This is a genomic window from Streptomyces sp. 4F14 (assembly GCF_048159485.1).
In the GTDB taxonomy this organism is placed as follows: Bacteria; Actinomycetota; Actinomycetes; order Streptomycetales; family Streptomycetaceae; genus Streptomyces.
Genome location: NZ_JBLRVY010000008.1, coordinates 54,602 through 112,272, shown reverse-complemented (window position 1 = coordinate 112,272; position 57,671 = coordinate 54,602). Strand labels below are relative to the sequence as shown.

Annotated in this window: 39 protein-coding genes (2 of these 39 running past the window's edge); 19 read left to right on the top strand and 20 right to left on the bottom strand. The window is 71.0% G+C overall.

Translation table 11 applies throughout. The features are described from left to right. From ACLZOT_RS15820 to ACLZOT_RS15800, 5 genes are all read right to left on the bottom strand, one after another. Positions 1-1,531 carry the 5' portion of a cellulosome protein gene (locus tag ACLZOT_RS15820; RefSeq protein WP_416969528.1) on the bottom strand. 932 nt of this gene lie to the left of the window's left edge, so the window shows 1,531 of its 2,463 coding nt (coding positions 1-1,531); the start codon lies at positions 1,529-1,531; its stop codon lies beyond the left edge, outside the window. A gap of 88 nt (positions 1,532-1,619) precedes the next feature. Beyond that, positions 1,620-2,441 (bottom strand): carbohydrate ABC transporter permease, encoded by an 822-nt coding sequence (locus ACLZOT_RS15815; RefSeq protein ID WP_416969527.1) that lies wholly within the window; start codon positions 2,439-2,441, stop codon positions 1,620-1,622. Continuing rightward, entirely contained in the window at positions 2,438-3,352 is a 915-nt protein-coding gene (locus ACLZOT_RS15810) for a carbohydrate ABC transporter permease (protein WP_416969526.1), read from the bottom strand. Before ACLZOT_RS15810 ends, ACLZOT_RS15815 begins: the two co-directional genes overlap by 4 nt. 2 nt (positions 3,353-3,354) lie before the next feature. Further along, positions 3,355-4,686 (bottom strand): ABC transporter substrate-binding protein, encoded by a 1,332-nt coding sequence (locus ACLZOT_RS15805; RefSeq protein ID WP_416969525.1) that lies wholly within the window; start codon positions 4,684-4,686, stop codon positions 3,355-3,357. Positions 4,687-4,795: 109 nt separating this feature from the next. Continuing rightward, positions 4,796-5,833 (bottom strand): LacI family DNA-binding transcriptional regulator, encoded by a 1,038-nt coding sequence (locus tag ACLZOT_RS15800; RefSeq protein WP_416969524.1) that lies wholly within the window; start codon positions 5,831-5,833, stop codon positions 4,796-4,798. Positions 5,834-5,948: 115 nt separating this feature from the next. On the opposite strand from ACLZOT_RS15800, the gene ACLZOT_RS15795 reads away from it, so the two are divergent. Then, entirely contained in the window at positions 5,949-7,976 is a 2,028-nt protein-coding gene (locus tag ACLZOT_RS15795; RefSeq protein ID WP_416969807.1) for an alpha-galactosidase, read from the top strand. Positions 7,977-8,082: 106 nt separating this feature from the next. On the opposite strand, the gene ACLZOT_RS15790 is transcribed toward ACLZOT_RS15795, so the two are convergent. The 3 genes from ACLZOT_RS15790 to ACLZOT_RS15780 form a co-directional block, all read right to left on the bottom strand. After that, positions 8,083-9,588, bottom strand: a complete 1,506-nt coding sequence (locus ACLZOT_RS15790) for a family 43 glycosylhydrolase (protein WP_416969523.1) — start codon at positions 9,586-9,588, stop codon at positions 8,083-8,085. Next, positions 9,585-12,845, bottom strand: a complete 3,261-nt coding sequence (locus ACLZOT_RS15785; protein WP_416969522.1) for an MGH1-like glycoside hydrolase domain-containing protein — start codon at positions 12,843-12,845, stop codon at positions 9,585-9,587. Before ACLZOT_RS15785 ends, ACLZOT_RS15790 begins: the two co-directional genes overlap by 4 nt. 115 nt (positions 12,846-12,960) lie before the next feature. Further along, entirely contained in the window at positions 12,961-13,989 is a 1,029-nt protein-coding gene (locus ACLZOT_RS15780; RefSeq protein ID WP_416969521.1) for a LacI family DNA-binding transcriptional regulator, read from the bottom strand. Positions 13,990-14,182: 193 nt separating this feature from the next. Between ACLZOT_RS15780 and ACLZOT_RS15775 the strand changes: the two genes are divergently transcribed. The 4 genes from ACLZOT_RS15775 to ACLZOT_RS15760 are packed head-to-tail and all read left to right on the top strand — an operon-like array spanning position 14,183 to position 19,251. Next, positions 14,183-15,502: an ABC transporter substrate-binding protein gene (locus ACLZOT_RS15775; protein ID WP_416969520.1), complete on the top strand. Its 1,320-nt coding sequence runs from the start codon at positions 14,183-14,185 to the stop codon at positions 15,500-15,502. Between the two features lie 50 nt (positions 15,503-15,552). Continuing rightward, the gene (locus ACLZOT_RS15770) at positions 15,553-16,500 is read left to right on the top strand and encodes a carbohydrate ABC transporter permease (RefSeq protein WP_416969519.1); all 948 of its coding nucleotides are present in this window, start codon (positions 15,553-15,555) and stop codon (positions 16,498-16,500) included. Then, entirely contained in the window at positions 16,497-17,309 is an 813-nt protein-coding gene (locus ACLZOT_RS15765; protein WP_416969518.1) for a carbohydrate ABC transporter permease, read from the top strand. The genes ACLZOT_RS15770 and ACLZOT_RS15765 overlap by 4 nt, the downstream gene beginning before the upstream one ends. A gap of 55 nt (positions 17,310-17,364) precedes the next feature. Continuing rightward, positions 17,365-19,251 (top strand): glycoside hydrolase family 127 protein, encoded by a 1,887-nt coding sequence (locus tag ACLZOT_RS15760; RefSeq protein WP_416969806.1) that lies wholly within the window; start codon positions 17,365-17,367, stop codon positions 19,249-19,251. A 47-nt stretch (positions 19,252-19,298) separates the two neighbouring features. Here the strand turns inward: ACLZOT_RS15760 and ACLZOT_RS15755 are convergent, their stop codons facing one another. Genes ACLZOT_RS15755 through ACLZOT_RS15740 form a run of 4 tightly spaced genes read right to left on the bottom strand, consistent with a single transcriptional unit; the run spans position 19,299 to position 24,396 of the window. Further along, positions 19,299-20,912: a dipeptide ABC transporter ATP-binding protein gene (locus ACLZOT_RS15755; protein ID WP_416969517.1), complete on the bottom strand. Its 1,614-nt coding sequence runs from the start codon at positions 20,910-20,912 to the stop codon at positions 19,299-19,301. Between the two features lie 34 nt (positions 20,913-20,946). Further along, positions 20,947-21,825: an ABC transporter permease gene (locus ACLZOT_RS15750; protein WP_416969516.1), complete on the bottom strand. Its 879-nt coding sequence runs from the start codon at positions 21,823-21,825 to the stop codon at positions 20,947-20,949. Further along, complete coding sequence (locus tag ACLZOT_RS15745; protein WP_416969515.1) at positions 21,822-22,781, bottom strand: ABC transporter permease; 960 nt, start codon at positions 22,779-22,781, stop codon at positions 21,822-21,824. The genes ACLZOT_RS15750 and ACLZOT_RS15745 overlap by 4 nt, the downstream gene beginning before the upstream one ends. A 4-nt stretch (positions 22,782-22,785) precedes the next feature. Further along, positions 22,786-24,396 (bottom strand): ABC transporter substrate-binding protein, encoded by a 1,611-nt coding sequence (locus ACLZOT_RS15740; RefSeq protein WP_416969514.1) that lies wholly within the window; start codon positions 24,394-24,396, stop codon positions 22,786-22,788. Between the two features lie 448 nt (positions 24,397-24,844). On the opposite strand from ACLZOT_RS15740, the gene ACLZOT_RS15735 reads away from it, so the two are divergent. Next, positions 24,845-25,249, top strand: a complete 405-nt coding sequence (locus ACLZOT_RS15735) for a hypothetical protein (protein WP_416969513.1) — start codon at positions 24,845-24,847, stop codon at positions 25,247-25,249. Between the two features lie 28 nt (positions 25,250-25,277). Here the strand turns inward: ACLZOT_RS15735 and ACLZOT_RS15730 are convergent, their stop codons facing one another. From ACLZOT_RS15730 to ACLZOT_RS15720, 3 genes are all read right to left on the bottom strand, one after another. After that, positions 25,278-25,856 (bottom strand): hypothetical protein, encoded by a 579-nt coding sequence (locus tag ACLZOT_RS15730; RefSeq protein WP_416969512.1) that lies wholly within the window; start codon positions 25,854-25,856, stop codon positions 25,278-25,280. 60 nt (positions 25,857-25,916) lie between these two features. Next, positions 25,917-27,047, bottom strand: coding sequence for a PP2C family protein-serine/threonine phosphatase (locus tag ACLZOT_RS15725; RefSeq protein WP_416969511.1), 1,131 nt, complete (start codon positions 27,045-27,047; stop codon positions 25,917-25,919). 404 nt (positions 27,048-27,451) lie between these two features. Beyond that, positions 27,452-28,399 carry a methionyl-tRNA formyltransferase gene (locus ACLZOT_RS15720; protein ID WP_416969510.1) on the bottom strand — a complete coding sequence of 316 codons (948 nt, stop codon included), beginning with the start codon at positions 28,397-28,399 and terminating at the stop codon, positions 27,452-27,454. A gap of 212 nt (positions 28,400-28,611) precedes the next feature. Between ACLZOT_RS15720 and ACLZOT_RS15715 the strand changes: the two genes are divergently transcribed. The 8 genes from ACLZOT_RS15715 (at position 28,612) to ACLZOT_RS15680 (ending at position 48,612) form a co-directional block, all read left to right on the top strand. Then, positions 28,612-29,958: a lysine N(6)-hydroxylase/L-ornithine N(5)-oxygenase family protein gene (locus tag ACLZOT_RS15715; protein WP_416969509.1), complete on the top strand. Its 1,347-nt coding sequence runs from the start codon at positions 28,612-28,614 to the stop codon at positions 29,956-29,958. 63 nt (positions 29,959-30,021) lie between these two features. Further along, entirely contained in the window at positions 30,022-31,080 is a 1,059-nt protein-coding gene (locus tag ACLZOT_RS15710) for a FecCD family ABC transporter permease (protein WP_416969508.1), read from the top strand. After that, positions 31,077-32,138, top strand: a complete 1,062-nt coding sequence (locus tag ACLZOT_RS15705) for a FecCD family ABC transporter permease (RefSeq protein WP_416969507.1) — start codon at positions 31,077-31,079, stop codon at positions 32,136-32,138. The genes ACLZOT_RS15710 and ACLZOT_RS15705 overlap by 4 nt, the downstream gene beginning before the upstream one ends. A gap of 84 nt (positions 32,139-32,222) precedes the next feature. Next, complete coding sequence (locus ACLZOT_RS15700; protein WP_416969506.1) at positions 32,223-33,065, top strand: ABC transporter ATP-binding protein; 843 nt, start codon at positions 32,223-32,225, stop codon at positions 33,063-33,065. A gap of 135 nt (positions 33,066-33,200) precedes the next feature. Continuing rightward, positions 33,201-34,268 (top strand): iron-siderophore ABC transporter substrate-binding protein, encoded by a 1,068-nt coding sequence (locus ACLZOT_RS15695; protein WP_416969505.1) that lies wholly within the window; start codon positions 33,201-33,203, stop codon positions 34,266-34,268. Beyond that, entirely contained in the window at positions 34,268-36,058 is a 1,791-nt protein-coding gene (locus tag ACLZOT_RS15690) for an ABC transporter ATP-binding protein (RefSeq protein ID WP_416969504.1), read from the top strand. Before ACLZOT_RS15695 ends, ACLZOT_RS15690 begins: the two co-directional genes overlap by 1 nt. A 70-nt stretch (positions 36,059-36,128) precedes the next feature. After that, entirely contained in the window at positions 36,129-46,925 is a 10,797-nt protein-coding gene (locus tag ACLZOT_RS15685; RefSeq protein WP_416969503.1) for an amino acid adenylation domain-containing protein, read from the top strand. Next, the gene (locus tag ACLZOT_RS15680; protein WP_416969502.1) at positions 46,912-48,612 is read left to right on the top strand and encodes an ABC transporter ATP-binding protein; all 1,701 of its coding nucleotides are present in this window, start codon (positions 46,912-46,914) and stop codon (positions 48,610-48,612) included. The genes ACLZOT_RS15685 and ACLZOT_RS15680 overlap by 14 nt, the downstream gene beginning before the upstream one ends. A 71-nt stretch (positions 48,613-48,683) precedes the next feature. Here the strand turns inward: ACLZOT_RS15680 and ACLZOT_RS15675 are convergent, their stop codons facing one another. Continuing rightward, positions 48,684-49,775: an alpha/beta hydrolase-fold protein gene (locus ACLZOT_RS15675; RefSeq protein WP_416969501.1), complete on the bottom strand. Its 1,092-nt coding sequence runs from the start codon at positions 49,773-49,775 to the stop codon at positions 48,684-48,686. A gap of 101 nt (positions 49,776-49,876) precedes the next feature. Here ACLZOT_RS15675 and ACLZOT_RS15670 point away from each other — a divergent pair, with 101 nt between their 5' ends. After that, positions 49,877-50,077: an MbtH family protein gene (locus ACLZOT_RS15670; protein WP_416969500.1), complete on the top strand. Its 201-nt coding sequence runs from the start codon at positions 49,877-49,879 to the stop codon at positions 50,075-50,077. Between the two features lie 100 nt (positions 50,078-50,177). Beyond that, positions 50,178-50,663, top strand: a complete 486-nt coding sequence (locus ACLZOT_RS15665; protein WP_416969499.1) for a GNAT family N-acetyltransferase — start codon at positions 50,178-50,180, stop codon at positions 50,661-50,663. 6 nt (positions 50,664-50,669) lie between these two features. Here the strand turns inward: ACLZOT_RS15665 and argB are convergent, their stop codons facing one another. Both argB and ACLZOT_RS15655 read right to left on the bottom strand, forming a co-directional pair. Beyond that, positions 50,670-51,521: an acetylglutamate kinase gene (gene argB, locus ACLZOT_RS15660; protein WP_416969498.1), complete on the bottom strand. Its 852-nt coding sequence runs from the start codon at positions 51,519-51,521 to the stop codon at positions 50,670-50,672. A 265-nt stretch (positions 51,522-51,786) separates the two neighbouring features. Beyond that, a complete protein-coding gene (locus ACLZOT_RS15655; RefSeq protein WP_416969497.1) occupies positions 51,787-52,374 on the bottom strand; it encodes an isochorismatase family protein in 588 nt (195 codons plus the stop codon). Between the two features lie 189 nt (positions 52,375-52,563). On the opposite strand from ACLZOT_RS15655, the gene ACLZOT_RS15650 reads away from it, so the two are divergent. The 3 genes from ACLZOT_RS15650 (at position 52,564) to ACLZOT_RS15640 (ending at position 56,842) form a co-directional block, all read left to right on the top strand. Beyond that, complete coding sequence (locus tag ACLZOT_RS15650; RefSeq protein ID WP_416969496.1) at positions 52,564-54,651, top strand: glycoside hydrolase family 97 catalytic domain-containing protein; 2,088 nt, start codon at positions 52,564-52,566, stop codon at positions 54,649-54,651. Between the two features lie 407 nt (positions 54,652-55,058). Continuing rightward, complete coding sequence (locus ACLZOT_RS15645) at positions 55,059-55,973, top strand: XRE family transcriptional regulator (protein WP_416969495.1); 915 nt, start codon at positions 55,059-55,061, stop codon at positions 55,971-55,973. Beyond that, on the top strand, positions 55,970-56,842 hold the full coding sequence (locus ACLZOT_RS15640; protein ID WP_416969494.1) for a hypothetical protein: 873 nt from the start codon (positions 55,970-55,972) through the stop codon (positions 56,840-56,842). The genes ACLZOT_RS15645 and ACLZOT_RS15640 overlap by 4 nt, the downstream gene beginning before the upstream one ends. Positions 56,843-56,852: 10 nt before the next feature. On the opposite strand, the gene ACLZOT_RS15635 is transcribed toward ACLZOT_RS15640, so the two are convergent. Then, complete coding sequence (locus ACLZOT_RS15635; RefSeq protein ID WP_416969493.1) at positions 56,853-57,257, bottom strand: PaaI family thioesterase; 405 nt, start codon at positions 57,255-57,257, stop codon at positions 56,853-56,855. 82 nt (positions 57,258-57,339) lie between these two features. After that, positions 57,340-57,671: the 3' portion of a questin oxidase family protein gene (locus ACLZOT_RS15630; protein WP_416969492.1), read on the bottom strand. 679 nt of this gene lie beyond the right edge of the window; only the last 332 of its 1,011 coding nucleotides appear in the window; its start codon lies beyond the right edge, outside the window — the gene reads right to left on this strand; the stop codon is at positions 57,340-57,342.

The following is a 57,671-nucleotide window of genomic DNA, read 5'->3' as shown; positions in this document are numbered from 1 at the left end:
CAGAGAGCCGCTGCGTCGCCGGGCGGCCGGACTGGTTGCCGTACAGGACCGCCAGGTCGTACACCCCGTCCTCGGGGACCGTCACCGTGAAGTCGACCTTGCTGGCGGGGGTGTTGAGGGAGCCGACGTCCTTCGTGCCGGACGCGGCGTAGCCGTTGGCGTTCTGGACGGTGCCCTGCGTGTAGACGGTGCCGCCGGTGATCGCCGCGTCCTCGGCCTCGTACGACGCGGACCAGGGGACCGAGGCCGTGGCCGGGGTGCCGGTGCCGGACGGGGTGAGGACGATCCGGTACGCCGACATCTTGCGCAGGCCGCGCAGGGGGACGGTGGCTGTGCCGTCGGCGGCCACGGTGACCTTGACGCGGCTCAGCACCTGCGGCGCCGCGTGCTGACCCTCGTACCCCGACCAGCCGGCCTCGGCGACGGTCGCGGTGACCGTGCGGCCGAACAGCTTGCGCGGGACGTTCTGGACGACGACGTCCGCGTCACCCGCCGAGCCGCCCAGCAGGACCTGGGCCTGGCGGCGGGAGGTGTCCAGGGACGCCAACCCCTGGAGCGTGTCGATGGTGTTGGCCTGCGGGGGCGTCACCTTGACCGTGTCGCCGGTCAGGCCCGCGTACCAACGGAACAGCCACCAGCCGCCGTTGGGGATGTTGGAGCGGACGACGTGACCGCTGAGGTTGCCCGCCGCGTCCCAGTACGCCATGTTGGCGTACACCTTGTTCCTCTCGAACATCGAGATCCACTGCACGAGTTGGCCCGGCACGGACAGGTCGCGCCGGTTCGCGTACTCGTCGATGTTGATCTTCAGTGGGCCGATGGCCAACTCCCGCTCCAGGGCGCGGTAGTTGTCGTAGTGGCCCTGGAAGTCGCGCAGGGAACCCGAGCTGAGTTCGTGCCAGGTCATGATCTGCGGGAGGACGTTCTCGCGCTTGGCGAAGGTGAGGAAGTCCCGCAGGAAACGCGGGTAGTAGCCGGTCTCGTTGGGCCCGGCGATCACCGCGTCCGGGTCGATCGCGCGGATCCGCTCGTACACCGTCTTCCAGTGCGTGAGGAAACGGTCGCGCTCCACCTCGTACTCAGCCTGCGGCCCGTTGAGCTTGTACCAGATGAAGTCCGGTTCGTTGAACGGGATGTAGACGAAACGCTCGCTGTTCGGGTCGGCCGCGATGCGGCGGGTGATGCTGTCGACCTTGGGGAGGTAGTCGTCGATGCCGAGGTTCTCGTACGGCCACTTCGCGTAGATGTCCTGCATCATGACGTTGATCTCGCCGCCGCCGTTGCGGAAGAACGCCTTCGACACGGCCTGCGCGTCGCCGTTCGGGTGCTGGAGGCCGCCGTCCGGCTTCTGCGAGATGCTGGTGATCTTCAGGGGTTCGAGGGCCGCGTCGCTCGGCACGCCGTCGTCGCCCAGGCCGTACAGGGCGCCGTTCGCGCCGAGCTGGACCGGGCCCTCGGAGGCGGCGAGGTCGACGGTCAGGCGCTGGGGATCGACGGTGGCCTGAGCGGCCGAGGGGAGTGCGCCTGCCATGAGGGCGGCTCCAAGTGCGGTGGTGACAAGGGCGGTTCGTACGCGGGATCTCGTGCGGGTGGGGGCGATCACGCTGCTGGACCTCCGGTCATTTGACGGCTCCACTGGTGATTCCGGACACGATCTTGCGCTGGCCGACGAGGAACACGGCGACCATCGGCAGGCTCATCACCACGACGTACGCGAAGACGAGATGCCAGTTGTTGAGGTAGAGCTGAGCGCTGGCCACCTGGTAGAGGTTGAGCGGCAGGGTGGCCCGGTCTCCGCCGCCGAGGACGAAGAACGCGTAGAAGACGTCGCTCCAGGCGTAGAGCGTCACCATGATCGTCGCGGTGGCGATCACCGGCCGCAGCAGCGGCAGGACGATCCGGACGAAGATCCGCGCGGGCCGTGCCCCGTCGATCCGTGCCGCTTCCTCCAGCTCGAAGGGGATCGCGCGGATGAACCCCGTCATGAAGAAGATCGACGTGGACAGGTACATGCCGGTGTACACGGCGACCATTCCGGGCCGCGTGTTCGCGAGCCCCAGTTGCCGCAGCTCCATCACGACGGTGACGACGGCCGGCGGCAGCAGCAGCCCGCTGATGCACAGCGCGTAAGCCGCCGACACCAGACGGGACTTGCGGCGCGCGAACACCCAGGCGGCGCCCGCCCCGAGCACCAGCACGAGCACCACCGAAGGGACCACGACGAGCAGGGAGTTGAGCAGCCCGCGCAGCATCTCGCCCTGGTTCACGGCGTCTTGGTAGTTGCTGCCCGGCTGCCAGTGCTGCGGCAGGTCCAGGTTGGGCTTGACGGCCTCCCCCTGCGGCTTCGCCGAGGTGACCGCGACCAGCCACAGGGGGACGCCGATGGCGAGCGCGGCGATGAGGATCACGAGAGCGGGACGGCCAACACGCCAGGCGGTCACAGCAGTTGCTCCCTTCGCCTCAGCCCGACGACCAGCGGGATCGCCACCGCGACCACGATCAGGAAGAGCACCAGGCTCATCGCCGTCGCCTGCGCGTACAGGCCCTGGCCGAAGATCCGGAACATGTAGATGTTGAAGACCTCCGTGGAGGCGGCGGGACCCCCGCCGGTCGTGGCCTGCACGATGTCGAAGGTGTTCATCGAACCGATCAGCGCGGTCGTCACGTTGAAGGTCACGGCCGGCGCGAGCATGGGCCAGCGCACCGACCAGAACGTCCGCCAGGGCCCGGCGCCGTCCATCCGCGCGGCTTCGAGCATGTCGTTCGGGATGCCCTTGAGCCCCGCCAGGTAGATCAGCATCGACAGGCCCATCCACTTCCAGCCGTGGATGACACTGACGATCACCAGCGTCCAGGTCGTGGACCCCAGCCACGGAATGTCCGTGCCCAGCACGGAGTTGAGGGCGCCGTCCTGGTCCAGGAGCGCCTGGAACACGTACCCCGTGGCGAGCGCCGAGATCAGCACCGGGAGGAAGAACACGGCCCGGAAGAACCGGTTGAACCGGGTGTCCGCCTCCAGGAGCAGCGCCAGGACGAGACCGAAGCCGTTCTGGAACAGCGCGGCGAGGACGGCGTACAGCAGCGTCGTCCGGATCGCCCGCAGCAGGGAGCCGTCCTCGGCGACCGTCCTGAAGTTGTCGAGGCCGGTGAAGGAGATGTCCGAGTGGTACGACGACCAGTTCGTGAACGGGTAGTAGAAGTTGAGCAGGTTGGGGGCCAGGAAGAAGCCCGCGAAGACGGCGATCGCGGGGAGGGCGAACCACCAGGGGTGGTGGACGGCGGCGCGGGGGAGCCTTCCCGGTGCTTTGCGTTCGGTGGGGCCGGAGTTGGCGCGGACCATGGTCTGAGTCATCGTCAGAACCCGGGTGCGCCCTGCGCCTTGGCGACCTGGGCGAACTGGTCCTGGATCGCCTGCGCGACCTGCTGCGGGCTCTTCTTGCCGTAGATCATGTCGGCGAGGTAGAGGTGCGTGTCGGGGGCGACGATCGCCTTCGCCTGGAAGACGCCGATCGCCTTGGGCAGCGCGGCGACTTGGGCCTTGGCTGTCTGCGGGAGGCCGGCCGGGGTCGGCACCGACGGCTGCACGGACGGGATCTTCATCGCCGCGATGTAGTCGGCGTAGTCGGGCCCAAGCCAGAACGCGAGGAACTGCCGGGCCGCGTTCTCCCGCTTCTCGTCACCCGTGCGGAAGGCGACCACGCCGTTCGTCTGGTCCGGTGAATACAGGCCGGTCGCCGAGGAGTTGGCGACGGGGAACCAGCCGATCTTCTGGTCGATCTCGGCCGTCGAGTACTTCGCCTGCAACTGGGACTGGAACGAGGTGACGTTGAGGACCATCCCCGCCTCGCCCTTCCACAGGGCGTCCGCCTGGCCGGTGAACGTGCCGGTGCGGTAGTTCTTCTGCGCGAGGCCCGCGTCGAAGAGCTTGTCCTTGTACTTCTTGATGGCGGCGACCACCACCGGGTCGGTCCACTTCTTCTCACCCTTGTTCAGCCCGTCCCACCACGCCGGGTCGAGGTCGGTGAGCTGGAGCTGCATCTGCCACTGGAGGGGCCACTTGTCGCCCCCCGCCTCGTAGAAGCCCGCCGCGTCCGTCTTGTCGGTCACCGTGCGGCCGAGGGCGAGGAGTTGGTCGTAGGACTTCGGGAAGTCCTTCTCGCTCAGGCCGGCCCGGCGGAAGACGTCCTTGTTGTAGTAGACGCCGAGCATCGCGGGGCTGGTGACGATCGCCGCGTACCGCTTGCCGTCGATCACGCCCAACTTCTGTTCCGTGCCGCCGAGTTTCGCGACCCATGGCTCGTCGTCCAGGGTCAGGAGGTTCTGCTTCGGCTGGATGAACGGCAGCGTGGAGATGGAGGGCTGCCAGAACATCAGGTCGGGGCGGTCGCCCGAGGCGAGCTTCGTCGGGACGTTCTGCTCGTACAGGTCCGGGACAGCCTGCGTCTCGACCTTCGCGCCGGTCGCCTTCTGGAAGGCGTCGATCACCTGCTTCGGCGCGGTGACCGTGTTCTGCGCGGTCCACATCGTCAGCTTCACGCCGTCCAGACGCGCGGTCGGGTCGACGGCCGCACGCTTCGTGTCCTTCGCGTCCGCGCCGGAGTCACCGGCGGTCGGGTCGCTGCACGCGGTGGCGGCAAGGCCGAGGGCGCAGATCAGCGCCAGGGCCGGGAGAGCTCTTGTCTGCATCACGTGCCTTTCGAGAACGGGGTGGTTCAGGAAGCAGGAGTGAGAACAGTGGTGCTCGTGAGGGGTGTTGAGTTGTGCGGTGTCGTACGCCCGTGCCGGTGCGGGGAGTTCAGGGGGCGGCGGGCGGTGGTGCCGTGCTCTCCCGTACCACCAGCTCCGGTACGGAGACGGGGTGCGGGGCGATCTGTGACGACTTCTCCAGCACCCCGTGCAGCGAGGCGAACGCGGCTCTGCCGAGGCCGGTGAAGTCGAGGCGGACGGTCGTCAGGGACGGGGTGAGGTAGGCCGAGTGGGGGGCGTCGTCGAAGCCGGCCACGCTGACCTCGCCGGGCACGCCGCGGCCCGACTCGTGCAGGGCGCGCAGGACACCGAGCGCCAGGTCGTCGTTGCCGCACAGGATCGCCGTGACGGCGGGGTCGCGGGCCAGCCCGAGGCCCGCCGCGTGTCCGCCCGCCGGTCCCCAACTCCCTTGCAGGGGACGGGGGACCGTGGCGCCGGCCTCGCGCAGCGCCTGGCGCCAGCCTTCCGTGCGGGCCGCCGTACGCCGGGTGCTGGAGGGGATCGCGACGTAGTGCACCGTGCCGTGGCCCAGCGCGAGGAGGTGGCGCGTCGCCTCGTACGCCGCCTGCCGGTCGTCCGTCCACACCCAGGGGCGGTCGCCCTCCGGAGGGCTCGCGGGGGTCTCGACCACGCCCACGACCGGGAGTTCGGGAGGCACGGCCGTCAACGCCCGGACGCCCGCCGGATCGTACGCGATCACGATCAGGCCGCCGCTCGCGTCCGCCGCGCGCCGGACCTCGGCGGCCACGGCCGCCTCGTCGGCGGACTCCAGGACGCCGATCCCCACCGCGTACGACGCCGCGCGGGCCGCCTCCTCGATGCCCTGGAGGATCGCCGCGTACCCGTAGTGCGTCGTGTTCGCCGTCAGCACCGTCACGCTCCGGCTGCGGCCGCTGGCCAGCGCCAGTGCCGTCGCGTTGCGGCGGAAGCCCAGTTCGTCGATCGCCGCGAGGACCCTGTCGCGGGTCTCCTGGCGGACGCTGGGGTGGTCGTTGATCACCCGGGAGACGGTCTGGTACGAGACACCGGCGGCGCTCGCCACATCCCTGATGCTCGCCGGGCGCCTTGTGTGACCGGTCACATCCATGCCAGGATTGTGACCGGTCACATAGGGGTCGTCAAGAGACCGTAACGACGGATTCACGAGACGGATTTACGTGACGGGAGACGCGGTGGACGGGTTTGTGTGGGGGCGGCCGGGGATGGAGGTCGCGTTCGCGATCACTTCCGACGGGACGGTCAGGGTGGTGGGGCTCGGCTCCGGGAGTCCGCCGGTGGATGCCGAAATCGCCCTTCCCCTGGTCGAGTTGACGGCGTTCGGGCAGGGGAGCGGGTGGTCCGGGCCGCGGTTCACGGGGACCGCGCCGGGGAATCGGCTGCGGTACCAAGGGCATTGCGTCGACGGGTCGAGGCTGATTGTCGAACTCCACGATCCCGACACGGGGTTGACCGCCTTCGCCGAGTTCGAGTCCTACGCCGGGGTGTCGGTGGTGCGGTCCCGGGTGCGGCTGCGCAACGACGGTGCCTCGCCGCTCGTCGTCCAGTCCGTCAGCAGTCTGCTGCTCGGCGCGCTGCCTTCGCCGGACGCCCTGGATGTGCACTGGGCTCGCAACGACTGGCTCGCGGAGTGCCGTTGGGTGTGCGCGCCGGTGCGGGATGTCCTCGTCGATATCGGGGCCGCTGTGCATCAGCACGACAGCCGGGCCGCGTTCCGGCTCACCGGGAGGGGGAGTTGGCCCACCGACGGGCACCTCGCGATGGGGGCGCTGACCGAACGGGGCGGTGGGCGGGCCTGGTTGTGGCAGATCGAGTCACCCGCCGGGTGGCGGTGGGATCTGGGGGAGCGGGACGGGGGGACCTACCTCGCGCTCAACGGGCCCACCGACGCCGAGCATCAGTGGCGGGTGCGGCTCGGGGCGGGGGAGTCGTTCACGACGGTGCCTGTCGCGGTGGCGGTCGGGGCCGGGTTCGACGAGGCGATGGGGGCGATGACCTCCTACCGGCGTGCCGTGCGGCGGGCTCATCCCGATCATGTGGGGCTGCCCGTCGTCTTCAACGACTACATGAACACGCTGATGGGGGACCCTACTTCGGAGAAACTCCACCCGCTGATCGACGCCGCCGCCCGTGCCGGCGCCGAGTACTTCTGCATCGACTCCGGGTGGTACGACGACGATGCCGACGGGTGGTGGGACAGCGTCGGTGAGTGGGAGCCGTCCGTCCGGCGGTTTCCCGACGGGGGGATCCGGCGGGTGCTGGAGCGGATCCGGGAGCGGGGGATGGTGCCCGGGCTGTGGCTGGAGCCCGAGGTCGTCGGGGTGCGCAGTCCTGTCGCCCGGTCGCTTCCCGACGATGCGTTCTTTCAGCGGGACGGGATCCGGCTCGTCGAACAGGGGCGGCACCAGCTCGACTTGAGGCATCCGGCGGCCCGTGCGCACCTCGACAAGACCGTCGACCGGATCGTCGGGGAGTGGGGGGTCGGGTATCTGAAGCTGGACTACAACATCGTCGTCGATCCCGGGACGGAGGGGCCGGGGGATCTGGCGCCCGGCGCCGGGCTGTTGGGGCACGGGCAGGCTTATCTCGACTGGCTCGGCGGGGTGTTGGACCGGTATCCCGGGCTGGTCGTCGAGAGTTGCGCGTCCGGGGGGATGCGGATGGACGGGGCGACGCTGGCGGTCGCGCAGTTGCAGTCGACGAGCGATCAGCAGGACCCCTTGCGGTATCCGCCCATCGCCGCTTCCGCTGCCACCGTCGTGCCGCCCGAGCAGGGGGCCGTGTGGGCCTATCCGCAGCCGTCGTACCCGGACGAGTTGATCTCGTTCACCTTGGGCGGGGCGTTGTTGGGGCGGATCCATCTGTCGGGGCATCTGGATCGGATGACCGAGCGTCAGATGGGGCTGGTCCAGGACGCGTTGAGGGTCTACAAGGAGATCCGGGGCGACCTCGCGCGGGCCTTGCCGTTCTGGCCGTTGGGGTTGCCGGGGTGGGGGGACGAGTGGGCGGTGCTGGGGATGCGGGTGCCGGGCGGGCCGTCTTACCTGTCGGTGTGGCGGCGGGGTGCGGAGGGGGAAGTGCGGGTGCCTGTTGAGCATTTGGCGGGGCGGGCGGTGGTGGCCGAGGTGGTGCATCCGGGTGCGGGCGGGAGTGGGGGTGCGGTGTGGGACGGGAGTGGGGTGCGGGTGGCCGTGGGGTCTGTTCCGGGGGTGGTGCTGGTGCGGTTGAGGTGAGACGGGTCAGGGTGCCAGTGGGACGCTGAACGCGGGTGGGTGAGGGGGACTTTGCGGTCTCCCCCTGTCTTTCGCGCTGACAGGGGGAGACCCATGACTCACCGCGTCACTCGCCCGACGGCGCCGTCTGGGGTGCTCCCAGAGGTACCGGCGTACCGAAGTTCGGGGTGCCGTCCGTGTTCCACGTGAACTTCTGGGCCCGGGTCGAGCGGTTCATGTCGCAGCCGCCGTTCGGTGAGCTGTTGGCGTGGTAGACCATCCAGTCCTCTGTGCCGTCCGGGGACTTGAAGAAGCCGTTGTGGCCGGGGCCGTAGACGCCGTTCGCGTTGGAGCGCTGGAAGACGGGGTTGGGGGATTTTGTCCAGGAGGAGGAGTTGAGGGGGTCGCCTCCGTTGTAGGTGAGCATGCCGAGTTTGTAGTCGGGGGTGGAGCAGTGGCTTGCCGAGTAGATGATGAAGGTCTTGCCGTTGCGTTGCAGGACTTCCGCGCCCTCGTTCACCGCGCCGCCGACCGTCTCCCAGCTGTAGGTCGGCGTGGAGAGGATGCGGCGGGTGCCGCTCGCCGTCCAGGGGTTGGAGAGGGGGCGGATGAACATGGGCTGGGAGCCGTTGTAGAACGTGCCCAACAGGTAGAGCTGGCCGTTGAGTTGGAGGATCCCGGGGTCCAGTTCCCAGGTGTTGTCCTGGGACGGGTCCAGCAGGTCCGCCTTGAACGTGTACGGGCCCATCGGGTCCAGGCCCGCGCTCTCCAGGACGTGGATGCGCTGGGTGCCGAGGTCGAAGGGTTCACGCCCGGCCGTGTAGTAGAAGTACCAGCGCTGGCCGCTCGGGCCGTTGAGGAGATGGAACTCCGGCGCCCACATCGTCCCGGCGCCGTTGGGGCGGGTCAGGTTGAAGACGACCTGGTCGGAGGCGGTCGCGAGGCCGGCGAGGGTCGGCGACTTGCGCATGGTGATCGTCGAGTTCCACGTCGTCGTCGCCAGGTAGTAGTTGCCGTTGTAGTACGTCATCCACGGGTCGGGACCCTGCTGCTTGAGCGGGTTGGTGAAGGTCCCCGGCGTGGTCCCGCCCCCGCTGAAGCCGGGCAGCCGCCACACCCGCCCCGCCGTCGAACCGCACGGCAACTGCACGAGGTTGGTGTTGGGCGCCGACGAACCCCCGCTGGGCGTCACACACTTGCCCGACCCCACCGACACGAGGTTGAACGTCTTGTCGGTCCCGCCGACGGTCACCGGCGTCAGCCGCCACTGCTGGTTGGTCCCGCCATGGCACGGCCACTGGATGACGGCCGCGTTGTCGGCGGTCGACGCCCCGTACACGTCCACGCACTGCCCGGACTGCGCGGTGACGGTGTAGACGTCGCTCGTCCCCGCGACCGGCGTGTAGGTGAAGCTCTGGTTGGCCCCCGACGAACAGGCGAACGCCCTGAGCTGGGCCCCGTTCGTCGTCGAACTCCCCGGCAGGTCGAGGCAGTTGCCGCCGTTCTGGTTGACGCCTGTGGAGGTGAAGGCCACGGCGGCCGACGCGGATTGCTGTGGCACCACGAGGAAGGCGACCGCGAGCGTGAGGAGCGCCAGGAGCGCTCTGCATCTGGACAGGGCGGATCTGGTCATGGCCCGTACACCTTCGCTTCGAGAAGGCCGACCGAACTCGTGCCGGTACTGGTCAGCAGCACCCGTAGCCGGCTGGTGTTCGTGGCGGTGAACGTCACGTGGTTGTACTGGTTCTTCGCGAGCGGGTACGCGCTCGCCCCCGGCACGTCGGCGTACGAACTGCCGTTCCAGTACTGGAGTTTCCAGGCCGACGGCATGTCGATGCCCTGGTCGTCGTCGAAGAAGTACACGTCCGCCGAGTTCACGGTCCGCGCGGTCGGCCACGTCAACTCGGCCCACTGCTGGCCGGTTTCGGGCCAGGTGCCCCAGCGCGGGTTCACCGTGTCGTTCGACGAGGGCGGATCGATCCCGTCGTTGACGGCGGCGACGCTCTCCCAGGACGACGTGTACGACGCGGAGGCGGTCGCCGACAGCGCCTGGTTGGAGGGCGGTTGGACGCCGCCCCGGTTGAACACCTTCACCTCCGTGAGCCCGGTCTTCGCCCCGGACGCGTTGGTCGCGAGCACCCGGACGCGCTGGGCGTTCACCGCCGGGAAGGTCACCAGGTTGTAGTTGGCGCGCGGCACCGAGGGACTCTTCGTCTGGCTCGGCACGTCCACCCACGAACTGCCGTTGTAGTACTGGATGGTGTACGCCGACGGCGCCCGGTAGGTCCCGCTCGCCGGACGGCTGTCCTTGAAGTACAGGCGCACCTCGTTGAGCGTGCGGGACGTCCCGAGGTTCAGCTCGTACCAGTCCTGCGCGTTCGGGGAGCCGCCCGCGCCCCAGAAGGGTTCGTTGGTGGGATACCCGTCGACCGCGCCGGACGTCGCGCTGCCGGAGCCGGTGTAGGAGGCCGAAGTGGTCGCGCCCGAGGCGAGGTTGGTGAGGTCGGCCGTCAGGTCGACGCCCGCCTTCGCGAGCATGTCGGTCATCCGGGGGCTGTCCTGCACGACCTGGTTCGGTGCCTTCAGGCCCGCAACCGCCGTGTGGTAGCCGACCGTTCCGCTCGTCGTGACGTCACCGGTCGCCGGGTCCCACGTGAACGGCACCAGCGAGTTCACGGTCGCCACCCGGCTGCCGTTGATGAAGATCGAGTACCCCTCGGGGACTCCCGGATAGCGGACCACGCCGTCGGACGGGTCGTCCCAGACGATTGTCAGGTCGGCGCCCCGGTAACGGACGTTGTTGACCGTGAAGTGCGACCAGCCGATGTCGATCGGCGACAGCTCGACCTTCGCGTCGTTGCGCGGACGCAGACCCGCCACGTCCTCGACGACCGTCCAGTTGCTGCTGCCGAGGATGTTGTGGTGGATCCAGGAACGGTAGGTGATCGCGCTGCCGTTCCAGTCCGCCCAGAACTCGTTCGCGTCCGGCCACTGCGTGTTGCCGTTCACGTACTGCGCCCACGTGTTCCAGTACAGGAGCTTCTTGTAGTCCGTCGCGTTCATCCACGAGTTGGGGTAGTTGCGCAGGACGGAGGAGTACAGCCGGAACTGGACCGTGGAGTTGATGGTCGAGAAGTTGTTGGAGCCGGGCTCGCCTGCCTCGGCCGCCGCCTGCTTGTCGACCTGGTTCGCGGTGTAGAACGGGAACACCGGGTACTGCGCGGGGTCGTCGTACAGGCGCAGTGCCTGCCGGTAGGTCGCCGTGTTGGGGACCGCGCCGACCGAGAACGGGTAGTAGTTGTTGATCTCCTTCCACGGCACCCATTCGTTGGTGGACTTGAGCCGGTGCTCGAAGAGCTGGCGGCTGGGGTTCCACAGGACGTTGACGATGGCGTCCTTGATCTGGTTCGCCAGGGTGCGCATCTCGGCGGCCTTGGCGGTGTTGCCGATCGCGTCGTACGCCTGCGCGGCGGCCAGCGCGCCGCTGTACTGGTAGGCGGACTCGGCGCGGTCCATGTTGCCGGGCTTCCAGTGGAAGGAGACGGCGTCCGCGTCGTTGCCGGTCAGCGCGCCCCAGTCGTACTCGATGAGCTTGTTGTTGTCGTGGTCGTAGTAGGCGAGTTGGCCCTTCACGTCGCCCTCGGCGTAGTGCGCGAGGTTCGCCGCGATGCCCGGCTGGCCGCCGTGGAGCTGGTAACTGCGCCACGCCGCCTCGGCGGTGTACTGCGTGTAGCTGTTGGACCAGTTCTCCGGGTCGCCCGGGTTGTCCAGGAACCGTCCGCCCTTGGAGACCTGTCCGACGCTCAGCCAGTCACCGTACGAATAGGCCGGATCCCGCAGGTACTTGAGGTCGTCGATGTGCATCGGCTGGGTCAGCGCGATCGCGTTGTTGTAGCCGAGGACGCCCTCGGTGGACGTCGGGAACTGGAAGGTCTGGCCCGGGATGTCGGCGTCCAGGTTGTTGAAGCGCATCAGCCACCAGCGGTAGTAGATGTTCTTCTTGATCGCCGGTTCGGGTACGTCGATGTAGGGCACGTTCTTCGCCCACCACTGGTTGTAGGCGCGCACGTGCGTCGCGAACGCGGTGTCCGCCGTGTATCCGGCGTAGGCGTTGTACTCGCTCAGCGAGGCCGGGATCTCGTCGGTGACGAAGCCCATCACGACCTTCACGGTCGTCGTCGCGCCGGCCGCGACGGTCACCGAGCGGTTCAGGCCGCCGCTGGAGACGGTGAACCCGTCGCCGGTCAGGCGGGGTCGGATGGTCGTGAGGTTGTTGTACGCGTTGACCTGGCCGGTGAGTTCACTGCCGCTGCCGGTCGTCGCGTACGGGGACGTGGCGCGGAGTTGGAGCGTCGTCGACGCGGTGCCGTTGTTCTTGATCGCGAGGTTCGTCACGGCGACGTTGTTGTCGGTGATGAACTTGGTCTGCGTGACCGTCGTCGAACCGCTGGTGTGGACGCTGCGCCAGTGGCTGGGCACCTGGCGGCGCTGGGCGACCTGTTCGGTGAACGTGCCGGGGGTGATCGCGACCGTGTAGGCGTTGTTGTTGCTGATGCTCTCCCAGTAGGCGACCTGGCCGCCGAAACCGAGCGTGCCCGGAGTGTGGGTCTTCATGAACAGGGCCCGGCCACGGCTCATCAGCCAGGGGCCCGCCGGGTCGTCGCCGGTGCGGGCGAGGAGGCGGTCCATCCAGAAGTCGGTGCCCGAACTCTCCGCGTCGTACACGGACTTCATCATGTCGCCGGTCGTGTAGCCGACCGGCGGGTTCGGGATCGCGGGCCCGTTGAAGGTGGGGAAACCGATCGTCTGCGACGCGTGGGCCGGGGGCGCGACGAGGAACGGACAGAGCATGAGCAGCAACGCGAGAAGCAGGGCGTGCGGTCTTCTCATCGGAGGCTCCCTGGGTGGGGGTGACGAGAGGCACGGAAAGGGACCTAAAAGGTTTTCGCAAAGTAGGAGTGAGCTGACGAGCTGTCAAGGGACTGCGGGGAAAGCCGGTTTCACGTCAGGACAGGGCGGCCGTCGACCCCCGGATCACGACCCGGCACCGTACGGTCTCCACCCCCGACTGCCGCGCCCCCTCGATCGCCCCCGACAGCGCGTGCGCCGCCGCCCTCCCCACCTGCTCCAGATTCATGTCCACGCTTGTCAGCGGCGGGCGTGAAGCGGCCGTCAGTACCTGCCAGTTGTCGAACCCCATCACCGAAACGTCCTCCGGCACCCGCCGCCCCCGCTCCCGCAACACGTCGATGACACCCCGCGCGATCTGATCGCTCCCGCACAACACCGCGTCGACATCGGGGTGTTGGTCGAGGAGCAGCACGGTCGCCGCCCGCCCCCACCCCTCCGACCACGCCCCGAACCGTGGCTCACCGACCAGATCGAGCCCGGCGTCCGCCAGCGCGGAGCGCGCCCCCGCCACCCGGTCGTGCGCGGCGGCGTACCCGGGGTCGCCGGTGATGTGCGCGATCCTGGTCCGCCCGCAGGCCAGCAGATGGGCGACGGCGATCCGGCCGGCGTCCACGTTGTCCGGGACCAGCGACAGATCCTCGGGATCCTCCGAGGGGGCGTACGCGTACACCACCGGCACCGGCAGGTTCCGGCCGAGCGAGGGGCGCGGGTCGGTACGGCTGCCCACCACGATCAGCCCGTCCACCCGCCGCCCCAACAGGGCGCGCACATGGTGCTGTTCACGGATCGCGTCGCCCCGCGCGTCGCACAGGAACACCGCGACCTCGCCCGCGCCGAACGCGTCCTCCGCGCCCATCAGGATCGGGATGCTGAACCGGCCCTCCAGGTCGCTGGTGAGCAGGCCGACCGTGCCCGAGCGGCCCTCCAGCAGGCCCCGGGCCAGCTGGTTGGGGCGGAACGCGAGCCGCTGCGCCGCCTCGATCACTCGCTGCCGGGTCTCCGCGCGGACCTGGCTGCGGCCGTTCAGCGCCTTGGAGGCGGTCGCGATGGACACGCCCGCCAGCCGGGCGACGTCACCGAGGGTCGCGGGCTGCGAACGAGCGGGGCCGGGGGCCGGGTTCATGGGGGTCTCCTTCTCGCGTCGCGTGCGTAAACGGTACGCGAGTCGCTTTCGGCAAGGCCGCGAGATGGACGTTTCCAGGGGTTTCGGCAATCGGACAAGAACCGTGTCGTACAGGGGGATTGACGAGCCATCAGGCCCGCCCTAGCTTTCTGAAAGCCTTTTCGGTTCGTTTCCGCGCGACTGGGGGATCGACATGAGGAGCACCACCGGACGTGTACGCCGACTCGTCAGCGGGGCGGTGGCACTCCTCGCCGCCGCGAGCCTGGCCACGGCCTGCGGCTCGTCGGACGACGGCGACGGCAAGGACGGGAGCGGGGGCGGGGGTGCGTCCTCCGGCGGCGCCACCGGCGTCGACGACGGCGCGAAACTCACGATGTGGACGCGCGCCGCGACCCGCCCGCAGAGCGAGGCCCTGGTCAAGGCGTACAACGAGAGCCACAAGAACAAGGTCGAGCTGACCGTCGTCCCCACCGACGACTACCAGGCCAAGGTCGGCGCGGCGGCCGGCTCGCGCGAACTGCCCGACCTGTTCGCCTCGGACGTCGTGTTCGTGCCCAACTACACGTCCAGCGGCCTGTTCGCCGACCTGACCTCCCGCATCGACGCCCTGCCGTTCGCCGCCAAGCTCGCCCAGTCGCACATCAAGGCCGGGACGCACGACGGCAAGAAGTACGTCGTCCCCCACACCCTCGACCTCTCCGTCCTCTTCTACAACAAGTCCCTCTACAAGCAAGCCAAGTTGGACCCCGAGAAGCCGCCCACGACCCTCGCCGAGTGGGACCGACAGGCGCGTGCCGTCAACGCGTTGGGCGGCGGTGTGAACGGCACCTTCTTCGGCGGCAACTGCGGCGGCTGCGGCGTCTTCACCTGGTGGCCCTCCATCTGGGCGGCGGGACAAGAGGTGTTGAACGACGACGGCACCGCCGCCACCCTCGACTCGCCGACCGCGAAGAAGGTGTACGACGTCTACCGGGGCTGGGTGAAGGACGGCATCCTCGCGCCCGGCGCCAAGGAGGAGACCGGCACGACCTGGACCGGCGTCTTCCCCAAGGGCAAGGTCGGCGTCATGCCGATGCCCTCGACGACCCTCGGCCTCATGCCGAAGAACCTCGACCTCGGCGTCGCCCCCATCCCCGGACCCGACGGCGGCAAGTCCACGTTCGTCGGCGGGGACGCCATCGGCATCGCCGCCACCAGCAAGAACGCCGACCAGGCATGGAACTTCCTCGCCTGGACCCTCGGCGACGACGCCCAGGTGAACGTGGTCGCCGCGCACAAGGACGTCGTCGCGCGCACCGACCTCGCGTCCAACAAGTACTCGGCCGCCGACCCGCGCCTGGTCACCATCAACCAGCTGGTGGGGGAGGGCCGTACGCCCTACGCGCTCAAGTTCGGGCAGACCTTCAACGACCCCAACGGGCCCTGGCTGAAGCTCATGCGGGACGCCGTCTTCGGGGACGGGAGCGGGATCGACAAGGACAACAAGGAGGTCTCCGCGTCGCTGGCCGACTGACCGGCCCGATCGCGTCGCCGGTCGACCGACCCGATCAGGGAGGGGATCCCTTGCAGGTCAAGGCAGTTGAGCGGACGGCGGCCCCGCATCCGTCCGCCGCACCAAAGCCGCCCCGCACCCGCCGCTGGTGGCGCACCCGCACCGCGCAGGGTATCGGGTACGCCACCCCCACCGCCCTCTTCGTCGCCGTCTTCTTCCTCTTCCCGCTCGTCCTCGTCGCCCAGATGTCCCTGAGCGACTGGCCGTTGCTCGCCGGGGACCGGGGCGGCAACGCACCCGAGAACTTCACCGACGTCACCGACAGCTCCCTCTTCTGGCCCGCCGTCCGCTTCACCCTCCTCTACACGGCCGTCGTCACCGTCGTCCTCCTCGGACTCGCCCTGCTGCTCGCCCTGTTGGTCCAGGAGTCCCGCCCCGGCGCCGGGTTCTTCCGCACGGTCTACTTCCTGCCCGGCGCCCTCGGACTGACCTCCGCGTCCCTGCTGTTCTGGGGGCTGTACAGCCCCAACACCGGGCCGCTGAGCAAGATCCTGGAAAAACTCGGCCTCGTCGACGACCCCGTCTCCTTCCTCGGCTCGTCCACGGCCGCCCTCTGGTCGACGGTGTTCCTCGTCGTGTGGAAGTTCGCCGGGTTCTACATGCTCATCCTGCTCGTCGGACTCCAGCGCATCCCGCACGAGCTGTACGAGGCGGCCCGCATGGACGGCGCGAGCCGCGCGCAGATCTTCCGCTCGATCACCCTGCCCCTGCTGCGGCCCTCGCTGGCCCTGTCGTTGCTCCTGTGCGTCACCGGATCCCTGCTCGCCTTCGACCAGTTCTTCGTCCTCACCAAGGGCGGCCCCGACAACAGCACCGTCACCGTCGTCCAGTTGATCTACCGCGAGGCGTTCCAGAAGCTCAACCTCGGTACGGCGGCGGCCCTTTCCATCATCGTGCTGGCCGCACTGCTCCTGCTGAACGCCTTCCAGTTCCGGGGCCTGCGAAGGGAGGACGCGTGAAAGGGACACGCACGCCGTACTACGTCGTCGCCGGCGGCCTCGCCGTCATCTTCCTGTTCCCGCTGCTGTGGAACACCTGGGCGTCGGTCAGCCCCCAGCCCGGCACCGCGCAGGAGTCCGGATACGGTCTCGGCAACTACCGCACCCTCCTCGACTACGACGCCGGACTGTGGCAGTACTTCCTCAACAGCACCCTCGTCTCCATCCTCACGGTCGCCCTCACCCTCGGCGTCTCCCTGCTCGGCGGATACGCCTTCGCCCGCTTCCGGTTCCCCGGCAAGAACCTGCTGTTCCTGGTGACGCTGGCGATCCTGATGGTGCCGTACGCGACCCTCCTCATCCCGCTGTACGTCCTCCTCGGCCGCCTCCACCTCCAGAACTCGCTGATCGGGCTGAGCCTGGTGCTCGCGATGTTCCAACTCCCGTTCGCCACCTTCATGATGCGGATCTCCTTCGAGTCCGTGCCGCGCGAACTGGAGGAATCGGCGCTGGTCGACGGCTGCGGGACGGCGGGCGCACTGCGCCGGATCCTGCTGCCCGCCGTGCGGCCGGGGCTCATCACCGTCGGACTCTTCGCGTTCCTCGCCGCCTGGAACGACTTCATCGCCCCGCTGATCCTGATCTCCGACAGCGAGAAGGCACCGCTGCCGCTGGCCGTCGCGAACCTGCGCCAGCAGAGCATGGGCGCGGTGGACTACGGCGCGACCGAGGCGGGCGTCGTGGTGCTCGCGATGCCGTGCCTGCTGCTGTTCCTGCTGCTGCAACGGCATTACGTGCGTGGGTTCATGTCGGGCGCGCTCAAGGGATGAGCCCTACTTTCCACTGGTTTCGACGACCGGAAGGCTTGAACTGGTGACGGACAACATGGCGGGCCCCCGCGCGACGCCGGTCGTACCCAGCCGGGGCCGGTTGCGGCCCCTCGGACTCGGCGAGGTCAGGATCACCGGCGGGTTCTGGGCCGGACGCAGGCGGACCAACGCGACCGCCACCCTCGACCACTGCCGGTACTGGATGGAACGCGTCGGCTGGATCGGCAACTTCCGCGCCGCCGCCGAGGGCCGCATCCGACACGACCGCAGGGGACGGGAGTTCGCCGACTCCGACGTCTACAAACTCCTGGAGGCCATGGCCTGGGACGGCGACCGCGACCCCGAGATCGCCGCCCTCACCGAGGCCGTCGCCCTCGCCCAGGAACCCGACGGCTACCTCGGCACCGCGTACGGCCGCCCCGGCCAGCAGCCCCGCTACAGCGACCTCGCCTGGGGCCACGAGCTGTACTGCTACGGCCACTTGATCCAGGCCGGCGTCGCCCAGACCCGGGCCCGCGGCGAGGGCGAACTCGCGAAGATCGCCCGCCGGGCCGCCGACCACGTGTGCACGGCCTTCGGCAAACAGGCGCGGGACGGGATCTGCGGGCACCCCGAGATCGAGACCGCCCTCGTCGAACTCTTCCGCACGACCGGCGACCAGCGATATCTGGACCAGGCCGCCCTGTTCGTCGAACGCCGGGGGCAACACACGCTGGAGGACGGCGAGTTCGGCCGCGCGTACTTCCAGGACGACGTACCCGTCCGCGAGGCGACCGTGTTCCGGGGCCACGCCGTACGCGCGCTCTACCTCGCCGCCGGCGCGGTCGACGTCGCCGTCGAGACCGGTGACTCCGCGCTCCTGACGGCCGTGGAACACCAGTGGGAGAACACCGTCGCCCGCCGCACCTATCTCACCGGCGGCATGGGCTCCCACCACCGCGACGAAGCCTTCGGCGACGACCACGTCCTGCCCCCCGACCGCGCCTACTCCGAGACCTGCGCCGGCGTGGCCTCCACCATGCTCGCCTGGCGCCTCCTCCTCGCCACCGGAAACCCGCGCTACGCGGACCTCGCCGAACGCACCCTCTTCAACGTCGTCGCCACCTCCCCCTCCCGGGACGGCCGCTCCTTCTTCTACGCCAACACCCTCCACCGCCGCACCCGGGGCACGGTCCCCGCCCCCGACCAGGAGAGCCCGCGCGCCCAATCCAGCCTGCGCGCCCCCTGGTTCGCCGTCTCCTGCTGCCCCACGAACGTCGCCCGCACCCTCGCCGCCCTCCCCACCCAGCTCGCCACCACCGACGACCACGGCATCCAGCTCCACCAGTACGCCGACGCGGAGATCACCACCGGTGAGTACGCCCTGCGCATCCGCACCGACTACCCCTACGACGGGACGGTCACCGTCACCGTCGACCGCACCCCGCCCCGCCCCTGGACCCTCTCCCTCCGCGTCCCCGACTGGGCGCGCGGCGCCACCGCCTGGCTCACGGACCCCACCGGAACCCGCCGGCCCGTGACCCCGGGCACGGCCACGGTGACCCGCGCGTTCCGCCCCGGCGACGAGATCACCCTCACCCTCCCGGTGACCCCCCGCTGGATCGCCCCCGACCCCCGCATCGACTCGGTACGCGGCACGGTCGCCGTCCAGCGAGGACCCGTCGTGTACTGCGCGGAGTCCGTCGACCTGCCCGGGGACAGGGACGTCGACACCGTACGGGTCGACCCGCGCGGCCCCCTTGAGGACGGTCCCGGCAACACGGTCGTAGCCCCCGGCTCGGTCACGGCGCCGGACGCCGGGGAGCACTGGCCGTACCGACCACTCGACGAGGCACCGCCCACCCCTGAACCCCGGCCGACCGGCATCGTCCTCGTGCCGTACCACTCGTGGGCGAACCGGGGGCCGTCGACGATGAGGGTGTGGGTCCCGACGGAAGGGTGAGATCGGACGCGCCCACAACGATCACGGCCTTCTGCGCGCGGCGCCCGTCAGCCGGCGGTCACCCGGTGTCCGGGGATCGCCGCGAGCAGCTCGCGGGTGTACGCGTGCGCGGGCCGGGCGAACAGGTCCTGAGCCGTGCCCGACTCGACGACCCGGCCCGACCGCATGACGGCGACCTCGTGCGCGATCTGCCGGACCACGGCCAGGTCGTGCGAGATGAACAGGTACGCGACCCCCGTGTCGGCCTGCAACTCCGCGAGCAGCTCCAGGACCTGTGCCTGCACGGACACGTCCAGCGCGGACACCGGCTCGTCGCACACGACCAGGTCCGGCGAGAGCGCCAACGCCCGTGCGATCGCGACGCGTTGGCGCTGACCGCCGGACAGCTCCGCCGGACGCCGCTCCAGGTACGCCGCCGGGAGCGCGACCCGCTCCAGCAACTCCCGGGCCCGCGCGAGCCGCCCCGCGCGGTCGCCGACCCTGAACGCCCGCAGCGGCTCGGTGACCGTCTCGCCGATCGAGAAGCGCGGGTCCAGCGAGGCGTACGGGTTCTGGTACACGAGCTGTGCCCGGCGCCGGAGTTCACGGGTCCGCGCACCGCGTGCCGCCGTCACGTCGGTGCCGTCGAACAGGATCCTCCCGGCCGAGGCGTCCGTGAGGCGCAGCGCCAGGCGGGCGGTCGTCGACTTGCCGGAGCCGGACTCGCCGACCAGGGCGAGGGTGCGGCCCCGGTGCAGGGTGAGGCTGACGTCGTCCACCGCGCGCAGAGCCGTACCGCCCGGGAGCCTGAACTCCTTGGCCACGCCCCGGAGTTCGAGCAGCGGGGTCGGGGAGACGACGGGCGGCGCCGGTCGGGGGCGGGCCTCGGCGAGGCTCGGGGCGCTCGCCAGCAGGCCGCGCGTGTAGGCGTGTTGAGGGTCCGTCAGGACCTCGCGGGTCGGGCCCGCTTCGACCACCCTGCCCTCGGACATGACGACCAGCCGCTGCGCCCGGTCGGCCGCCACGCCCAGGTCGTGGGTGACGAGGAGGATCGCCGTGCCCGTCTCCCGCGTGAGGTGCTGGAGGTGGTCGAGGATGACGCGCTGCACGGTCACGTCCAGCGCGCTCGTCGGCTCGTCCGCGATGATCAGCTCCGGGCGGGCGGCGATGGCGACGGCGATCAGGGCGCGCTGGCGCATGCCGCCGGAGAGTTCGTGCGGGTACTGCCGGGCGCGCACGGCCGGTTCGGGCAGCCCCGCCTGCGCGAGGATGCCGACCGCGTCGCGGGGCGCCGTACGCCGGGTCGCGAGGCCGTGGATGCGCAGCACCTCCGCGACCTGCTCGCCGATGCGCTTGACCGGGTTCAGCGAGACCGTCGGGTCCTGCGGGACGAGGCCGATCCGGGCGCCGCGGATCGTGCGCAACTCCGGTTCGGACAGGGCGGTCAGGTCGTGCCGGCCGAAGCGGACCGTGCCCGCGTCGATCCGCCCGTTCGCCGCGAGCAGCCGGGTGACCGCGTGCGCGGTCGTGCTCTTGCCGGACCCCGACTCGCCGACCACGGCGGTGATCTCCCCGGCGTGGACGTCGAGGTCGACGCCGCGTACGGCGGGGACGCGGGCGCCGGTACGGGTGCCGTACGAGACGGTCAGGCCGCGAATCTCAAGAATTGGCTCAGCGCTCATGCCAGACCCCAAGTCTGATGAAAAAAGGCAACGTTCACGCCCGCCCCCACTCGTCGTCCAGCGCCCGCGCGATCCGGTTCGTCGACAGCACCGCTGCCGCGATCACCACCCCCGGCAGCACCGTCAACCACCACGCGTTCGCGAGGTAGTTGCGCCCGTCGGAGATCAACGTCCCCCACTCCGGCGCCGGCGGCGGAGCCCCGTACCCCAGGAAGCTGAGCGCGGACACGGCGAGGATCGCGCTGCCCAGCTCGATGGTCGCCAGCACGATCACCGGCCCCGCGGAGTTGGGTACGACATGCCGGCCCAGGACGGAGTACCAGCGCGCCCCGGACGCGTGCGCGGCCTCGACGTACACCGCCTGCCTCACCCGCAGCACCTCCGCCCGGGTCACCCGCGCGAACGGCGCGACGCTCGCGATGCCGACGGCGACAGCGACCTTCACCGTGCCGTAGCCGAGCGCGGTGACCAGCGCCAGCGACAGGAACAGCGCCGGGATCGACAGCAGGACGTCGACGACCCGCATCAGGACGTCGTCCACCCACCGCCCGACGAACCCGGCGAGCAGCCCCAGCAGCCCGCCGACGACGAACGCGACGCCCACCGCGACGAGCGTGCCCTTCAGGGACAACTGGGCGCCGTGCACGACCCGGGAGAACACGTCACGCCCCAACTCGTCGGTCCCGAACCAGTGCTGGGCGCTCGGCCCGCGGAAGTTCTCCGAAGGGACCCCTTTCAGAGGGTCCTTGGACGTGAACAGGTCCGGCCAGAACGCGGCCAGCACCACCAGCACGACGACGACACCCGACACGACCAGACCGGGCCGGCGTACCAAGAACCGTGCCACGCGCCGGGGTTCGGGCGCGGGCCCGGCCGGCGCCTCGTCGACTCTCTCCAGGACCGCCTGACTCACGCGGGCACCGCCTTCCGGCTCGAAGCGACGACGATCCGGGGGTCGAGGAGGGGGTAGACGAGATCGACGAGGAGGTTCGCCAGCACGAACACCAGCGCCCCGAACACGACGACCCCCTGGACCAGCGGGATGTCCTGCGCGGTGACCGCGGCGGCCGTCACCCGCCCGAGCCCGTCGCGCGAGAACACTGTCTCCACGACGACGGACCCGGCGACGAGCTGCCCGACGAGCAGCCCCACGACGGTCAGCGCGGGCAGCGACGCGTTGCGCAGCGCGTGCCGCAGATGGATCCGCCACCGCCCGGCGCCCTTCGCACGGGCCGTCTCCACGTACGCCTGGTCGAGCGCCGTGAGCAGGCTCTTCGCCAGCACCTGCGCGACCAGCGCGCCCGTCGGCACGGCGAGGGTGACGGCGGGCAGGACCAGCCCGTCCAGCCCGTCGTTGCCGAACGCCGGGAACCAGCGCAGCCGGAACGAGAACAGCTCGACCAGGACCAGCCCGACCCAGAACGTCGGCACCGACACCCCGAGCGGCGGCAGCGACAGCAGCGTCTGCCGCAGCCAGCGCGCCCGCGTGTACGTCGCGAGGACCGCGAGCCCGCCCCCGCCGGCCACCGCCAGCAGCAGGGCCAGCGAGGTGAGTTGCAGGGTCTGCGGCAGCGCGTCGGCGATCGTCGAACTCACCGGTCGGCCGGTGGAGATCGCGTCCCCGAAGTCGCCGCGCACCGCCCGCCCCAACGCGTCCGCGTACTGGGCGAGCAGCGGCTTGTCGAAGCCGTACTCGCGGCGCAGCGCGGCGAGTTGGGCCGGGTCGAGCTGCGCCGAGTCCGCGCCGGCCCCGGCCATCGCCGAGACCGGGTCGCCCGGCAGGTAGTAGAGGATCACGAACGACACCGTGAACGCCGCCCACAGCACGCCCACCGCCTGGGCGAGCCGGCTGAGTACGTAGCCGCGCATGCCGTCAGCCGATCCACGTGTCGTGGAGCTCGATGCGGCTGGAGGCGTCGAAGGCGAGGCCGTGCACCTTCTTCGCCACGCCCAGCTGCGTCTGGAGCTCGACGACGGGCACGGTGTAGGCGTTGCCGACGATCAGCTTCTGCGCCTGGGCGACGAGGCCGGCGCGCTTGGCCGGGTCGGTGGTCGCCGCCGCCTCGGTGAGCAGGGTGTCCAGCGAAGTCGCCGGAAGCCGCGACCAGTTGGCGAGCTTCGTGGAGAACGAGGTGCGCAGGATGTCCGGGTCGGCGCGGGTGACGTTGCCCCACAGGCCGTCGTAGTCCCCGGACTGCTGGACCTGGGCGATCTGCGCGATCTGGAACTGCTGGAGGACGACGTCGATGCCGACCTCCTTGAGCTGCTGCTGGATCAGCTCCAGGGCGGGCTGGTTGGTCGCCGAGTTCGCGAACCACTTCACGGCGAGGCTGAGCCTGGCGCCGTCCTTCGTGCGGATGCCGTCCCCGCCCGCCTGCCAACCAGCCGCGATCAGCAGGGACTTGGCCTTCGCCGCGTCGAACGCGAGGCCCGTGCCCTGGTCGGCGTAGCCGGGTGTGGTGTGTGCGAGGACGCTGGTCGCGGGCTGCGTGCCGGTCGGGAAGACGGTCGTGGCGACCTGCCGCCGGTCGATCGCCGCGCTGATCGCCTGCCGGACCCGGACGTCCTTGAGCAGCGGCCGCGCGTTGTTCAGCGACAGCCCGAACACCACCCCCGGGTTGGCCCGCCGCTGGAGGTTCACCGAACCCCCTTGCAGTGCCGCCTCGTTGGCCTTGCCGACGCTGCTGATCGCGTCGACCTGACCGGACTGGAGACTCCCCGCGCGCACCCCCGCCTCCGGCACGACCTTGAACACCAGTTTGTCGAGGTACGCCTCGCCCTGCTTGGCCCACAGCGACGAACCCCACGCGTACTTCGCGCGCTTGGCCAGCGTCACCGACTGGTTCTGCACGTACCGCGCCAGCGTGAACGGCCCCGAGCCGACGATCCCCTTGCTGCACTTCTCCTGCGGGCTCAGCCGCACGCTCGCCGAGGACTCGATGCCCAGCGAATGCGTCGAAGTGGCTTGCAGGAACTGGGCGTTGGGCTCCTTGAACGTCACCCGTACGGTCAGCGGGTCGACGGCCGTCGTGCTCGCGACGCCGCTCAGGTAGCCCTGTGCGAGTGTGCCGAGGGCGCCGAGCTTCGGGACGGCGTCGAAGTTGTCCTTCACCACCTGCGCGGTCAGCGCGGAGCCGTCGCTGAAGGTGACCCCGGGGCGCAGGTGGAACGTGAACTGCCGGGCGTCCGGGCTGACTTCCCAGCTCTTCGCGAGCCACGGCACGATCTTGCCGGTCTTCGGGTCCTGGTCCGTCAGCGAGTCCACGAGCTGCCGTACGGAGTAGATCGTGTCGTTGCTGCCCACCTGCTGCGGGTCGACGCAGCCGGAGTCGGAGCCGACGGCGAAGGTGAGTGTGCCGCCCGAGCGGGGCGTGGTCGCGCCGGCGGTGGTGCCGTCGGAACCCGAGGAGCAGGCGGCCAGCAGCAGGGAAGAGGTCACGAGAGCCGCGAAGCGGGCAGGGCGCAGAGGCAGTTGAGCCGTCACGGGACGGGGTCTCCTGTTCGTGTCACCGCGCGCCGCAGAGCAGGAGGGCGCGCGGAGGGAGCACCTCCGGTGGTGGGGGAGCGGAGGCGTGAAGGAAGAAAGAAAAAAGGGGGGGGAGGTCAGGCGGCGGCGTGGAACGCGGTCAGCCGCGACACAGACAGCTGGTGCAGCGTTCCAGGTCGATGTGCCAGCGCCGTGAGAGCGTCAACACGGCGAGGGGGAAGCGGAGTTCACTGCTGTGCGGCACGCCGGTCCCTCCCTGTCCAGGACCCTGCTCCACAGGGTCACGCGCTTGCGGGAGCGTAAGGAGTGACGTCGGCGTACGTCAACGGATGATCCGAGGCGTGAGACGTGGCACGCCCCCGGTGAACGGCGCGGCCCGTGTTTCGGCGGCGGAAGCGGGGGAAGGCGCGGACTTGTCCCTCGTGTCTCATATGGGGAGGAATCCATGACCGGCGATCAGAAGCCCGCCGACCCGGGCGACGTGATCCGCAGCGGGAGCCCGGAGTCCACCGTCGACCGGGTGGCCGACTTCTACGGCGCCTACATCGACGCCGTGTACGACGGGACCGACGACCTCGGCGCGGCGCTGCGCGCGCACTACCTCACGCAGGAACTGCGCGGGCGCCTCGCGCAGTGGGAGGAGACCAACCACGCGGACGGAGTCCTGCGCGCCCAGAACGTCCCCCTCCAGTGGGAGGTCCGCTACAGCGACTCCGGCGCCGGGCACGCGTTCACCGTCGTCACGCTGACCTGGGACAGCGGCACGAACCCCGAGCGGACCACGCTGGCGGTCCAGAGCGACCTGAGCACCCGGCTCATCTCGGACATCAAGGACGCGGCGGACGCCTGACGAGGCCGGACGCCTGAAACCGTGACCCTCATCTGCGGAAACTGAACCGGAACAGCAGCGACTGCGCGTCCTCCTCCGTCAGTCCGAGGGCCTTGGCGACCGTCTCCCAGGAGATCTCGTCGGCGCGGACGTTGTAGGCCGCCTCGCGGGCCGCGTCGGCGGTGAGGCGTTCGAGCGCGGTCACGGCGCGCAGCGCGGCCAGCGGCGCCTGGTCGGCCAAGTCACCCAGTTTGCGGCCGAGTTCGTCGATCATCGCCTCGACGTCCGTGGGCAGCGGGACGGAGCGGGACTCCACGTCGGCGATGTGCCGGTCCCACTCCTCGTGCAGCGCGGAGGTGTCGTAGTCGTAGGGGTGGTGGCGCGGGACCCGGGCCCAGTCGAGGGGGTGGTGGGTGTCGCCGCGCCAGCCGCAGGAGCAGGCCGCGCGCAGGTGGCTCGCCTCGGGGGCGCCCAGGGTGCCGTCGTACACCCACCACTCGGTGGACTTGGGGATGTCGGCGCCGCTGCCGATGTCGAAGTACACCGGTCCCGGCTCGGTGCCGTCCGGGAGCAGGGCGCGCGGCCTGCCTTCGTGCGACGTCCCGAAGTCCTCCGTCTGCCACTCCACGACCCCTCCAAAGTCCGTGCCGTCACTGGCACCTACCCCGGGCCGCGGCGGTCATGACTGTCAGGGCCTGCGGGGTGAGCGGCGGACGGTGAGGACGGCGACGTCGTCGTGCCGGCCGCCGTGCCCGGCGTACGCGCGGGCGTCGTCGTACAGCGCCTGCGGGAGGGTGGTGGGGGAGAGGCCAGAGAGGGCGGTGAGGGCGGTGAGGCGTTCTTCGGCCGGGTAGAATGTGCCGTTCGCCGCGCGGGTCTCGGTGAGGCCGTCGGTGCTCAGGACGAGGGTCGCGTGCGCCGGGAAGTCGAACCAGCCGACGGTCGTCGGCTCGGCCGCGAGCTCCGAGAGGCCGAGGGGGACGCCGGAGTCGAGGTGGGGGACGGTGACCTTGCCGTCGTGCACCAGATACGGCAGGACGTGGCCGCAGTTGACCGCCTGGACCTCATCATCGAGTTCGATGCCGAGGATGAGCGCGGTGACGAAGCGTTCGTCCTCGCCGGTGTCGGTGGCGTAGGAGTTGTGGCGGACGACGGCCGCGTCGAGGGCGTCGACCAGCGCCGTCAGGGTGGGTTCGCGGTGGGCGGCCTCGCGGAAGGCGCCGATCACGGCGAAGGCGGCGCCGACGGCGGCGAGGCCCTTGCCCTGGACGTCGCCGATGAGGACCCGGGTTCCCCAGGGGGAGTCGACGACGTCGTAGATGTCACCGCCGACGAGACGGTCCTCCTGGAGCGGCTCGTACACGCCGTTGACGAGGACGTCGTCGGTGACGAGGGGGAGGGGGTGCAGGATGTGGCGCTGCATCGCGGCGGCCGTCGAGCGCAGCCGCAGCATCTCGTGTTCGCGCCGGATGCGGTAGCCGCAGGCGTACGTCGACGCGACGCCCAGCGCGATCGTGATCGCGATCATCAGGATCCGGTCGAGCCAGTGGCCGCCCGGCCCGCGGGTCACCACGGTCGTGCTCACCACCGCCGCCGTCCACAGGGCGACGAAGGCGGTCTGACGCACCGTGCACAGCGCTGCGGCGGCCCCCGGCAGGAACACCAGCAGCCCCAGCAGCAGCACCGCCGACCCCGACAGCTCCCCCAACGCCTCCACCGACACCGTCACCCCGAGAACGATCAGCGCGAGCTGACCGTTCCCGGGCGGCTCGATGGCCTCGACGGCTTCAACAGGTCTCGCACGACGGCTACCGGACATCGGAACTCCCGGGCAGGTGATGATCTGGTCATACCGTATGCAGTCCCACCCCGTTACGAAGAATCGCCCCGCCGCTGGCCGCCGAGCTGGACCTCGACGGAGTGGCGGACATAGGGGTCGGGATGTGCTCGCGCGATCGAGATCACCCTCGCGACCAGGGGGTCCTCCGCCGGGGAGAGGCGGAGACCGGGGATCGGGCAGCGGCGTACGTCGAGATCCTCGTTGTCGACGAACTCCCGCAGCGTCGCCGCGTCCGCACCGCGATGCCCGTGGCGGCCTGGGAGGCCCCGCCCCTTCGTCGCGTCAACCGTACGGCGCGTGAAGCCGGTCGCCGCCGCCCCCGACAGGGATCGGGTGCGGCGGCGAGCGGGAGTCGGCCCCGGGACCGTACCGGGGCCGACGGATCAGGGGCGGGTGGTGAGGTAGCCGCCCATGGAGGTGAAGTAGTCGGTGGCGGCCAGTTCGCGGCCCTCTTCCGTACGGACGCGGGTGATCGCGAGGCCGTGGTTGCGGCCCGTGCGGGCATCGGCGCCGGTGACGATGACGACGCCTTCGCCCTCGCGGTAGAAGATGCGGCCCGGGGTGCCGCCGTAGCGCGCCTCGGAGACGAAGGACGCGAGGATCTCCAGGCGCTTGCCCTTGTGGTAGGTGAACGCGCTGGGGTACGGGGCGGACTGGGCGCGGACCAGGCGCTCCAGGACCTCGGCCGGCCAGTCCCAGTTGATGCGGATGTCGTCTTCCGCACGCTTGTGGAAGAACGTCGCCTGGGTGCGGTCCTGCTTCGTGAACTCCGTCCTGCCCGAGGCGATCTCGGCGAGCGCGGCGACCGTGACCGGCGCGATGAGGTCGACCGTCTTGTGGAAGAGGTCGGTGGTGGTGTCGGTGGGGCCGACGGCCACGGACTCCTGGCGGACGATGTCACCCGCGTCGAGCTCGTCGTTCATCATGTGCGCGGTGACCCCGACCTCGGGTTCGCCGTTGATGAGCGCCCAGATCAGCGGCGAGAACCCGGCGTACTTGGGCAGCAGCGAGTCGTGGATGTTGAGCGTGCCGTGCCGGGGCAGGCCGAAGATGCGCGGCGGGATCCACGTACGCCAGTTGTTGGCGACGATGATGTCCGGGTCGGCGTCCTTGAGGCGCTGGAACAGCTCCTCGTCGTCCGGCCGGTTGCGGATGACGACGGGTACGCCGTGCTCCTCGGCGAGGTCGGCGACCGAGTCGCTCCAGATCTTCTCGTAGGCGTGGTCGCTCTTGGGGTGCGTGACGACCAGCACCACGTCGTGCTCGGAGTCCAGGAGGGCTTGGAGGGTGCGGTGCCCCCAGGTCTGGTAACCGAACATGACGACCCGCATGGGGTTCCTCCTAGAAGCAGGGCTGGGGGATCAGACGCCGTACCGGATCAAGTAAAGCAAGGCTTACCTTATCTTTCAACGGGGGTCGATGGGTCGGCCGTTGGTGTCGAGTGGTTCACATCGCTCCTATCGACAGCCCCGCAAGATTAGCTTAGGCTCACCTAAGTTGCCGGTGTGCCGCTCCTCGGCATGCCCGTCACGATGGGAGAGACATGTCACAGGTGCTTCCTGCCGACGCACCCCTGGTCCACGACCTCATTGGGATCGGCTTCGGCCCGTCCAATGTGGCCATGGCGATCGCACTTCAGGAGCACAACGCTCGTGTCGGCACGGAGCGGGCGGTGACCGCCCACTTCTTCGAGCAGCAGCCCCGCTTCGGCTGGCACCGCGGCATGCTCATCGACGACGCGACGATGCAGGTGTCCTTCCTCAAGGACCTGGTGACGCTCCGGAACCCGGCCAGCGAGTACAGCTTCCTGTGCTACCTCCAGAGCAAGGGCCGGCTGATCGACTTCATCAACCACAAGAGCCTGTTCCCGCTGCGCGTCGAGTTCCACGACTACTTCGAGTGGGCCGCCGCGAAGGTCGACAACATGGTCTCCTACGGCCATGAGGTCGTCGGCGTCGAACCCGTCGTGCGCGACGGCGAGATCGACCACCTCGACGTCACCGTCCGCTCCCCCGAGGGCCTCGCCGTCCACCGCGCCCGCAACCTCGTCATCGGCACCGGCCTGCGCCCCCTCATGCCGGAGGGCATCGAGCGCGGCGAGCGCCTGTGGCACAACTCCGACCTCCTCGCGAAGGTCGACGCCCTCGAAGGCACCGACCCGACCCGGTTCGTCGTCGTCGGCGCCGGCCAGTCCGCCGCCGAGAACGTCGCCTACCTGCACCGCAGGTTCCCGGACGCCGAGGTGTGCGCGGTCTTCTCGCGCTACGGCTACAGCCCCGCCGACGACAGCGCCTTCGCGAACCGCATCTTCGACCCGCAGGCCGTCGACGAGTACTTCGAGGCTCCCGAGGACGTCAAGAAACGCCTGATGGACTACCACGGCAACACCAACTACTCCGTGGTGGACATCGACCTGATCGACGACCTGTACCGCCAGTCGTACCAGGAGAAGGTCCTCGGCACCGAGCGCCTCAAGTTCATCAACGTCTCCCGCCTCACCGGCGTCACCGAGACCGAGGAGAAGGCCACGGCGACCGTGAAGTCCCTGGTCACCGGCGAGGAAACGTATCTGGACGCGGACGTCGTCGTGTTCGCCACCGGGTACAGTCAGGCCGACCCGCTCGGCCTCCTCGGCGAGGTCGGCGGCCACTGCCTGCGCGACGACGAGGGCCGCGTCCGCGTCGAGCGCGACTACCGCATCGCCACCGCCCCCGGCGTCCGCGCCGGCATCTACCTCCAGGGCGGCACCGAGCACACCCACGGCATCACCTCCTCGCTGCTGTCGAACACGGCGATCAGAGTCGGCGAGATCCTCGACTCGCTCCTCGACCGGGGCCTCAAGTCCGCCTCGGACGAGGCCCGTTCGGTGGCCGACCGCACCACCCGCTGAGCCCCCGGGCTCCGCGCACCCGTGGCGCGGAGCCCACAGACCGAAGAGATAACGTACGACGACATGGGCACGACTACAGTTGCGCGCCCCGCGAGCGGCGAGGTGGCTCTCCTCCGCCGGCGGCGGGCCGTGGGCCTCGGCATCCTCCTGGCGGTCCTCGTGATCGCCTCGGCGGTGTCCCTGGCCGTGGGGGCACGGGCGTTGAGCGTCAGCGAGGTCTGGCACGGCCTCTTCGACGCGCCGACGACAGACCAGCGGCTCACCGAGATCCGCCTCATCGTGCGGACGGTACGGGTGCCGCGCACGGTCCTCGCGGTCGTCGCCGGCATCGCGCTCGGCGTCGGCGGCTCCCTCATCCAGGGCTACACCCGCAACCCCATAGCCGACACAGGGCTGTTGGGCGTGAACGCGGGCGCGTCCTTCGCGGTCGTCACCGCGATCGCCGTGTTCGGGTTCACCAGCCCCTTCGCCTACGTCTGGTTCGGCTTCCTCGGCGCCGGGCTCGCCGGAGTCGTCGTGTTCGGGCTCGCCAGCATCGGCCGGGGCGCCGGGAACCCGCTCACCCTCGCCCTCGCCGGACAGGGCATCACCGTCTTCCTCGCCGCCATGACCACCGCGATCTCGCTGGGCAACCAGACCGCGCTGAACGCCCTGCGGTTCTGGAACGCCGGATCGGTCGCCGGGGTCGGCTTCGACGTCATCTGGCCCATCACCGCGTTCATCGGCGCCGGCCTCCTGCTGGCCGTCGCCACCCTCCCGGCGATGAACCTCCTCAACCTCGGCGACGACGTGGCGCGCGGACTCGGCGTCGACGTCACCCGCAGCCGGATCATCGGCATCACGGCCATCACGCTCCTCGCGGGCGCCGCGACCGCCGCCTGCGGGCCCATCGCGTTCCTCGGCCTGATGGTCGCCCACATCGCCCGCTCCCTCACCGGCCCCGACTACCGCTGGCTCGTCCCGTACGCCGGACTGCTCGGCGCGGTCGTCCTGCTGGTCTGCGACATCGTGGGCCGACTCGTCGTCAGGCCCGGCGAACTGGACGCCGGCGTCGTCGTCTCGCTGCTGGGGGCGCCGTTCTTCGCGCTCCTCGTCTACCGCGGAAAGTTCAAGAGCGCATGAACGGGACAGAGTTGACGCCCTCGGTGACGCCCGGCCTCAGGGCCGGCGGGTTCTCCTTCGTGTGGCGGCCCTGGATCGCCCTGGTCACCCTGGTCCTCGCGGCGGCGGCCTTCCTGCTGTTCTGCCTCTCCATCGGCATCGGCGACTTCCCGATCAGCCTCTCCCGGGTGATCTCCACGATCTTCGGCGGCGGCGAACAGGTCGACCGGTTCGTCGTCATGGACCTGCGGATGCCGCGCGCCCTGGCCGGACTCGTCGTCGGCATCGCGCTCGGCGTCTCCGGCGCGCTCACCCAGTCCATCGCCCGCAACCCGCTGGCCAGCCCCGACATCCTCGGGATCACCAGCGGCGCGAGCATGGTCGCCGTCTTCCTCGTCACGGTCACCGGAGGAGTGGCGACCGCGATCTCCGACTCCGTCGGCCTCTCGGCGGCGGCCCTGCTCGGCGGGCTCGGCACCGGGCTCCTCGTCTACGTCCTCGCCTGGCGGCGCGGCATCGACGGCTTCCGGCTCATCCTGATCGGCATCTCCGTCAGCGCCGTCATGCAGGCCGTCACGACCTGGCTGCTCGTCGGGGCCGACATCAGGGACGTCGCCCGCGCCCAGACCTGGCTGGTCGGCACGCTCGACAACCGGTCGTGGAACGAGGTGTGGATCGCCCTGTGGTGCACCCTCGCCCTGCTCGCCGTCGTGACCTGTGTCGCCTTCCAGTTCAAACCCCTCCACTTCGGCGACGACGTGGCGGCGGGACTCGGCGTGCGCTACGGCGCCGTACGGGCCGTGCTGCTGCTGTGCGCGGTGCTGCTGGCCGGTGTCGCGGTGAGCGCGGCGGGTCCCGTGCCGTTCGTGGCGCTGGTCGCGCCGCAGGTGGCGATGCGTCTGGCGCGCTGTCCCACGCCCCCGTTGGCGGCCTCCGGGCTCTTCGGGGCGGTCCTGCTGCTCGGCTCCGACCTGATCGCGCGGGCCGCGCTGCCGGTGACGCTGCCGGTCGGGGTGGTCACCGCGGCGATCGGGGGACCGTTCCTGGTCTATCTGCTGGTGCGGGCGAACCTGAAGTAGCGCCTGGCCCTCGGGCAAACCGGAGTACCTGGTACAAAGGTTAGGCACACCTAAATAGGCGCATCCAAGAGGCAAGGGGGTCCTGTGGCCGCTCAGCACATCACCGAGATCGAGTCCCCGGCCGTCGCGGCGACGCGGCTGGCCGCCCGAGGCGTCACGGTCGGCTACGGCAGCCGGACCGTCATCGACGGCCTCGACGTGGCCGTGCCGCCGGGTGTCATCACCACGATCATCGGGCCCAACGGCTGCGGGAAATCAACCCTGTTGAGGACGTTGTCGCGGCTGCTGAAGCCCACCAAGGGCTCGGTCGTGCTGGACGGCGACGACATCGCGCGCCTCAAGACCCGTGAGGTGGCCAAGAAGTTGGGGCTGCTTCCCCAAGCGCCGGTCGCGCCCGAGGGGTTGACCGTGTCCGACCTGGTCGCCCGTGGCAGGCACCCGCACCAGAGCTGGCTGCGGCAGTGGTCCTCGGACGACGCCGAGGTCGTCGAGAAGGCCCTCGACATGACCGGCGTCCTCGACCTCGCGGACCGGCCGGTGGACTCCCTGTCGGGCGGTCAGCGCCAGCGCGTATGGATCTCCATGACGCTGGCTCAGGGCACCGACCTGCTGCTTCTCGACGAGCCGACCACCTATCTCGACCTCGCGCACGCCGTCGACGTCCTCGACCTCGTGGACGACCTCCACGAGTCCGGGCGGACCGTCGTCATGGTGCTGCACGACCTCAACCTCGCGATCCGCTACAGCGACAACCTCGTGGTGATGCGGGACGGCGCGATCCTCGCGCAGGGGCACCCCCGGGACGTCGTCACCGCCGAACTCCTCGCGGACGCCTTCGGGTTGAAGGCGATGGTCATGGACGACCCGGTGGGGGACCGGCCGATGATCGTGCCGATCGGGCGTACGCACGCCCGCGTCGGCGAATGATCGGGACGATTACGCTGGTTAGGCTAGGCTAACCTCAGTTTTGTGGGTAGGGTTTGCCTGCCCATGGAACGAGGCGCCCGCTTCTGACGCGGGGCGCCGGACAAGCTGGACAACGTGAAGGCAAGGGATTGCGGGATGCTCCTCGACAGAACGACGCTCATGAAGCCCTGGCGCCGGGTGGCGGCCACCCTCGCCGCCGCGACGCTCGGCGTCGGCCTTCTCGCGAGCTGCGGGTCCAGCGACTCGGATTCTGACAACGCCGGCGCGGACACCTCCCCCAGCGCCTCCGCCGCGGGCGGCGCCTTCCCCGTCACCGTCGACCACTTCTTCGGCTCGACCGTCATCAAGAAGGCCCCCGAACGCGTCGTCACCGTCGGCTACACCGACGACCAGACCGTCCTGGCGCTCGGCACCAAGCCCGTCGGCATGGTCGACCAGTACCCCAATCCGGCCGGCAAGTCCCCCGACATCAACACCCAGTGGCCCTGGGTCAAGGACAAGTGGGGCGACAGCAAGCCCGAGGTCATCATGAACAACGGTGACTCAGGACCGAACTTCGAGAAGATCGCCGCCCTGCGGCCGGACCTGATCGTCGCGGTGTACTCCGAGATCGACAAGGCCGCCTACGACAAGCTGTCGCAGATAGCGCCCACCGTCGGCCGCACGAAGGCGGAGAAGGAACCCTTCAGCGCCCCCTGGCAGGACAACGCCCTCCAGATCTCCAAGGCCCTCGGCAAGGAGAAGGAAGGCGCCGCGCTCATCCAGGGCGTGCAGGGCCAGCTCGACGCCGCGAAGAAGGCGCACCCCGAGTTCGCGAACCAGACCGCCGTGGCGTTCTCCTGGTACAAGAACTCCGTCGCCGCCTTCACCTCCACCGACGTCCGCGGCCAGCTCCTGACCGGCATGGGCTTCAAGTACCAGACCGAGATCGACAAGGTCGCCGGCGGCAGCTTCTCCACCCAGCTCTCCCCCGAGCGCGTCGACCTCGTCGACGTCGACCGCGTCGTCGTCATCAACGACAAGGCCGACACCGACGCCCTGAAGAAGTTCAAGCTCTTCACCAACCTCGACGCCGTCAAGAACAACAAGGTCACCTACCTCCTCGACAGCGAGGGCCCGGCCATCGGCGCCGCCATGTCCCAGGCCACGCTCGCCTCGATGCCGTACGCGATCGACGAACTCGTCAAGGCGGTCAGCCAGTAATGTCCGACGCCGGCGTGAGCACCGCCACGCGCCCCGCCCCGGCGGCGCTGCGCACGGCGACCGGCCGTGAGGCCACCCGGTGGGTCACGGCGCACTGCCGCGAGGTACCGGGACTGACCGCGGCCACCGTGCTCACCACGGTGGCCGGGGCCGCCCTCCAGGTCCTGCCCGTCCTCCTCCTCGGCCGCGTGGTCGACGGGGTCGTGGGCGGCGACGACCGGTCGGTCCTGTTCACCATCGGCGTCACGATGGTGGCCGCCGCGCTCCTCGGCGCGGTGGCCACCGCCGCCTCCACCTACCTCATCGGACGGCTCGGCGCGGACCTGCTCGCCCGGCTGCGCGAAGGCGCCGTCCGCGCGGTGCTCGGCATGCCGAGTTCCCGCGTCGAACAGGTCGGGCGCGGCGACGTGCTCTCCCGGGTCGGCGACGACGTCGCCGTCATCTCCCGGGGGATCCGGACCGCCATCCCAACCGTCTTCTCCGCCGGGGTACTCGTCGCCATCGCCACCGCCGGCATGTTCGGCCTCGACTGGCGGCTCGGGCTCGCCGGCGCGGGCGCCCTGCCCGCGTACGCGCTCGCGCTGCGCTGGTACCTGCCGCGCTCCGCGCCGCTCTACCGCAAGCAGCGGGCCGCCCAGGCCGACCGCGCCCAGGCCCTCATCAGCGGGCTCGACGGCATCGACACCGTCCGCGCCTACCGGCTGGAGGACACCTTCCGCGAGAAGGTCGACACCGAGTCGTGGCGGGTACGCAACTACGGCATCGAGGTCTTCCGGTTCTTCGGGCGGTTCGTCGGGCGCGAGAACCGGGCCGAGTTCATCGGGCTGACCCTCATCCTCCTCGTGGGCTACGCCCTGTTGGAGAACGACGCCGCGACACTCGGCGAGGTCTCCGCCGCCCCCCTGCTCTTCCACCGGCTGTTCACGCCGCTCGGCGCGATCATGTTCACCTTCGACGAGGCCCAGAAGTCCGGGGCCAGCCTCACCCGGCTCGTCGGCGTGCTGGGGGAGGGGACCTCCGGACGGCTCGTCGGGGACGCGACCGCCGACTCCGGCTCGTACGGGGTGACGGTCCGGGGCGTGACCTTCAGCTACCCCGACACCGACCAACCCGTCCTGAGGGACGTCGACCTGACCATCCCGGCCGGGGGTTCGCTCGCGCTCGTCGGGGCCACCGGAGCCGGGAAGACCACCCTCGCCGCGCTCATCGCCGGGATCGGGACGCCCGACGCGGGATCCGTGCGGATCGGGGGGACCGACCTCGCCTCCGTCGACGAGGCCGGGGCGCGGGCGCTGGTCAGCATCCTCACCCAGGAGAGCCACGTGTTCTCCGGGCCCCTCGCGGACGACCTGCGGCTCGCCGCGCCCTCCGCGACCGACGACGAACTCGCCGACGCGCTGCGGACGGTGGGAGCGTGGGAGTGGGCCTCGGCTCTCCCCGAAGGACTCGACACGCCGGTCGGCGAAGGCGGCGAACGGCTCGATGTGACCAAGGTCGCGCAACTCGCTCTGGCGCGGCTCGTGTTGGCCCGTACGCCGGTCGTCGTGCTCGACGAGTCCACCGCCGAGGCCGGCAGCGAAGGGGCTGCCGAGCTGGAACGGGCGGTACTGGCGGCTTGCGCCGGGCGGACGACGCTGTTCGTGGCGCACCGGCTGACGCAGGCGATGTCGGCGGACCGGATCGCCGTGCTCGACGCCGGCCGGGTCGTCGAACAGGGGACGCACGACGAACTCGTGGCCCTGGGCGGACGGTACGCCCGCCTGTGGCGAGCCTGGCGCGAAGGCAGTTAAGCCCCCTCGGTCCGCTTTGCCCCCCACCTGAAGCCGACGTTCATAACGTGAAAGGGACGCGGAGTCTTCGATGCTGGAATCTGGTACTCGATTTGTACGGCTTTCTCCCGAGCGCCTCGCCGGAGTGCGGCGGCGTGTCGGTGGCGATCACTCCGACCGGGCCATCAGTGAAGCGTGCGCCATCGGGCTGGAGTTCTGGGCCGGCGGGGCAGACCCCGAAGGCATCGAGCTGACGTCGGCGACCCTCTTCACCGACGTACTCGCCTGGGTCGGCAACCCCGAAGGGGACGCGTACGACATCGCCGTCCCCGACGGTGTCGACCCCGGCGACGCCCAGCTCGCCCTGGACGACCTCGCCGACTTCCCGGACCGGCCGCTCGGCACGATCGCCCCCTCCGGCGTGGCCGCGCGGCTCGCGCTCCTCGCGGAGTGGAACGACAACCGGGCCGACCGGGACCGCCCGACGATCGTCGAGATGTTCCGGGAGCAGGCGCGCACGAGGCCGGACGAGACGGCGATCGTCGACGAGCACCGTTCCCTGACGTACCGTCAAGCAGCCGAGCTGTCCAGCCAGTTGGCGCACCACCTGATCGAACGCGGGCTCACCGAGGAACAGGTCGTCGGCATCTCCCTCGGCCGCTCCGCCGAGATGGTGATCGGCCTGCTCGCCGTCCTCCAGGCGGGCGGCGCCTTCGTGCCGCTCGACCCCCAGTGGCCGGCCGCACGCCGGGCCGTGGTCATCGAGGACGCGCGGGCCGTGCTCCAGCTCAACGCGACCGGCGAGCACGACGCCGCCGAACCCCCCGCCGTGGCCGTCGACCTGGGGGAGTGGGCGTACGACACGTACCCCGCCGACGGCACAGGGATCACCGTCCCCGGCAACGGCCTCGCCTACGTCATCTTCACCTCCGGCTCCACCGGCCGCCCCAAGGGCGCGATGATCCGGCACGAGGCCATCAGCGAACGCCTGCTGTGGCAGGTCAACGAGATCCTGCACTTCGGCCACGACGACGCCTCCCTCTTCAAGGCGCCGCTCTCGTTCGACATCTCCATCAACGAGATCTTCCTCCCCCTGGTCAGCGGCGGACGCCTGGTCGTCCTGCGCCCCGGCGGCGAACGCGACCCCCACCACCTCCTCGGCGTCATCGCCGAACAGCGCGTCACCTTCACCTACTTGGTGTCGTCGATGCTGGACGTCCTGCTGGAGATGGCCGGCGACTCGGGGAGGCTGGACAGCCTGCGGCACGTGTGGTGCGGCGGCGAGGTCCTCACCCCGGAGCTGTACGAACGGTTCCGCACCAAGCTCGACATCCCCATGTACCACGGCTACGGCCCCGCCGAGACGACCATCGGCGTCTCCCACGTCATCTACCGGGGCAGGGCCGGACGCCTCACCACATCCATCGGCAAGGCCAACCCGAACACGCAACTCTACGTCCTGGACACCGAGTTGCGGCCGGTCCCGGTCGGCGTCGGCGGTGAACTCTACGTCGGCGGCTTCCTGTTGGGGCGCGGCTACGTCAACGCGCCCGCCCTGACGGCCTCCCGCTTCGTCGCCAACCCCTTCGCTGCGGACGGCTCCCGCCTCTACCGCACAGGAGACCTGGCGAGGTTCGCCCCCGACGGCTCCCTCGACTTCCTCGGCCGGGTGGACAACCAGATCAAGATCCGGGGCATGCGCCTGGAGCTGGAGGACGTCGAGGTCGGCCTCGCCGAACACCCCGGCGTCCGCTACACGTGCGTCGTCGCGAAGAAGAACTCGGCCGGCGGCACCTACCTCGACGGCTACGTCATCCCCTCCGCCGGACACGAGACGCTCACCGCCGACGAGGTCAAGGCGTGGGCGGCCGAGCACATGGTCGAGTACATGGTGCCGACCCACATCGTCGTGCTGTCCGAGTTCCCGCTCACCGCCAACGGCAAGCTCGACCGGAGGGCCCTGCCGGAGCCCGAGATCCGCACCGGCACGATCGTGCCGCCCGCCACCGAGGACGAACGGATCGTCTGCGCGGCCGTCGCCAAGGTGTTGCGCCTCGACGAGGTCGGCGTCAACCAGGACATCTTCCAACTCGGCGGCGACAGCATCCTCGCCATCTCCCTGCTCGGCGCCCTGCGCGAACAGGGGCTGCACGTCACCGCCCGCCAGATCTTCACGCACAGCGTCGTCGGCGCGCTCGCCGCCGTCGCCAGCCGCGAGGACGTCTCCGCGACGGACCACGCCGACGTCCCGACGGGCACCGTCACCGGCTCGCCCATCGTGCGCTGGCTCGGCGAGACCACGGACGCCGTCGACGGGTTCGTGCAGTCCGTCGTCCTCAACACCCCGGCCGAACTCACCGAGGACGCCCTCGACGCGGCGCTCACCGCGCTCGCCGAACGCCACGACATGCTCCGCGCCCGCCTGGTGAGGGACGGGAGTTGGGGCTTCGATGTCCCGCCCGCCCGCCGGGCCACGATCGACTGGCAGGAGAGCGGCCTCCCGCTGGAGGAATGCGTCACCCTCGCCACCGAAGGGCTCGACCCAGACGACGGCGTGATGCTGCGCGCGGTCTGGCGCCGCGAGGCACGCCAACTCGTCCTCGTCGCCCACCACGTCATCGTCGACGGCGTCTCCTGGCGCGTCCTGCGCGAAGACCTCGCCACCGCCTGGAGCCGGTACAGCTCCGGCGCGAACGTCGAACTCCCGCCCGTCGGCACGTCGTTCAGGCGGTGGACGCAGCTCCTGGAGCGCGCCGCCTTCGACGCCGACCGCGCCCACTACGAGCGGGAGCTGCCGGGACCGGACCAACTCCTCGGCAGGCGTGCCCTGTCGGCGGCCGACACGGTCGCGGACGAGCGGGTGCGCGTCCTCACCACCGACCCGAAGACCACCGCCGCCCTCCTCGGCGAGATCCCCGCAAAGTTCCACGCGGGTGTCAACGACGTCCTCCTCACCGCCCTCGCCGTCGCGCTGTCCCGGTTCCGGGCGGAGCGTGGCCAGGAGCAGACGTTCGCGCACATCGAGCTGGAGGGCCACGGCCGCGAGGCCCGCTTCGTCGCGGACTCCGCCGGGTTCGAACCCGAACTGTCGCGCACCGTCGGCTGGTTCACCACCCTGTTCCCGGTGACCGTCGACCCCGGCACCACCGACGACCTGGCCGCCGCACTCAAGGCCGTCAAGGAGGACCTCGCCCGCGTCCCGGGCAACGGCCTGTCCTACGGCGTCCTGCGCCACCTCCACGGCGCCGGCTTCACCGCCCCTGCCCCCCAGATCCTCTTCAACTACCTCGGCCGCTTCGACGCGGGCGCCGACGGCGACTGGGAACTCGCCGGGGCCACCGGCCAGTTGGGCGAGAAGCGCGACCCCGCGATGCGCCTCCCGCGTGCCCTGGAGTTCAACGCGATAGCCGAACCCGACCCGGACACCGGCGAGTTCCAGCTCGTGACCACCGTCTCCTGGCCGTCGGGCGTGTTCACCGACGACGACATCACGGCCCTCGGCGACCACTTCGCCGCCGCCCTCGCGGGACTCGCCGGGCTGGAGACGGGCGGCCACACCCCCAGCGACTTCGACCTCGTCCCCCTCACCCAGGCCGACGTGGACGCCTACGACGGCCCGCAGCTGAGGGACATCCTGCCGCTGACGCCGTTGCAGGAGGGCCTCTACTTCCACTCGGTCTTCGACGACGACTCCTCCGGCGCCTACGTCGAACAGCAACTCCTCACGCTGGAAGGGGAAGTGGACCCCGACCGCCTCAAGGCGGCCGCCACCCGCCTCCTCGACCTCTACCCCAACCTCGCCGCCCGCTTCACCGCCCTCGCCGACGGCCGCGTCGTCTCCGTCCTGGAGGGCGGCGTCCAGGCGCCGTTCACCGTCCTGGACCGCCCCGGCATCACCGACGCCGAACTCCACGACCTCGCCGAACGCGACCGGCGTGCCGGATTCGACCTGGCCGCGGGCCCGTTGATGCGCTACACCCTGGTCCGCGCCACCGACCGCACGGTCCTCGTCCAGACCGTCCACCACATCATCGCCGACGGCTGGTCCGTCCCCCCGATGCTGCGCGCGCTCCTCGCCGAGTACCACGCGCCCGGCAGCGTCTACCCGATCGGCGGCTTCGCCGACTACGTCCGCGCCCTCGCCGAACGGGACGCCGCCGAGACCGACCGGGTCTGGCGCGCGGAACTCGACGGCTTCACCGGCACCTCGCTGGTCGCCGAGGGCCACACGCCCTCCGACACGTTCGCCGAGGTCGCCGCCCCGGCCGGCATCGAGACACCCGGCGTACCCCTGAGCGTCGCCGTGCACAGCGCCTGGGCCGTCACCCTCGGCGGCGTCCTGCACAGCACGGACGTCGTCTTCGGCTCCACGGTCTCCGGCCGCGACGCCGACGTGCCCGGCATCGCGGACATGGTCGGCCTGTTCATCAACACGATTCCGGTTCGCGCCCGTTGGGACGCCACGACCTCCGCCGGCGACCTCCTCGCCGCCGTCCGCGAGCACCAGAGCGCCGTCCTCGCCCACCAGCACGTCTCCCTCTCCCGGATCGGCGCGGGCGCCCTCTTCGACACCCTCGTCGTCTTCGACATCGCGACCGACATCACCGCCCTGCGCCGCCCCGGCGACACCCTCGCCGTCACGGAGATCGTCAACGAGGGTGCCCCGCACTACCCGTTGACCCTGGTCGTCGAACGCGACCGCTTCAACCTCATCTACGACGCCGAGGTCCTCGGCGAACGCGACGCCCGCACCGTCCTGGACACCTTCACCTCGACCCTGACGGCGCTGCTCGCCGACCCGAACGCCCTTGTCGCCGGGGGCCGTTCCCAGGTGACCTCGGTCGAACCGACCTCCCTCGGCGCCCTCTTCGACACCGCAGCCCGGCGCGATCCCGGCGCGACCGCCGTCACTCAGATCGCCCTGGACGGCACGACCCGCTCTCTCACGTACGGCGAACTCTTGGCAGCGCAAGGCGAGTTGGCCAGCGCCCTGCGCGCCGCCGGCGTCGGTGCGGGCAAGCGGGTCGCCGTCGCCGTGCCCCGGTCGGCGGAACAGGTCGTCGCGCTGCTCGCGGTCGTCAGCGCGGGCGGGGCCTACGTCCCGCTCGACCTCGCCTACCCGGACGAGCGGCTGGAGCACATCCTCACCGACTCCGCCCCGCAGGTCGTCCTCGTGGACGGCGAACACCGCGACCGGTTCACGGAGTTGCTGGCCCGGACCGGCGTCGACGCCCGAGTGATCGTCCAGGGTGACGAACTCCCCCTGGACAGCGAGCCGTTCGAGGTCGGCTGGCACGACCCGGCGTACGTGATCTACACGTCCGGCTCGACCGGACAGCCCAAGGGCGTCGTCGTCCCGCACTCCAGTGTCGTGACGCTGCTCGCCAACACGCAGCCAGCGATGGGCTTCGGGCCCGACGACGTGTGGGTGCAGTTCCACTCGTACTCCTTCGACTTCGCGGTCTGGGAGCTGTGGGGGGCGCTGCTGCACGGGGGTGAACTGCTGGTGCCCGACTACGGGTTGACGCGGTCGCCGGTCGACTTCCACCGGATGGTGCGCGAGCGCGGGGTGACGGTGCTGAACCAGACCCCGTCCGCCTTCTACCAGTTCGTCGAGGCCGACCGGCAGTCCGGGGAGGCGTTGCCCGCGCTACGCCGGGTCATCTTCGGCGGCGAGGCGCTCGACCTAGGGCGGCTCAGGGGGTGGGTCCAGCGGCATGGCGTGCGGTCGCCCGAACTCGTCAACATGTACGGGATCACCGAGACGACCGTGCACGTCACCCACCGGGTGCTGGACGACGAGGACTTCGGGACCGACGTCAGCCCGATCGGCGGGCCTATACCGGGGCTCGTGACCTACCTCCTCGACGAGCGGCTGAGGCCGGTGCCGCCGGGCAAGGTGGGGGCGATCTACGTCGCCGGGGACCAGGTGTCCCTGGGGTACCTCGGGCGGGCCGGGCTCACGGCGGGGCGGTTCGTCGCCGACCCCTTCACGGGGAACGGGTCGCGGATGTACCACACCGGGGACCTGGCACGCCGGACGCTCGGCGGGGAGCTGGAGTTCGCCGGGCGGGCCGACGATCAGGTCCAACTCAAGGGGTTCCGCATCGAGTTGGGTGAGGTCGAGGCCGCCGTACGTGAGGTCGACGGGGTGACCGACGTCGCCGTGACCGTCGCGGACAGCGGGGACCATCTTGTCGCGCACGTCGTCGGGCGGGTGCCCGGGGACCTCGCCGAGCGGCTCGCCGTGAAGCTGCCGGTGCACATGGTGCCGGGGCGGGTGCTGACGGCCGACGCGCTGCCGTTGACGGTGAACGGGAAGCTGGACCGGAAGGCGCTGGTGGCGCGGGCGGCCGAGGAAACGGCTGCTTTTGAAGGCTCTGGGGCCAGCGCCGGCCCTGCTGCCCCCGGTGCCGCCGCTGGAATCGCCGCCGCCGAGGGTTCGGCCCAGGCCCTCGACGCCATGATCCGCATCTTCGCCGACACCCTCCCCGGCGCCGACGTCGACGCCGACACCGACTTCTTCCGGGCCGGCGGTGACAGCATCGTCGCCATCACCGTCATCAACCGGGCGCGGGCCCTGGGCCTGGCCATCGCCCCCCGGGACGTCTTCCTCCTGCGGACACCGCGTGCGCTGGCGGAGCGCGTGAGCGTCCCCGTCGCCCCGAAGACGCCGGTCGTCGCGCAGGACGGCCCGCTCGTCCCGACCCCGATCATCCTCCGGCAGCGCCAACTCGGCGGCTCCCTCGCCCGGTTCGTCCAGGCGAGGACCCTCACCGCCCCCGAGGGCACCGGGTTCGCGGACGTCGAGCGGGCGGCGAAGGCCGTCGTCGCCGCACACCCGGCCCTGCGCCTGAGGCTCGCCACCGAGCACGGCGTCTGGACGCTCAGCACCGAACCCGGCGCCGAACTCACCGTCGTACGCGGCGACTCGGACCCGACGGACGCTGCGAACGGCCTCGCCGACCGCCTCGACCCCGAGGCCGGACGGGTCGCCGGGTTCGCGTGGCTGGCGGAGAGCCGGACGCTCGTCGTAGTCGTCCACCACCTCGCCGTGGACGCCGTGTCGTGGCTGATCCTCCTGGAGGACCTGGCAACGGCCCTCAGCGGCAAGGAGCTCGCCCCGCCGACGACGCCGTTCGCGCAGTACGCGGAAGCGCTCGCCACTCAGCAGGACACCGCCACTCTCGGCCACTGGATCACCACACTCGAAGCGCCCGAACTGGTCGACCGGCCAGGCGTGTTGCGCGAGACGACGGCTGTCCTGGAGGCCGACACCACCGACCGCCTCACCCGAACCGCCCCCGCCGCGCTCGGAGTCGACCTCACCGAACTCCTCGTCGGCGCCCTGCGCGTCGCGCTCACGGAGATCCAGCCCGAACCCACCGACCTGGCCGTGGAGTTGGAGCGCCACGGCCGGGTCCCCGTCCACGCCGACCACGACTACACGCGCACCGTCGGCTGGTTCACCTCCATCGCCCCGGTCCGCCTCACCGCGCACACCGACCCCGTCGAGGCCGCCCGCGAGGTCGCCGAGCGGCAGCCGGACGAGGACGGGCACGTCGCGTACGGCCGGCTGAGGTACCTGAACCCGCAGACGGCCCCCCTGCTCACCGCCCGCCCCCAGGTGCTGTTCAACTACCTGGGCCGGGGCAGCGAGGCGCAGGCCCTGCACCTCACTGCGGGCGACCAGGGCAGCCCGTACGCGGTCGAGGTGAACGCCTGGGTCGAACAGGACGGCCTGCACGCGGAGTTCATCCTCGCCGAGGGCGTCCCGGACACGATCACCGACGCGTGGACGACGGCCCTCACCCGCATCGCCGATGCCTCCGCGACCGCCGAGCGCACCGCGCCGGTCACCCCCCTCCAGCGCGGCCTGTTCTTCCAGGCCCAGTTGGCGGGGCAGGCCGGGCACTACGTCGCGCAGAGCTGGTTCACCTTCGAACGACGCCTGGACGCAGATCGGTTGGCCGACGCGATGGCCCAGGTCATCGACCGGCACCCGGTCGTCGGTGCGGGCTTCACCACCGACGACGACGGCAACCCGGTCCAAGTCCTCAAGGCGGGCAGGCGAGTCGACGTCCGGACGGTCCAACTGGCCTCCGCCGAAGAGGTGGACGCCTTCCGGACGGCGGACCGCGACGCCGGGTTCGACCCCGGCGAACCCCCGCTGATCCGGCTCACCATCGTGCAACTGCCCGACGGGCGCGACGGGTTGCTGCTCAGCTACCACCTCCTGCTGTGGGACGGCTGGTCGCGCGAGATCGTGCTCAGGGACCTCTTCGACGCGTACGCGGGTGAGCTGACCCAGTCTCCGGCGCCCAGCTTCGAGGAGTACGCGCGGACCCTGGCGTCGAAGGACACGGCTGTCTCCGAGCGGTTCTGGGCGGAGCAGTTGGCCGCCCTCCCCGGACCGACCCTCCTGGCCGGCCCGGCCCCCGAGCTGTCGACGGAGCTGCCCCCGACTCTCGTCCACACCCTGTCCCTCGATGACTCCGACCTCCTGCGCGAGGCCGCCAAGGCACACGGCGTCACCCTCAACTCCGTCCTCACCGGTGCCTTCGGGCTGCTGCTCGGCGCGCACACCGGCCGCAGTGACGCCGTGTTCGGCGTGACCGTGTCCGGGCGCGAGGGGGAGGGGCTGGACGAGATCGTGGGCGTCCTGCTCAACACCGTGCCGATGTGGACCCGGGCCCGCGCCCAGGACTCGGTGCGGGAGTACCTGGAGGGCGTGCAGTCGGCGCGGGTCGCGGCGATGGAGCACGAGCACCTCGGGCTCGGCGAGATCCAGCGGGCCAGCGGCCACGACACCCTCTTCGACAACCTGTTCGTGCTCCAGAACTTCCTGGACATGGACGCCTTCGCGGAGATGAACGCCCGGCACGGCATCGTCGAGGTCAAGGCCGACGACTCCACGCACTACCCGTACACGTGGGTCGTGACGCCGGGCGACCGGCTGACGGTCAAGCTGGAGCACCGGTACGGGAGTTCGGCCGACGCCCGGCGACTGCTGGACGGCTATCTGCGCGTCCTGCGCGACCTGGCCCGCGCGAGCGGACCCGTCGGCGCGCTGCCGGGACTCGGCGCCACACCCGTACCCGGCGTGAAGACCGACATCACCACGGACACGGTTGTCGACCGCTTCGACCAGGCCGCCGCGCGCACCCCCGAGCGGCTCGCCCTCGTCGCCGACGGCAAGACCCTGACCTTCGCGCAACTGCGGGACCGCAGCCGCGAGGTGGCGGGCGTGCTCGCCGCACGCGGGATCGGCCCGGAGACGAACGTCGGCCTCGCGGTCCCGCGTTCGCTGGACTCGATCGTCGCCCTGTTCGCCGTCCTGCGGGTCGGCGCGGCCTATGTGCCGCTGGAGCTGGACCACCCGGACGAGCGGATCGCGGCGATCGTCGAGGACGCGCGGCCTGACGTCATCCTGACCGTGTCCTCGGTGTCACCCCGCCTCAGCGGCGAACTCATCGAGCTGGACCGGCCGTTGCCGGACGCCGAGCCGTTCGTGACGTTCGCGCCGGACGACCCGAACCGGCTGCGGCACCCGGCGTACACGATCTACACCTCCGGTTCGACCGGCAAGCCCAAGGGCGTGGTGACCGAGTACGCGGGTCTCACCAACATGCTGATCAACCACCAACGCCGCATCTTCGAACCGGTGTTGGCCCAGCACGGGCACCGGGTGTTCCGGATCGCGCACACCGTGTCGTTCGCGTTCGACATGTCGTGGGAGGAGCTGCTGTGGCTCGCCGACGGGCACGAGGTGCACATCTGTGACGAGGAGCTGCGCCGGGACGCGCCCCGACTCGTCGCGTACTGCCTGGAGTTCGGGATCGACGTCATCAACGTCACCCCGACCTACGCGCAACAGCTCGTCGCCGAGGGCCTGTTGGACGACCCGGACCGGCGGCCCCCGCTCGTCCTGCTCGGCGGTGAGGCGGTGACGCCGACGCTGTGGCAGCGCCTCGACCGGACCGAGGGCACGGTCGGCTACAACCTGTACGGGCCGACCGAGTACACCATCAACACCCTCGGTGTCGGCACCTTCGAGTGCGCCGACCCGGTCGTGGGCGTCGCCATCGACAACACCGACGTCTACGTCCTCGACCCCTGGCTGAGGCCCCTGCCCGACGGTGTCCCCGGCGAGCTGTACGTCTCCGGCGTCGGCATCGCGCGCGGCTACCTCGGACAGCCGGGACAGACCGCGCACCGGTTCGTGGCCTGCCCGTTCGGGGAACCCGGCGAACGCATGTACCGCACCGGCGACCTGGTCGTCCGCCGGCCCGACGGCAACCTCATGTACCTCGGCCGCACCGACCAGCAGGTCAAGATCCGCGGCCACCGCGTCGAACTCGGCGAGGTGGAGGCCGTGTTCGCGGCGCACCCGGCGGTCCGGTTCGCCGCCGCCGTCGCGCAGCCCGACCCGCAGGTCGACGGCGCGTACCGGCTCGCCGCGTATCTCGTCCTGGACGGCGCCGAATTGGCGGATGTCGCGGCCGAGGTCGGCGCCGGACTCCCCGACTTCCTGCGGCCCACGCACTACGCGCAGGTCGACGGCATCCCGTTGACCGTCAACGGGAAGGCTGACACGAAGGCGCTGCCCGAGGCACGGCCGCTCGGCGCGCTGACCACGGCGGGGGAGCGCGGACCCGAGACCGAGACCGAAACCCTGGTCTGCGAGTTCTTCGCCGAAGCCCTGGACCTGGACGACGACGAGGTGAGTGCGGTGAGCGACTTCGTGTCCCTCGGGGGACACTCGATGCTGGCGGTACGCCTGATCGGGCTGCTCCGCCGCGAGTTCGGCCCCGTCGTGACCATCCGAGACCTGTTCACCCTGCGTACCCCCGAAGCGATTGCCCGCCACCTCGATGACAACTCCTGACCCCCAGCAGCCCCGCACCGGGGCCGACATCCTGCGCACCGCGCTGCGCCGCAACGTCGGCGCGATGGCCGGCGGCACCTTCCTCATGGGCCTCTACCAGGCCGGGGAGACCGCCTTCCCCATCGCGCTCGGCCTCATCGTGGAACACACGATGCGCGACCGGAGCCTCGACAAGCTCGGCATCTCCATCGCCGCGCTCGCCGTGATCATCACGACCGTGTCCCTGTCGTGGCGGTTCGGCATGCGCATCCTCCAGAAGGCCAACACGACCGAGGCGCACCGCTGGCGCGTCGCGGTCGCAGCCTGCGGCCTCCAGCCCGTCGCCCGCGACGTCGACCTGAAGTCCGGCGAGGTCCTCACCGTCGCCACCGAGGACGCCGACCAGACCGCCGACATCATCGAGGTCGTCCCCCTCCTCATCAGCTCCGTCGTCTCCCTCCTCATCGCCGCGATCGCCCTCGGACTCGCCGACCTGCGGCTCGGACTGCTGGTCATCGCCGGGTCCGCCGCGATCCTGACCGTCCTGTCGATCATGTCCAAACGGATCGGGTCGAGTACGCAGGAGCAGCAGGCCCGGGTCGCCCGCGCCGGTGCGAAGGTCGCCGACCTCATCACCGGTCTGCGCCCGCTGCACGGCTTCGGCGGCAACCACGCGGCCTTCCGCTCCTACCGGGCGGTCAGCACCGAGGCCAAGCAGCAGGCGGTGACCGTCGCCCGCGTCAACGGGATCTACGCCGGTACGGCCCTCGCCCTCAACGCGGTCCTCGCCGCCGCCGTCACCCTCACCGCCGGGTGGCTCGCCTTCGAGGGCCGTATCAACATCGGCGAGCTGGTGATGGCCGTCGGCCTCGCGCAGTTCATCATGGAGCCGCTGAAACTCTTCTCCGAGATGCCCAAGTACGTGATGATCGCGCGCGCTTCGGCCGCCCGGATGTCCCTGGTCCTGTCGGCTCCGCCGGTGACGACCCCGGGTTCCGCGACCCCGTCCGCCGGCGGCGACCTGGAGATCGACCGCGTCCGGTACGGGGCGCTGCGCGACCTCAAGTTCCAGGTGAAGGCGGGCGAGTTCGTCGCCGTCGCCGCCTACCAGCCGCGCGCCGCCGCCGACTTGGTGTCCGTCCTCGCGGTGAACGTCCCGCCGGACGGGTACGAGGGGGAGGTCCGCGTCGACGGGTCCGCGCTCGGGGAGCTGTCGGTGGAGGGGGTGCGCGCACATCTGCTCGTGAACCCCTACGACGGGGAGATCTTCGCCGGAACCCTGCGCTCCAACATCGACCCGTCCGGGACCAGCAGCAGTATCGACGAGGCCGTCGAGGCGTCCCTGCTGACCGACGTCGTCGCCCTGCACAAGGAGGGCCTCGACTACCCGGTCCGCGACCGGGGCGCCAACCTGTCCGGCGGCCAGCGTCAACGGCTGTCGCTGGCACGGGCGTTGGCCGCCGACACGGACGTACTCGTGCTGCACGATCCGACGACCGCCGTGGACGCGGTCACCGAACAGCTCATCGCGCGCCGGGTCGCGGAGCTCCGCAGGGGGCGGACGACGCTGGTGATCACCAGCAGTCCCGCGCTGCTCGATGCCGCCGACCGGGTGCTGGTGCTGGACGACGGGGCGGTCACGGCGGAGGACACGCACCGGAATCTGCTGGCGACGGACGAGGCGTACTGCGCGGCTGTGGCGCGGTAGTCACGAGCCTTGTGGCGAAGGGCCGTTGCGGGAGTGTCCGCGACGGCCCTTCGTACGTATGTCGAGGGTCTCTACCTCAGCACCCACCCCACGTCCCGCACCAACGCCCCCCGCCACCCCGCCCGGTCGTGATCCGCGGCCGCCCGCGACACCCGCACCTCCGCCCCGGCCCCCTCCACCAACTCCTCCACCAGCCCGCAGTGCGGCAGCATCGCCCGCTCGTGCTCCCCGACGTCGAACGCGACCCGCAGCCCGTCCAGCCGGCCCGCTTCCCGTACCAGGTCCGCCATCGAGCCCCCGACCACCCCGCCCAGCGGATCGGCGGACCCGATGGCCTCGGGCGTCCACCAGAACGACCCCGACTGACAGGCCACCCCGGACACCAACTCGGGGAACTCCAGGGCCCCGTAGAGCGCGCTGAGCCCCCCGAGGCTCTGTCCCACGGCGACGAGGCGGGAGGCGTCGGCGGGGACGCCCGACTCGGCGATCAGCGGCAGCAGTTCGTCGTCGACGGCCTCCCACAGCTCGCGGCGGCACGTGTACTCGGCCTCGCGGTCCTTGGCCGGGAGGAAGGCGAGGGTGACCGGCGGCAGCTCACCGGCCGCGTGGGCGGCGTCGAACGCGGTCGTCGCGGGGTGCAGGTACAGCCAGTCGTCGCCGTCGAGGAGCAGCACCAACGGTCCGCCCCCGCCCACCGGATGGAGCCGCACGGTACGCCGCCCCCCGAGCCGCTCACTGGCCCAGCGGACGCGGGCCCGCGGCACCGGCAGCACCGCGTCCGCCCCCACGGCGGGCCAGTACGGCTGCGCCGGGGCGTCCGGCGTCGCCGCGATCGACCGGTCGCCCCCGGCGCCGAAGGGGTTGAAGGGATCGGCGTGCGCCTCGTCGCCGACGAGGAACTGGTAGGTGACGCGCAGGCGTTCGGGCATCGCGACCTCGGCGTACCAGCAGTCCGTGCCGGCCCACCGGGTCAGCGCGACCGGCTCCGACCAGCTCTCGAAGCCGATCCGGGCCCCGTCGCCGCGTTCGTCGCCGCGCCACAGGAACAGGGTGCGCCAACCCCCCTCGTCGGGCACCGACGTCGGGCCCGTCACGGCCGTCCAGAACGCGTCGGTGCCGACCTCGCCGTGGAGCCCGTACTCGGTGAAGGCGTTGTCGGCCACGGCAGGTGTCTCCTTGTGAGCGGGGAGGGGACAGACTAGGCTCAGCCTGAATTAGGCGAGCCTAACCTAACGCTGACGCCCGTTTCCAGGAGGTCCGGAAGATGAGCACCAACCCGTTCGACGACACCGAAGGCCGTTTCCTGGTCCTGGTGAACGACGAGGGGCAGCACTCCCTGTGGCCGTCCTTCGCGGAGGTCCCCGGCGGCTGGACGGTCGCGTTCGGCGAGGACTCCCGGGACGCGTGCGTCGCGTACGTCGAGGCCAACTGGACGGACCTGCGCCCGCGTTCGCTGGCGAGCTGAACCGGCGGGCCGGGTTTGGCAGTGGGCTTAGGTAAGGCTAACCTTGCTTCGCTCGTCGAGACGGCAGTGCTCGTACGACGCGACAGAGGAAGGACACGCCTTGACCCTGGCCACCCCCCACCCGGCCCCCTTCGCCGCCCCTTCGCCGGTCTCCCTCGTACGCTCCGCCCGCCGGGACGACGCCGCACAACTCGCCGCGCTGTCCCGCCCGTTCGTCCTCTCCGGGGCGCTGCGCGAGCGTCCGGCGGACCTGTACGCCGCCCATGCCGCCGAGTTCCTCGTCGTCGAGTCCCTCGCGGGTCGACTCGACGGCTGCGTGGGCCTGAAGGCGTACGGCGAGGCCGGGGTGCTCTACAACTTCTGCGTGACGCAGGACCGTCAGGGCACCGGAGTGGGCGGCCGTCTGATGGAGGCGGCGCTGGAGCGGGCCCAACTCCTCGACCTCACCGCCCTGTTCACGGCGACGGCGGGCGGCGGCGCGCTCTTCCTCAGGCACGGTTTCACCCCGGCGGGCGCGGACGCGCGGACCCCGCCCGGCTGGCAGCCGAGGCAGGGCTCGCGCGTCCTGGTCCACCACGTCCGGTAGGACGGCTCACGCGTCCGGAACCACCGTCGTACCCCCCTCGCCCTCCAGCAGGCTGCGGACGACCGCGTGCGGCACCCGCCCGTCGATCACCTGGGCCCGCCGCACCCCCGCCCGCACCGCCCTGAGGCACCCCTCCATCTTCGGCAGCATCCCGCTCGCCAACTCCGGCAGCAGCACGTCGAGTTCGCTGACCGTCAGCCGGGACACGACCTCCTCGCAGCGCGGCCAGTCCGCGTACAGCCCCGGCACATCGGTCAGCACCACCAGGCGTTCGGCGTCGAGGGCCGAGGCGAGCGCGGAGGCGGCGAGGTCGGCGTTGACGTTGTAGACCTCGCCGCCGACACCGCGCGCGACCGGCGAGACGACGGGGATGCGGCCCTGGTCGAGGAGCGCGCGCACGGTGTCCGGGTTGACGTCGACGACCTCCCCGACGAGCCCGATGTCCACCGGGCGGCCGTCCACCCACGCGGGCCGCCGCTCGGCGGTCATCGTGTGGGCGTCCTCGCCGGTCAGGCCGACCGCGAAGGGGCCGTGCGCGTTGATGGAGCCGACCAGTTCGCGCTGCACGCGCCCGGTGAGGACCATCCGCACCACCTCCATCGTCTCCGGCGTCGTCACCCTCAGGCCCGACTCGAAGCGGGTCTCCAGGCCGAGCCGGTCGAGCATCGCGCTGATCTGCGGGCCGCCGCCGTGCACGACGACCGGCCGGACCCCGGCCCGCCACAGTCCGACGACGTCCTCGGCGAAGGTGCGCCGGAGATCGTCGTCGACCATGGCGTTGCCGCCGAACTTGACGACGACCACACCGCCTCGCAGCCCCTGCGGCAGGGGTGCGAGGGTTTCCCGGGCAGCGGTCACGCTGAGAGCCTGTGTCACCTCCCCGGCCGGGCTCCCACCGTCTGGCACGCGCGCTCGCGGCGTTGCCGAAACGCCCACGTGGCTCCGCCACGAGGACGCTTCGGCGCCTTGCGATCGCACGCACCAGACGGCGTGCGCTGATCCGGCCGGGGAGGTGACACAGGCTCTCACGGGGCCACTCCATTCATGGACGGGCCCGCCTCGTGGGCGGGCTCTGGGACGGTCGTACCACTCGGTGGTGTCCGGATCGCGAACTCCGGGGGTCTCACGCCTCCCGCCGGCCGCGGCGCAGCAGCAGGTCGCGGACGAGGGCGTCGGTCGTACGGACGACGCTCCCGCGCGCGCTCCACCTGAGGGCGATGGTGTGTTCCTCGGCGGAGAAGGCGGCGACGGCGTCGGCGGCGACGAAGGGCTCGATGCCGTTCATCGCGGCGTCGGCGGCGGTCAGCAGGACGCCCTGGTGGGCGTACATCCCGCAGACGACGAGCTGGTCGCGGCCCTCCTCGCGCAGGAGCCGGCCGAGGTGGCTGCGGAGGAAGGCGTTGGGGCGGGCGCCGCCGAGGAGGTGCTCGCCGGGGCGTGGGGTGAGCGGCGCGAGGACGGGGCCGCCGGAGTCCTCCGCGCTGAAGACGACCGGCATGCCGAGCGCGCCGGCCAGTTCGCGCAGCGCGGTGACGTTCTCGACGAGCTCCACGACGGGGGACTTCCCGGCGGGGAACGCCTCGACGAAACGGTCCTGCATGCCGTGGACCAGCAGGGCGCCGCGCGCCGGATCGAGGGTCCACGACACGTGCGAGAGGGGGAGCGCGGAGGCGTCCGGCATCGGATAGGGGGCGATGCTCGGCTGGCCCATGGGCGGTTCCCTCCCCGTGCGACACGAACCCCGGCTGGATCATGAGGCTACCGGAGTTATTAGGTTAGCCTAAACTAACTATCGTCAGGTGGTTTCTGTCATCTCCCGTACCGGCCCCGTTCACAAGTGGGCTGAAACATGACGCTGTTTGATGTTCCGGATACTTCGCCCCTCAGGAAGCACAGCGCCATGAACCAGACCACCCCCGGCGGTCCGGCCCGCCGTTCGGTCCTCGCGGCCGGCGCCGCCACCGCCGCCGCGGCGGCCGTCCCGCTGACCGTCGCCGCCCCCGCCGAGGCGGCGCCGCGCGCCGAGGTCACCGTCACCTCCCCGAAGGGCACGGTCACCCTCACCCTGGACGTCAGCGGCGCCCCCACGTACTCCATCAGCGTCCACGGCACGGTCGTCGTCCCGCCCAGCCCCCTCGGCCTCACCCTGGACGACGCCGACTTCACCACCGCCCTCACCGTCACCGCCCCGGGCCGCACCCGGCACACCCACGTCCGGTACGAACTCCTCCAGGGCAAGGTCTCCCGGGTCCGCAAGACCGCCGCCACCCGGACCGTCGGCCTGCGCAACGCCCAAGGGCTCGCCGTCCAGGCCGAGTTGCGGGCGGACGAGGAGGGCGCCGCGTTCCGGCTGCGGTTCCCCGACCGGGGCGCGCACGCCGTGACGAGCGAGGCGACCGGCCTCACGCTGACCGTACCGGCCGACGGCGGCGCCCAGTTCACCCTGCCGTACACCCTGAAGACCCCCAAGTACCAGGAGTGGTACGTCCCGCGCGCCGACCACACCACCCCGGTCCTCGGCAAGGCGACCACCTCCACGGGCGGCGCCTCCTTCCCGCTCCTCGCCCGCACGGTCGCCGCCGACGGGCACACCTGGTGGGTGCTGGCCAGCGAGTCCGGCACCGACGGGACGTACCCCGCCTGCCACTTGACGCAGCCGGTTGTTCAAAAGGGCCAGGTCACCTACTCCATCGCGTTCCCCGCCGACGACGAGGCCCTCGGCAACCTCGGCCCCGGCGCACCCCGCGTCAGCGGCGCCTGGCACACGCCGTGGCGGTTCGTCGCCGTCGCGAAGGACCCGGCGGCCCTCGCCGACACCACGCTCGCGACCGACCTCGCCGTGCCCTGCGCCGTCCCCGACACCTCGTGGATCAAACCCGGTGCCGCGTCGTTCAGTTGGCTCACCGCGCACGACAGCCCGACCAGCTTCGAGCAGACCCTGCGCTGGTTCGACCTCGCCAAGGCGATGGGCTGGCCCTACGCGCTCGTCGACGCCAAGTGGGACCGGATGACCGACGCGAGCGGGACACACGTACCGCTGGAACGGATCGTCGCCGAGGCGGACGAGCGCGGGCTCAAGCTGTTCCTCTGGTTCAACTCCGGTGGCCAGAACAACGATTCGGCCAGCACGCCCCGTGACCGGATCGCCGACCGGGCCACCCGCCGGGACACCTTCCGCGAGCTCGCCGGCCTCGGCGTCGCCGGCGTCAAGGCCGACGTCTGGCAGAGCGACAAGCAGCAGCTCATCACCCGGCAGCGCGAACTCCTCGAAGACGCAGCCGAGTTCAGGCTCCACATCGTCCTGCACAACACGACCGTCCCGCGCGGCTGGGACCGCACCTACCCCCACCTCCTCGGCGTCGAGGCGGGCATCGCCAGCGAGTACTACGCCAACGCCAAGCCGTACGCCGACCAGATCCCCGAACAGACCACCATCGCCGCCATCACCCGCAACGCGGTCGGCGCCTTCGACTACGGCACCACCCTGCTCTCCCCGTACGTCGACCCCGCGAACCCGCGCCGCACCACCGCCGCGCACGAACTCGCCCTCACCGTCGTCTACCAGTCCGGCTTCAACGGCTACGCCGACAGCCCCGACACCTACCTCGCCCAACCCGCCGCCGTACGCGAGCTGTTGAGCACGGTCCCGGTCGCCTGGGACGAGACCCGGCACCTGTCCGCCGACCCCGGCGGCCACGTCGTCGTCGCCCGCCGCAAGGGGCGCACCTGGTACGTCGCCGGCGTCAACGGCCGCACCACGTCCATCGCGCCGGGCCTCGACTCGAAGGCCGCCGGCTACCTCCCGGCGACCGGTGAGGCCCGGGAGTTCGAAGTCGCCCTGAAGGACCTGGGGTTGGCGCGGGGAACGGCACGCCTGTTCACGGACACGTCGGCGACGGACGGGACGCTGCGCGTGAGCACCCGGCACGCCTCGAAGTTCACCGTGCCGACAGCACCGTTCGGCGGATTCGTCCTCGTCGTCGACTGAAAAGCGTCGTCAGCTGAAAGAGCGTCGTCAACGGAAAAAGCGCGGTCCCCTCCGGTTGTCCCTCAGCACGAGGGGACCGCGTGACCTCCCAGACAGGAAGGCGCGACGCCAAGAGCAGGCGTGCGCCTCCCATGGTGGACGGCGCCGGGAGAAACACGGCCGGAAGCGGCACGCACCCCCCGAAAGTGTTGAACGCGGGCGTTCCCTCCACACCGGACGCGCCGATACGGTACGCGCGAGCGCACGCTCATTTGTTCCGGGCACCCCGGCCCACGTTGAGCCGCGGGTGGCCCACACACCATGCTGGCGGGCGACTCCTTCGCGGCGCCTCAGCACCGCCGCGCGGGGGCCTTCCAGACCTCTCAGGCATTCCAGGAAGGTCCGATGACCAGCAAGCAGGTGACGTCATGACGTTATCCCCGACGTCCCCGAACCCCGAGGAACCTCCCGCCCGGCCCGTACGGCGGCGCGGCAGGCCCCCGGAGGCGATCGAACCGCAGATCGGCCCCACCCACCGCGCGTGGCTGGAACCCGTCCGCACCCGCCTGTTCGACAGCGGCCTCACCCTCGACGAACTCGTCGGCCGCTCCGGCTACTCGAAGACCCGCATCTCCGAACTCCTGCGCGGCAAGGGCTACTACCCCGGCTGGGCCATCACCTACAGCGTGGTCCGCGCCCTCGACATCCCCGTGAGGCCGATGCGCCGCCTGTGGACGTCCGCCGCGCACGAGGCCCACAAGGCCCCCGGCTGGATCGAGAGCCGCGTCGACGACGCCCGGCCCCCCGACACCGAGGTCCCGCCGGTCGCGCACCGCGGCTTCACCGAGGCCATGGCCCACCCGTACACCGCGTACGCGCACGCCTTCCTCCAGTCCGAGCAGCGCGCCCGCACCACCGTCGGCGAGGTCTTCGACATCCTCTGGCTCACCTGGGACCAGGCGGTCGCCGCCCCCGACACCCGCCGCCACGCCTGGCACCTGCTGCGCGGCCGCGTCCTGCACCGCGCCCACCGCAGGCCCGACGGCCGCCCCGACCTGCGCGCCGCCGCCTTCGTCACCGAGGCCCAGGCCCGCATCCACGACCTCGGCGAACGCTTCGCCCACATCGAGCGGTTCACCCGCTTCTTTGACGCCGTCGCCGCTCTCCCCGAGGACCAGCGGGACGTCGTCGTCCTGCGCTACCTCTGCGGCATCGACCCGGACGCGGTCCCCGGCGTCCTCGGCCTGTCCCCGGCCATCGCCCACACCCTGGACCACCACGCCCGAGGGGCGCTGGAGGGCCAGGGTCCCCACCCCGACGAACCGGGAGCGACCACCCCGTGACGACCGCCATCGACGACCTGCTCGTCCAGTCCCTGCTGCTGCGCGACCCCCGCGTCCCGAGCGACGTCGTCCCCTACGAGGAGGAGTACGACGACGAGGCCACCCCCGCCCCGGCCCCCGCCGACCCCGCCGCGGCCCGCTCCCTGGACACCCTGTGCGAGGCCGCCCTCCTGCACTGCACCCCCGACCGGCTCGCCGACTTCGTCACCGACCAGCTCCCCGAGCCGCCCGTCGCCTGGACCCTCGGCTGCGCCCTGCACCTCGCGGGCCTGGAGAGCGGCGCCCGCTTCTGGTGGCAGTACGCGGCCGGCGCCGGGGACTGCGCCGCCGCCTACAGCCTCCACCTGCACCACCTCGCCGACGGCGACCCGCACGCCGCCGCCCTGTGGCGCGCGCAGGCGTGCGCCGACGGCGACCTCCTCACCGCCGACACCGACACGGTCACCGTGCTGCGGATCCTCAGCCGCCTCACCGAACAGGCCGCACCCCGCGCCCACACCCCGGCCGCCATCGCCGTCATGGAGTTCGTCCGCACCGCCGTCGCCATCGGCTACGACCGCCACCCCGGCTTCGAGATCCCGCTCCCCGGACCGGACTTCGCGGTCCACCTGGAGATCATCGCCGCCGCCACCTCGGCCCCGCGCCGCCGCCCGGCCGCCCGCCGGCGCCCTCTGCCGAACCGGCCCACCGCCCGTACCCGCCCCGCCCTCGAATCCACCCTCGAACGCCTCATGGTCGAGGTGACCTCCGAGGACGGCGCGAGCGCCTTCACCGCCTTCAAGGAGGTCGTCGCCGGCTGCTGGCCCGGCCGCTTCCGCCTCAAGACCGACGACTCCGGCACCCGCCTGCGCTACTACCTCGTCCAGTGACCGCCCCCGCTCACGCCCCGGGGCGCCGCACGATCTGCGTCTGAGTCGTCTGCCCGACCAACGTGCCCGCGTCATCGCGCAGTTCGGTCTGTACGACGATGAGGGTCCCGCCGACGTGCAGCGGCCGGGACGTCGCCGTGACCCGCCCCGCACGCACCCCGCGCAGGAAGTTCGTCTTCGACTCGACCGTCGAAGTCCCCGCGCCCTCGGGCAGGTTGAGGAACGCGCAGACCGCGCCGACCGCGTCCGCGAGCGTCATGAGGGCACCGCCGTGCAGGACCCCGCCGACCGTGCACCCCTCCGGCGACCACTCCAGACTGCCCACCGCCGACTCGGGCGTCGCCTCGTGCAGCTCCACGCCGATCTTGCGGGCGAAGGGCATCGCCGAGAGGAAGTCGTCGAGGGCGAGGGACATGGGTGCCGCCTTTCGGTACGGGTGACGGGTGGGCCAGTCTGGCAGGACGGGCCGCGCCCCGGTCAAGACGGGCGGCCCCGGTTCACGTCAGCGGCGTGCTCAGCTCGATCGCCCGCAGGGCCGCCGCGTACGCCCCTTCGTCGCCCACGTCGAGGGCCGTGTCCGTCAGCTTGATCACATGCTCGTCGCCGTGCGCCAGAGCCCGTTCGACGACCTCCTCCCCGGTCAGGGCCGGCGCGCTGTACGGGACGCCCTCGGCCGGGGAGTACATCGCCGTCACCGCCGCCGACGCCGTCCACGCCGCCCGCAGACTCGGCGCCCACAGCGCGCGGGGCAGCGCGGGCAGGGCCCGCAGCACCGCGTTCGGGGCGGTCGCCGCGTGCACCAGCATCGTCTCCTCGCCGTGCCCGTGTG

What these genes read in the sequence shown, in the direction of transcription:
- ACLZOT_RS15735 (WP_416969513.1), top strand. Translation starts at nt 24,845, where the DNA reads ATGACCGGCGATCAGAAGCCCGCCGACCCGGGCGACGTGATCCGCAGC.
- ACLZOT_RS15650 (WP_416969496.1), top strand. Translation starts at nt 52,564, where the DNA reads ATGAACCAGACCACCCCCGGCGGTCCGGCCCGCCGTTCGGTCCTCGCG.
- ACLZOT_RS15790 (WP_416969523.1), bottom strand. Translation starts at nt 9,588, where the DNA reads ATGACCAGATCCGCCCTGTCCAGATGCAGAGCGCTCCTGGCGCTCCTC.
- ACLZOT_RS15795 (WP_416969807.1), top strand. Translation starts at nt 5,949, where the DNA reads ATGGAGGTCGCGTTCGCGATCACTTCCGACGGGACGGTCAGGGTGGTG.
- ACLZOT_RS15810 (WP_416969526.1), bottom strand. Translation starts at nt 3,352, where the DNA reads ATGACTCAGACCATGGTCCGCGCCAACTCCGGCCCCACCGAACGCAAA.
- ACLZOT_RS15800 (WP_416969524.1), bottom strand. Translation starts at nt 5,833, where the DNA reads ATGGATGTGACCGGTCACACAAGGCGCCCGGCGAGCATCAGGGATGTG.
- ACLZOT_RS15720 (WP_416969510.1), bottom strand. Translation starts at nt 28,399, where the DNA reads ATGCGGGTCGTCATGTTCGGTTACCAGACCTGGGGGCACCGCACCCTC.
- ACLZOT_RS15705 (WP_416969507.1), top strand. Translation starts at nt 31,077, where the DNA reads ATGAACGGGACAGAGTTGACGCCCTCGGTGACGCCCGGCCTCAGGGCC.
- ACLZOT_RS15645 (WP_416969495.1), top strand. Translation starts at nt 55,059, where the DNA reads ATGACGTTATCCCCGACGTCCCCGAACCCCGAGGAACCTCCCGCCCGG.
- ACLZOT_RS15635 (WP_416969493.1), bottom strand. Translation starts at nt 57,257, where the DNA reads ATGTCCCTCGCCCTCGACGACTTCCTCTCGGCGATGCCCTTCGCCCGC.
- ACLZOT_RS15780 (WP_416969521.1), bottom strand. Translation starts at nt 13,989, where the DNA reads ATGAACCCGGCCCCCGGCCCCGCTCGTTCGCAGCCCGCGACCCTCGGT.
- ACLZOT_RS15655 (WP_416969497.1), bottom strand. Translation starts at nt 52,374, where the DNA reads ATGGGCCAGCCGAGCATCGCCCCCTATCCGATGCCGGACGCCTCCGCG.
- ACLZOT_RS15690 (WP_416969504.1), top strand. Translation starts at nt 34,268, where the DNA reads ATGTCCGACGCCGGCGTGAGCACCGCCACGCGCCCCGCCCCGGCGGCG.
- ACLZOT_RS15805 (WP_416969525.1), bottom strand. Translation starts at nt 4,686, where the DNA reads ATGCAGACAAGAGCTCTCCCGGCCCTGGCGCTGATCTGCGCCCTCGGC.
- ACLZOT_RS15745 (WP_416969515.1), bottom strand. Translation starts at nt 22,781, where the DNA reads ATGCGCGGCTACGTACTCAGCCGGCTCGCCCAGGCGGTGGGCGTGCTG.
- ACLZOT_RS15685 (WP_416969503.1), top strand. Translation starts at nt 36,129, where the DNA reads ATGCTGGAATCTGGTACTCGATTTGTACGGCTTTCTCCCGAGCGCCTC.
- ACLZOT_RS15785 (WP_416969522.1), bottom strand. Translation starts at nt 12,845, where the DNA reads ATGAGAAGACCGCACGCCCTGCTTCTCGCGTTGCTGCTCATGCTCTGT.
- ACLZOT_RS15680 (WP_416969502.1), top strand. Translation starts at nt 46,912, where the DNA reads ATGACAACTCCTGACCCCCAGCAGCCCCGCACCGGGGCCGACATCCTG.
- ACLZOT_RS15775 (WP_416969520.1), top strand. Translation starts at nt 14,183, where the DNA reads ATGAGGAGCACCACCGGACGTGTACGCCGACTCGTCAGCGGGGCGGTG.
- ACLZOT_RS15710 (WP_416969508.1), top strand. Translation starts at nt 30,022, where the DNA reads ATGGGCACGACTACAGTTGCGCGCCCCGCGAGCGGCGAGGTGGCTCTC.
- ACLZOT_RS15715 (WP_416969509.1), top strand. Translation starts at nt 28,612, where the DNA reads ATGTCACAGGTGCTTCCTGCCGACGCACCCCTGGTCCACGACCTCATT.
- ACLZOT_RS15760 (WP_416969806.1), top strand. Translation starts at nt 17,365, where the DNA reads ATGGCGGGCCCCCGCGCGACGCCGGTCGTACCCAGCCGGGGCCGGTTG.
- ACLZOT_RS15725 (WP_416969511.1), bottom strand. Translation starts at nt 27,047, where the DNA reads ATGTCCGGTAGCCGTCGTGCGAGACCTGTTGAAGCCGTCGAGGCCATC.
- ACLZOT_RS15755 (WP_416969517.1), bottom strand. Translation starts at nt 20,912, where the DNA reads ATGAGCGCTGAGCCAATTCTTGAGATTCGCGGCCTGACCGTCTCGTAC.
- ACLZOT_RS15670 (WP_416969500.1), top strand. Translation starts at nt 49,877, where the DNA reads ATGAGCACCAACCCGTTCGACGACACCGAAGGCCGTTTCCTGGTCCTG.
- ACLZOT_RS15695 (WP_416969505.1), top strand. Translation starts at nt 33,201, where the DNA reads ATGCTCCTCGACAGAACGACGCTCATGAAGCCCTGGCGCCGGGTGGCG.